We start from the raw sequence: 57,671 nt of genomic DNA, 5'->3' as shown, positions 1-57,671 counted from the left end.
CCCGATACGCCGCCGCCGCCAACGCCTATGCCGAGGCGGCGATCAAGACCGACAATTCGCTCGCCTGGCTCAATATCGTTCAGGCGCTCATCACGAACGGGCTGATGGCAGGCGCGATGGCCTACACCGTATGGGGCTGGTCGACCGGGCGCTTCACACCGGGCGACCTGGTGCTGATCAACACCTATCTCCTCCAGCTTTTCCGGCCGCTCGACATGCTCGGCTTCGTCTATCGCACCATTCGCCAGGGACTGGTCGACATGGCGGAGATGTTCCGCATCGTCGACACCGCGCCCGAAGTGACCGATCCGCCCGGCGCGCCGCCGCTCGCAGTCGGCGAACCGAGTATCGCCTTCGAAGATGTCACCTTCGGCTACGAAGACGGTCGCACCATCCTAAAAGGTCTGAGCTTCGAAGTGCCGGCGGGATCGACGCTCGCCATCGTCGGCCCTTCGGGTGCGGGCAAGAGCACGATCGCGCGGCTGCTTTTCCGGTTCTACGACCCGCAATCGGGTCGCGTCCTGATCGACGGGCAGGATATCGCGCAGCATCAGCAGGCGAGCGTGCGCGCGGCGATCGGCATCGTTCCGCAGGACAGCGTCCTGTTCAACGATACGCTCGCCTACAACATCGCCTATGGCGCGGGCGACGCGGACTGCGCAGCGATGGAACAGGCGGCGCGCGATGCGGCGCTGATGCCGCTGATCGAGCGGCTGCCCGATGGGTTCGAAACGGCGGTGGGCGAACGTGGGCTCAAACTGTCGGGTGGTGAGAAACAGCGCGTCGCAATCGCGCGCACGCTGGTGAAGGATCCGCCGATCCTGCTCCTCGACGAAGCGACCAGCGCGCTCGACACCCGCACGGAGCAGGCGATCCTCGGCACGCTCCAGCGCCTTGCGCGCGGGCGCACCACCATCGCCATCGCCCACCGGCTCTCGACCATCGCCGATGCGGACCGCATCATCGTTCTCGATGGCGGACGCATGGTGGAAAGCGGCAGCCATGTGCAATTGCTCGCCCGGGGCGGACTCTATGCTGAGATGTGGGCGCAGCAGGCGCAGGAGCGGTCCGAAGACGAAAGCAATCCTGGCGATACCGTGGATGCGGAAGCGGCAGAGTAATCATTTAGCCCAGAAGGGGTGCAGGCGGACTTTCTATCGACCGACGTCGAGGCTTAGCCGCTTGAGAAGCCGCAGCGCTTCTTCGCCGCGATCCCACGGTACGAACAGGTGATCGTGATATAGGCCCGCGACGATGTTGCAGGCGATGCCGGAGCTGGCGAGCACGGTCGATACGGCCGGGGTCAGGCCGACCGCTTCGAGATCCGAGTGGACGCGCAGGGTAATGCGCGCGAACCGCCGCGCACCCTCCTCCGCCGCGGCGGCCGGGAGGATGCAGCACAGCCCCTCCTCTTCGCGGATCATGGCAAAAGCGGTGTCGGGCATGAAGCGCGCATCGCCGATCGGCTGAAAGGCGTAGGGCCGTTCGTCCAGAACCGGATCGAGCCCGGCCAGGAGGGCTTTCAGATCGCTGACACTGCCCGGTTCCATCCGCCAGCCGCCGCCCGGTCAGAGAATGTATTTCGACAGATCGCTGTCGCCGGCCAGTTCGCCCAGCTTCTCGCGCACGTAATCGGCGTCGATCGCGATCGTCTCGCCGGCATGGTCCTCGGCCTCGAAACTGATCTCCTCGAGCAGCTTTTCCATCACCGTCTGCAACCTTCGCGCGCCGATATTCTCGACGCTTTCGTTGACCTGCGCGGCGATCCTCGCGACCTCTTCGACCGCATCCTGCCCGAAATCCAGCTCGACCTTTTCGGTGCCGATCAGCGCGCGATATTGCTCGACGAGATTGGCGCGCGTTTCGGACAGGATGCGCACGAAATCCTCCTGCGTCAGCGCGCGCAACTCGACCCGGATCGGCAGGCGGCCCTGCAATTCGGGGAGCATGTCGGAAGGTTTGGCGACATGGAACGCGCCGCTGGCGATGAAGAGGACATGATCGGTTTTCATCGGCCCGTATTTCGTCGCGACCGTAGTCCCTTCGATCAGCGGCAACAGGTCGCGCTGCACGCCCTCGCGGCTGACACTGCCGCCGCGTACGTCCGACACAGCGATCTTGTCGATTTCGTCGAGGAAGACGATCCCGTTGGTTTCGGCATTGGCCAGCGCGACGCGCGCGACATCGTCGTCGTCGAGGCGCTTGTCCGCTTCCTCGTCGACCAGGCGGTCCCACGCCTCGGGCACGCGCAATTTCTGCTTCTTGGTCTTCGCGCGGCCGAACGCCTTGCCCATCATGTCCGACAGGTCGATCATCTGCATGTTTCCGCCCATATTGCCCATGTCGAACGGCATGCCGCCGCCCGCCTCGGCGACATCGATCTCGACCTCGACCTCGTTCATCGCGTTCTGAACGATGCGCTGGCGAAAGCTTTCGCGCGTCGCCTCGGATGCATTGTCGCCGACCAGCGCGGTCAGCAGGCGCTCCATCGCCGCATCGGATGCCGCTTCGCGCACGCTATCGCGTCGCCGCTCCTTCTCCAGCCGGATCGCTTCCTCGACCAGGTCGCGCGCGATCTGTTCGACGTCGCGCCCGACATAGCCGACTTCGGTGAACTTGGTCGCCTCGACCTTGACGAAAGGCGCCTCGGCCAGCTTCGCCAGCCGCCGGCTGATCTCGGTTTTGCCGCAACCGGTCGGGCCGATCATCAGGATGTTCTTGGGCGTGACCTCGTTCTTGAGTTCCGGGCCGAGCCGTTGCCGCCGCCAGCGATTGCGCAGCGCCACGGCGACCGCGCGCTTGGCATCCTTCTGGCCGATGATGTGGTCGTCGAGCGCGGCGACGATCGCCTTGGGGGTAAGGTTGTCTGTCATTTCGCGGCAGGATTTGGGAACGCAGGCTGACTGGTGCAAGGGCGTCACGCGGTGCAGGCGAGCTGCGCATTCACTTCGCGGTGCTGCGCGAGGATTTGCGCGATGTCTTCGGGCTGGGCCACCGGCATCTCCTCGCCGCGTTCGAACGTCCCGCCAAGGATGATGCCGTCCGGCCGCGGAAACATGTAACCGGCGCGAAAGCGGTAGGCATGGCGGATTTCGGGCTGCGGCAGGAGGATGGCGAGCTGGCCGCGCGCCGCGATCATCTTGTCGTCGCCGAACAGGTCGCGCGCGCCAAGGCCGGTGCAGTTGAAGATCAGGCTTTCAGGCAGGGCCGCAACTTCGCCGCCATTTTGGAAACGGCGCCGCACCATCCGGCCCCCGGCAAGCCGCACGTCGCGCATCAGATGATCGAGCCAGCGACCGGTCTCGACATACATCGTGCGCCATTCGCGCACCTCGTCCACCGGAAAGGGATGTTCGCCGCGCTGGAGCAGGCGGCGGGCGGGCATGATACGCGCCTCGACCGGGCCAAGACCGCGCCCGCGCGTTTCGTCGTAGGTCGTCAGCCAGCGTATGCCGGTATCCTCGCCGACGCTGATCTGAAACCGCCGGTACGAATAGTCGAGTGCCGCCGCGAATTGGCCGAGCCATTCCTCGGACACCGCACTGGCGCGGAACAGGCTGGCAGGGTGGATCTGGCCTCCGGCGATGTTGGAGGTCGTCTCGGGCGGCAGCACATCCGCATAGATCGTGACGGGAAAGCCCGCCTCCTGAACCAGCTTGGCGCAGGTCAGTCCGAGCGCGCCTGCCCCGAGAACCGCGACCGGCCCACTATGGCCGACAAGGCCGAGCCTCGTCGCGAGTTTCGAGCTGCCCCAGCTCATCGTGATACCGGCGCCGCCATGGCCGTAATTATGGATCAGCCGCTTCGACCCAAGCCGCTCTTCGCGCACGACGAAACCCTCGGCCCGGTAGGGGCGCAGGCCCGCCACGCTGCGGATGACGCGGTCGCCCGTCGCCAGCACGCGCGGCAGGCAGAGCGCAGTGGTTGGCGGCGTGCTTTCGACAGGCGACTTTGCACACGCTCCAAGTGTCGCCGCGCCGCCTAGCGCTGCGACCCCCTGCAATATGGCTCGGCGATCAGGTGAAGTGTCGAAGATATGCGCCCCCTCAGCCGCTTGGTCAGCAGATCGCGTTGCTAGGCGCAACGGGGCTTCGGCCCCAAACCCTTCTCGTCAAACCGTTTCCACGGTCAGATTGCCGTTCGTGAAGACGCAGATTTCCGCCGCGACCGCCATCGCCTTGCGCGCGATCTGTTCGGCATCCTCTTCATATTCCGCCACAGCGCGCGCCGCGGCGAGCGCGTAATTGCCGCCCGAGCCGATTGCCGCGATCCCGCCCTCGGGTTCGAGAACGTCGCCATTCCCGGTCAAAACCAGCAGGCTCTCGGCGTCGGCGACGATCATCAGCGCTTCGAGATTGCGCAGATATTTGTCCGTGCGCCAGTCCTTGGCGAGCTCGACCGCAGCGCGCAGCAATTGACCGGAATATTGCTCCAGTTTCTTCTCCAACCGTTCGAAGAGGGTGAAGGCATCCGCGGTCGCGCCGGCGAACCCGGCCACGACCTTCCCGCCGTCTCCGATCCGGCGCACCTTGCGCGCATTGGGCTTCATCACGGTGTTGCCCATCGACACCTGGCCATCGCCCGCGATGACGATGTTGTCGCCGCGTTTCACGCCGATGATGGTGGTGCCGTGCCACTGGGTAAGGCCATGGCTGCCTGAATTGTCGTTCATGCGGCGGATATGGGCAACGCGCCGGATCGCTTCAAGCGCGGCGAAAGGCTCGATGAAAGTCTGCGACGAACCGGCTGTTAGGGGCCGCCCGGACCGCCTGCGGGACCGCCCGCGCCAACGCCGCCGACCTGGCCGATATTGCCGAACAGATCCTCGAGAAATCCGCGCTCGCGGCCGAGCGTCGGCGTGCGGTCGCCTTCGGGCTGGAGATAGACGACCTGCTCGATCCCCTGCTGTTCGACCGTGGCGACATTGCCCACCTCGTCGAACTGCACCGCGAGCACGGAATGTTCGCGAATGCGCGGACGCACGAAGGGCCGCCTGCCGGTCACGCTAGAGATATAATACCAGGTCGGCGTGCCATACTGGCTTTCGAAAGTCGGGCGCCCAAGCGTCCCCTCGACCGAGCGCTGATTGTCGATCCCGGGCTGGACCGAGCGGACCAGCAGCGGATCGTTGACGAAACCGCGCGATTCCCGGATCGAGGAACACGCGCCCAGTGCCAGCACCGCAGCGCCGAGCAGGCCGGCTTTCCAAAACATCCCTCGCGAGGGTCCGAATGCGCGCATGATCCTGGTCAAATCCCGTAACAGTTCTGTTCGTGTTCGATGACGTATCCGTCCCTTGCCGCGCCCCGGGGGCGACCTATATCGAAACGATTGCGGCCTTAGAACGCGAAGCCGGACCTGGCAACGCCGGTAGGGCTAAGTTCCGGGGCCGAATTCTGAGGCCGCGTGCTGGGGCCGGCCTCGTGAATTGCCGCTGAATATCGCGTGCAGCGCCCCGGCTTTGGGGGCGAATGTCGCGCAGATCGTTGAAAGGGGTATGATGTCCTTCCTCTCCCGCCTCCTTGGCACCGGGCCAGACCCGCGCGAGGCGGTTCGCCCGCTTTGGCACCGTGTCGTCGAACTGGCGCGCGAACCGTCCTATTACGCCGATTGCGGGGTCGCGGACACGGTCGCGGGCCGTTTCGACCTGATGACGGCGGTGCTGTGCGCGGTAATGGTCCGCGTCGAGGCATCCGAAATGCGCGCCGAAAGCGCACTGCTCGCCGAACTGTTCGTCGAGGACATGGACGGGCAGCTGCGCGAATTCGGGGTCAACGACGTCGTGGTCGGAAAACGGGTCGGCAAGTTGATGAGCGTGCTCGGCGGTCGGCTGGGCGCCTATCGCAGCGCCCTGACCCAGGGCGATCGCGACAAACTGGTCGCAGCGGTCGCGCGCAACGTGACCTTCTCCGATAGCGCCGATGAAGCCGAAGCCAGCCGCTGCGTGGCGGACAAGCTGCTGGCTTTCTCCGAACGTCTGTCCACGTTCGACGATGCGCGTTTGCTGAAAGCGAACGGCATATGGTGAAGAACGGTGAGGGCTCTATGAGCGTTCAGAGCGAGCTTGCACGCATGGTGAAGGCCCGCGCGCTGCCGGCCGAGCCAGTGGTGATCGAGGCCGATGCCGCCGAGCGCGCCGCGTTGGCCCGGCGTTTCGCAATCGCGGGCGTCGATCGCCTGCGCGCCGAGATCGATCTCGAACAGCGCGGCAAGTCGATCCGCGCAACCGGCACCCTGTTCGCCGCCATCCGTCAGGCCTGCGCGATATCGGGCGAGGAATTCCCCGCCCGCGTCGAGGAGGCGATCGATTTGCGTTTCGTCGAGGAACAGGCGCTTTCCCCCGAGTTTGACGACGCGGGCGAACAGGCCGGGTCGGAGATCGAGGTCGAACTCGACGCGGAGGATTGCGACGAAATCGAATATGAAGGCGACGCCTTCGACCTAGGCGAAGCGGTCGCGCAAACGCTGGGCCTCGCGATCGACCCTTACGCGCAAGGGCCCGACGCCGACGCCGCCAGAGACGCCGCCGGGATCGTCCCCGAAGGCGAACAGGAAGGCCCGCTCGCCGCCGCGCTCAAGGGGTTGGCCAAGGGTTAGGGCGATACAGGAGTGGAACGGCTGTCGGCTTTTGGGTCGGGAGTAGCCGTTGCGAGACGACCACTGAGCCAAATTTCAATGGACACCGGCGTGGCAACTCGTCTTCGTGTTTTCCACACGCACTAAAGCTCGTTCTCCATCGAGCACACGCGTGGTTGTGCTTTCGCCCTTCCAACCGAGTGTAAAGTCGACCGGCCCGATGAGACGACAGGCAGCACCCTTGCCTTCCGCCACGCACATTCCAAGGGCGCGCTGATACTCTTCTACCGACGTGGCCTCTGCCGGCTCGGCGCGGACAGACGTGACGGCTGTCCCGCCAAAAAGGACGCGTTGGCCGAAGTTCAGAGCGTTCGCGGTCCATTGCGTATTGCCATCGACGATCTTGGTTTTCTCGACACCGATATTCGCGGCCAGGCGAGCGCAGAAATCGGATTTGCCAGTGTCGGGATCTGTCTGAGCTAGCGAGGCAGCCGATAAGCTTAGCGCAACGGCAGAGCCGAGCGCGAGACGAACTGCATTCATTGAGTGAGGTTTCTCCAAGGCTACGGCAGCAAGATTGCGTCGAGCCTCAGCGCATGGAATCTCACGATCGGCTGATTCGCACAATCTTAATCGGTGAATGCGAGCTTTCGACATTCGCCGGAAACCGCTCAACGCTTCGCGGCTGGTTTGGTGTGTCGGCTCGCGGGTGGGAAGTAGAAGGTCCGGTTTCCATCGCTGACCTACGAAAAACGGACCTTCAAAAAGCTGCTAGGGCCGGACTTCGATTTCGCTCATCGATCTTTGGAAGGCGGCGACCGAGCTTCCGGGGCGGCTCAACGTCATGCTCGAGTCCTTACCTGCGTCATCAAAATCGAACCGCAGGCGGTTCGGGTAGTCGTCGATGGCGAATGCGCCATTGCCGACATGGCGCATCCGGCTTCGATCTCGCCCTAGAAACTGGGTGAAGAACTCGGACATGATCCACAGCTCACCGTCGACAACCTCGATCCGGTACTCCAAGCCAAGATCATAGAGCAGACCGCGATAGCGTCCGATGATGGCGTCTGCCAGTTCGGACGAGATCGGTTCCTCGTTCACCGTATTACGCAGGCTCCATTGCAAGCCATCGATTATCTCTCGTCGCAGCATGGCGAAGACCGGGCCGGTGTTCGCATCGTCGCCGTTCCCCATCAGGGCCATGCCATAGCCACCCGTCATCGATACCATGAGATCCGAATTGACACCTGTGTTCGAGCCGTCGTGACGAAACCAGTCGGTATTGCCGAACCCGAACCCACGGAAGAACGGCGTCCCCATCCCGCCTACATGCTCCAGCGAAAAGACGTCGGTTAGTGTTCTCGCTATCGCGGGGCTTATCGGGCCAACGGTTTCGCCTGCCAAGGCGCGCTGGATGGCGATGGCGAATGTCGCGAGGTCGGACGGAGTAGACCACATGCCCGACGCCGATACCTGCGGCGTGATCGGCAGGCCCGTGCGGATGACCGCCCCGCTCTCGCCATGCACAAGCGCAGCGTTCGAGGGAAAGCCCGGTTCCCCCGGTTGTGCCATAGTCGTGTTGTCGAGACGGAGCGGCAAGAATATCTTCTCGCGTGCCAAGTCGCGCATCGGTCGGTCAAAGTGATCTTCCAACGCCAGTTGTACGATAACGTAGCCACCACCGCTGTACTGCCAATCAGACCCCGGGGCGAATTGGAACTCGATCGGTTTATCGTATCGAGGAATACGGCCCGCAAGGCTGTCGATCAGGGAGGGGATGACATCGCCGTCGTAGTAGTCGGCGAAGCCATGCTGAGTGGTGCCTGCGGTGTGCATGAGCAACTGGCGCCAGGTCACCTGCGCCGCCGCTGGGAACTCCGAACTTTCTGGCAGTTCCCAGCTCTCGAGGTAGCCGGCGATCGGTTCATCAATGTTGATCTCGCCTTCGGCATCGAGGACGAGACACAGAAGCGCCGTGACCGGCTTTGAGATGGATGCGGTGGAGAACGCCGTCATCGTGTCGATTGAGGTCGGCGATGTTCTGGATTTCACCCCAAATGTGCGTGTTTCGATGATCGAATGACCGTCGAACACGGCCACGCTGAGGCCAGCGAGATCATGCTCGGCCATCGCCGCAAGCACATTCTCTCAGACGGTGTCCAAATTGGTCAGGTTGTCCACTTTTACGGCGGGTGGAACCGCAAGATCTGTGGATGAGACACAGCCTGTAAGCATGGATGCAAGGACGATGGCAGCGAGGCGGTTTTTGATGGCGCGAACTCCCTTTAAGTTCGCGTGTGTTATCTCGCTAATACACAAATCGTCAATGCGGCAAATTTGGTCTTTTTGCGATTAGTCCGCTTGCGGGACATTTCAATTTCCGCTCGGATGACCGCAATAAGGGTCGGAAGCCGAGCTTTCAGTGGCCGCCTGCCACCCATGCTCGTGAGAAGCGGCTCGATCACGCTTTCCTACACAGGTCTCGCCACGCTAACGTTCCAAGCGTTCTTTCCCATCGTCCGAGCCGCCAAATAAAAAGCCCCGCCAATCGAGCGGGGCTTTCGCGTCTTGGTACGCTTTACGTATGCGCAAATTCTTCGCTTGCGCTTGTATTTCGTCAACTTGCGCGAACCGCAACCGCGCTCTCGCGACGTCCGATCAGAACGGAATGTCGTCGTCGAGGTCGTCGTAATTGCCGCCGCCGCCCGAGCCGCCGCCCCCGGAGCCGCCGCCGCCCTGGTTCCAGCCGTCGCCCTGGCCGCTGCCGGACCCGCCGCGATCACCATAGCCGGCCCCGCCGCCGCCTCCACCGAAGCCGCCGCCCGAGCGAGCGCCCCCACCGCCGCCGCCCTCACCGCGTCCGTCGAGCATGGTCAGCGTGCCATCGAAACCGCGCAGCACCACTTCGGTCGAATACCGGTCCTGCCCATCCTGCGTTTGCCATTTTCGAGTCTGCAGCTTGCCTTCGACGAAGATTTTCGAGCCCTTCTTGAGGTAATTCTCGCAAACATTGATCAGGCCGTCCGAGAAGATCGCGATATTGTGCCACTCGGTCCGCTCCTGCCGATCGCCGGTGTTCTTGTCCTTCCAGGTTTCGCTGGTGGCCAATGCGAGGTTGCAGACCCGGCCCCCATTCTGAAAACTACGAATTTCCGGGTCCTTGCCGAGATTTCCGATCAGCATGACCTTGTTGAGCGAACCCGCCATTTTCCTGTCCTTCCCACTGTCCTGGTCGCGCCCGTGCCGGGCCGTGCGATTCTTGAAAGACCTGATAGGACACGGGCGAGCGCGACGCGAGCCGCGCCTTTCGTTATCCACTTATCGGTGGTGAGGTGTCGCCGCCGCGTTCAGCGCGATGGATAGCGCAATCGTCCGAGGAACCTCGTGAGGCTGGGAAGTTCGGGGGTTCCGCGGGTGAATTGCGCCTTGGCCTTTTCGAACCGCATGACGCCGTCGATCCGGCGGTCCAGGAATTCGTAGGTGCGGGCCTTGCCTTCGCTGTCGTCGTTAACGAACACGGCAAGCGTCGCCGAATAGATGCCGGCAAGGATCGCGCGCTTCGTATAGTGATTGTAGTCGGTCGCCGTATCGCCGGCGAGCCGCCACATGAGATCGGCCGAGCGCCAGCCCAGCTGCAGGCTGCGCGGCGCGTTCTGCGGCATCGCCATCACCGCCATCGCACGGCGCACTGCCTCGTCGATATGCTCAACGGCCTCGAGCCGGAAGGCGATCAGCGTCCGTATCCGCTCGCGCACTTTGAGGCTCGCGAGGCGTTCGGGCGGCCATTCGTCGGCCATCGCCCGATCGACCGAGGCGATCCAGGCGTCGATCATGTCCATCGCCTGCCCGCGACCGCGCGGAAAAGCTAGCTTCGCGATATCGACATCGGCTCCCGCCATTTCGGCGGCGGCGACCAGCGCGGTCTCGTTCCAACCATCGAAGATCGCCGACGCGGCAATGTCGGGAGCAAGTGCGAGGCGCAGCTCATCGAGGGTCATGTCGGCGAAGTCGGGGGAAGCGGTCATGTCGGTCAGAAGGAAGGTCCGTATTGTTCGCCCCCGGGAGAGCCCTCCCGCGCTTCGTCGGCGGCGGCGAATTCGCGGGCGAGGAGGGTGTTCTGGTTCATCAGTTCCATGTAGTCGCGTGCGGAGCGTCCAGAATTGTCGTTGAGGTCGGGATCGGCCCCTTCCGCCAACAACCGCCGGACGAGGTCGATGTTCCGCTGGTGCACCGCAGACATCAGCGGCGTCTCGCCCGACGCGTCCGATACATTGACTTCGGCGCCGCCTTTGACGAGCTCTTCGACGCCCTCGATGAACCCCAAACGCGTCGCGATCTGAAGCGCGGTCGTCCCGTTGTTGTCGCGCACATTGGGATCGGCACCCTTCTGCAGCAGGAACCGCACCCATAACGTGTCGCGCCTGTTGGTAACGACATGCAGCCCGGTTTCTCCCGTCGAGATGTCGCGGGTGTTGACGATCTGGGTGCCGGGCTGATTCAACATGTCGGTCGCGGTGTCGCCGTCGCGATCCTTGACCGCCTTGAGGAACTGATAGCCGTCGGAAAACATCTGCGCCTGCGCCGGTTGCAGCATGGCCAGAGCAACGAGCGCCGCACACAGCGCGCTGGCAATTCGCGGCGCTGCCCCTAATTGACGCAAAGCCGAACCCCAATTGCGCAAAAACACAAGCGTCACGCTTTGAACCTTTCGTCTTTCCTGTCAGTCTTGCCCGCGGGCATGGGACGCCCGGCGGGCGCCCCTGCTGCAAAGCCAATTAGCAGACCATGAATATGCATGCCAATCCTTCTCCTCTTCTCGCAGCAGCGCTTGCGCTCGCCCTTACGAGCTGTGGCGGTGCGGAAACCGGCACGGGGACAGCCACACTCGAACCCCCTCTCGCCGGCGCCACTATCGGCGGCGATTTCGCGCTGACCGGTAGCGAGGGCGAAACCGTGCGCTGGAGCGATTTTGCAGGGCAATACCGGATCGTGTATTTCGGCTATGCCTACTGCCCCGACATCTGCCCCACCGACATGCAGCGCACCGTCCAGGGGCTCGGCAAGTTTGCCCAGGCGGAGCCGGCGCTCGCGGCGAATGTGCAACCGATCTTCATCACCATCGATCCCGCCCGCGACACACGCGAAGTCGTGGACGAATTTACAAGCGCCTTTTCCGAAGACCTGATCGGACTGACCGGCAGCGAGGCAGAAGTCGCCGATGCGGCCGCCAAGTTCGGAGTCTATTACGTCAAGGGCGAAGAAAGCGAGAGCGGGGGCTATTTGATGGACCATTCGCGGATAGTCTTCCTGTTCGACCCGGAGGGTGAGCCGCTCGCCATGCTGCCGGCGGACGAGGGCGCCGACGCCGTGGCGCAGGAGCTCTCCAAATGGGTGACGTGAGCCTTCGCGACCATTTCTGGGAACGCCCACTTGCTGACCTGTCGCGAGCCGAATGGGAAGCGTTATGCGACGGATGCGGTCGATGCTGCCTGCACAAGATCGAGGACGCCGATACCGGCGAGATCGAAGACACTAATGTCGCGTGCAGGCTGCTCGACTGCTCGACCGCGCAGTGCCGGGACTATCGCCATCGCAAGGCTTTCGTGCCCGATTGCCTGCGCCTGACGCTCGCCATCCTCGATGACGTCCCCTGGCTGCCCGAAACCTGTGCCTATCGCCGGCGGGCTGCCGGGAAACCGCTGCCTGAGTGGCATTACCTGCTGACCGGGGACCGCGAGGACGTGGTGCGTACGGGGGTTTCAGTGGCGGGCCGGGTGGTCAGCGAAGATGAGGCCGGTCCGCTCGAGCACCATATCGTCAGCTGGGAAACACGCAGCGCATCGCCGCGAACAGGCTTCGATATCGAGCCGCCCGACGAGCGCCGCCGGGCCCAAGACCGGAAAGCTGCAGCCAAGAAAGCCGGAGCTCGGGCGTGATCGACTGGCTCAAACGCCAACCCGTCGATCCCGAGATCGAGCTGGGTGGGCGGTTGGTGCCGATCGTGTTGCGGCGACATGCTTCGGCGAAGCGACTTACGCTGCGCCTCGCGCCCGATGCGAGCGAGGTGCGCATTACCTTGCCGTCCTGGGCGCGCGGTGCAGATGCGATCGCTTTCGCCCATGCGCGGCGCGACTGGTTGGACGCGCAGGCCAGCAAGGTGCCCGAAAGGCGCGTCCCAGGCCCCGGCGGCAGCCTTGCCTTTCGCGGATCGTCATTACGCATTGCCTGGGACGAAAGCGTCCCCCGCAAGCCCGCGCTTTGCGCCGGATCGCTGCGCATCGGCGGTCCTCTCGACACGCTGGAGCCGCGCCTGCGCCGATGGCTCGAGCGCGAGGCGTTGCAGCTGTTCGAGAGCGACCTTGCCCATTACGCCGCCGCTGCCGGCCTGGAGCCGGTGCCCGTCGCCTTGTCGCGGGCACAGCGGCGTTGGGGTAGTTGTTCGGATGGCGGCAAGAGCGGGGTGCGGCGTATTCGGCTCAACTGGCGGCTGGTCCAGGCGCCCGACGAGGTCCGCCGTTCGGTCGTCGCGCACGAAGTCGCGCATCTTGTCCACTTCGATCACAGCCCCGCCTTTCACGCCCTGGTGGAGGGCATATTCGAAGGCGATATCGCGGCCGCGGATGGTTGGCTGAAGGACAATGGGCGCGGGCTCTACGCGCCCTTTGGCTGACCCTTCTACCGCCCCTGCCCCCCGTGTCCAATACGTAGCGGTTCGTTAACCGTGCGCGGTTAGACCGCCGTGATGTTCCGCAGCGCTTTCTTGTCCCTAGCCGTGCTATGCCTTGGCATGGCGAACTTCGCTGCAGGCGGCGCCCCCTTACTGGCGCAGGGCAATTGTCCGAATTGCGACCTCCCGCCCGGTTGCCGCGGCAACGGCAACACTAAGGACAAGAATAACGGCAACGGTAACGGCAATAAGGGCCGCAAATGCGAGCGGCTGGAAGTCACCATCGAGAGTGATCTCGATTTCGGACGCATGGTTCTCCTTGGCGGAGGCGATGCCCGGGTGATTCTCGATTTGACGACGGGATCCAAGATCCTGATCGGCGATGTGGACGATCTGGGCGGCATGCCGATCACCGGCAGCGCGCTAGTTACCGGTGCCCCTAGCGAGGCAGTCGTGATCGACCTTCCTGGAAGCATCGATATGCGCGATCCCACCGGCGGCAACGCGCAATTGCGCGATTTCGTCACCGATCTCGACGGCTTTCCGGCGCTCGATGCCGATGGTCGGCTCGAGTTTCGGTTTTCAGGGACGCTCGTCCTCGAAGCCGATACCAATGCGAGCGGCAATTTGCGCGGTCGCATTCCGATCCGCGTCGAATATCCCTGATCCGTCGCCCCAAGTGACAACCACACTCTTCCGGTAGGGCGCCGCTGCCCCTATATCGGCAAGCATGATGGGTCGTCTTGCCAGTTCGCGTTTCAATCCGAAGCCAGGAATCCTCGATTTCTGGAGCGAGTTCCGCAAGCCCAACCGCTTTCGCTGGCCGATCCTCGCGCTCTCGATGGTGCCTTTCGCAGTGATCTTCTACTGGCTTTCGAGCGAGACGGCCTACAAGACTCCCGAACGCCCGCAGATCACCTATATCACCACCTTCGATCCCGATCGCAGCGATGCCGAAATCATGGCTTCGAACATGGCGAATCAGGAGGTCAAGGAACTGCGCGAAGCGGCGCGCGAGGACCTCGAAGAGCGCAAGCGCGATCTCTACAAGGCATTGGGCGCGGCAGCCGGGATGGATGTCGAGGAGATTGACCGGCGTGGGCGCGAAGCGCGCGCAGCCGAGGAGCGGGCGGAGCAGGAACGCCTCGACGCCCTGCTCGGCCGTACTGGCGAAGGCGGCGATTCGGCTGCGGCCTTGCCCTCCGGTACCGAAAGCCCCGCGCTATAATATCGAACACGACCAGCGCCGATCCGCTCGGCGATGCCCGGTGGATGGCGGCAGCTGCGCGCCTCTCCGCACGCGCGCGGCCAGTGAGCCGCCCCAATCCCGCAGTAGCCGCGATCCTGGTCCGGGAAGATCGGGTCCTCGCGCGCGGTTGGACGCAGGCGGGCGGGCGCCCGCATGCAGAAGCCGTGGCGTTGGCTGGCCGGGAGGACGGCGGTGCGCGGGGAGAGACGCTCTACGTCACGCTCGAACCTTGCGCGCATCAATCCGAGCGCGGCCCCGCCTGCACCGATCTCGTGATCGGCGCACGGCCCGCCCGCGTCGTCATTGGGCAGCGCGATCCCGATACGCGCACCGCCGGTGCAGGTATCAGGCGCCTGGAACGGGCAGGGATCAGGGTCGCTTTGCTCGAAGACGAGGTCTCCCGCGCGGCGCTTGCCCCCTATCTTACCCGCACGGCGCTGAGCCGTCCGCGCGTCACCCTCAAGCTGGCAATGAGCCTCGATGGCTGCATCGCGCTGGCCGATGGGTCCAGCCGCTGGATCACCGGCGAGGTGGCACGCGCCCATGTCCACACGCAGCGTGCGCGCCACGATGCGATCTTGGTGGGCGGCGGGACCTGGCGCGCCGACCGGCCCCGGCTCGACGTGCGGCAGCCGGGGCTCGAGGCGCGCAGCCCCGATCGCTATCTCCTGACCCGCGGCGTCAGCCCCGACGGCGTGCGCGTCATCAATCGGCCAGAACAGATCGCACAGATGGAGGGCATTTCCAGCCTCTATGTCGAAGGCGGCGCGGCGGTCGCCGCCAGCCTGCTCGAAGCCGACCTGGTTGACGAGCTTCACCTCTACCGCTCCCCAATCCTTATCGGCGATGGCCGGCGTGCGATCGGCGGAATCGGATTGTCGGATTTGGCGGAGGCGCATGGCCGCTGGCGACTGGTCGATACGCGCACGCTTGGCACCGACACGTTCAGCTTATATTGGCGCTCACGCTAGGAGGGAGCGGCGCATGTTCACAGGGATCGTCACCGCAATCGGAGAAGTCGCCCGGATCGAGGAACGCGGCGATCTGAGGCTGCGCATCGCCGCGCCGCTCGACCCCGAGCGCATCGATATCGGTGCCTCGATCGCATGTTCGGGCGTGTGCCTTACCGTGGTCGATCGCGGGGGCGAGGCAGGCGATGCCTGGTTCGATGTCGACGTGTCGCAGGAGACGGTTTCGCGCACGCGCGCAGGCCTTTGGGAGAAGAGCGCACGGATCAATATCGAGCCGAGTCTGCGCCTGGGCGATGAACTCGGCGGCCATATCGTCACCGGCCATGTCGACGGCATCGGCAAGGTCACGCTCGCCGCACAACGCGGGGACAGCTGGCACGTCGCCGTGCGCGCTCGCTCGCAGCTCGCCCCCTTCCTCGCCGAGAAAGGCTCGGTCACGATCGACGGCGTATCGCTGACGGTGAACGACGTGCGTGATCAGCCCGGCGGGGCGTGCGACATCCTCCTCAACATCATCCCGCATACAAGCGAGGTCACGACATTGGGCGATCTTGCCGCAGGCGACGAGGTCAATATCGAGATCGACGTGCTCGCGCGCTACCTGAAGCGGATGCAGGGTCTCGAGGCCAACTGAAAAAGGGCGCCGATCCCGCAGGATCGACGGCCCTTTTCGTAATCGTAGCGGCAATCAGCGGCGCGCGGTGCGCCGATCGTCGTCCGCGAAACCATCGACGCTTTTCGAGACCAGCACGTTGACGGCCACCCGGCGATTTTGCTGCTTGCCAAAAGCGGTGGTGTTGTCGGCGACCGGGTTCGACTCCGACATGCCGGTCGGCGTCAGCATCCGGTAGGGCGCCCAGCCGCATTGCTGCTGCAGGAAATTAACGACATTGCCGGCGCGCTTTTCGGACAGCGCCTGGTTCAGTTCTTGGCTACCGTCGGAGTCGGTATAGCCGACCACCAGCAGCAACGCATTGTCGGTCTGATCGGCCTGCGCGGCGGCATCGCACAGCTCGGTGCGCGCCTGTGCCGACAAAGTCGAACGGCCCGAATCGAAATAGACATTGGTCGTCGATTTGACGTTGTACTGATCGATATCACCGAACCGACCACGCAGCTCCTCGGTCGCGATCGCATTCTCTTCGATCGCGGTTTCGGCGCTGGTAAAACGTTGATCGGTGCCCGAAGCGATCATCTGCGCGGTTTCGAGGTCCTCGCCAGAGAAGCGGACATCTTCAGCGACGAGACCGCCATCCCAGCTGCGCGTCGCGACTTCGACTGGAAGACCGTTGAACAGCGACGCCGCGGTCAGCGTTTCGCGCCCGAGACCGAGAAAGCCGCCGCGCGCCTTGATGCTCGTCCGGTCGGTCACCGTAATGGTCGTCACCTGGCCACTGGGATCGGTAACCTGAATACGGTTCCCCTGCCGTGCCGAGATGAAGCCCTCGACGTCCGGGCCTTGAGCCAGCTCTTCGAAGGCCGGAGGCTCGGGGGCATAGACGGTGGTCAGCACGTTGCCATCGACGCCCTGCTCCTGCGCCGCGGCGCCGACAGCGGGAGCCGCCATCATTGCTGCAAGAACGAGGGTCCTCACAGCCTTAGACGTGCCGGACAGGTTCGCATCGGCAACCTCGGGGACGGCCCTGCCGATCTTCGCAATATTCGAGATATTCATAAAGCTATTCCTCCACTTTTCGCCGCCGCTCTTGTGGTGAACCAGATCGCGTATCGGGGAACGCCGCAGGTTCGGATGTAATGGCGGTTTCTTCTCTGCCCTCTTTCGCGGCTGACCCGCATGACTGCATATGGTGCTCCCGACCGGGATCGGCCGCACGACGACAGGCGCATAAGGGCGGGAAAGCGCCCGAATGCGCGGGCCCTTCTTGCACAAAAACGAACGGGTTTTTCGGAAAATCGCCGAATTCGGACGGCGCGACGCGGGGGTGCGACAAGGCGTTAACCATCGAGCGTCACACGGCGTGGTGGAGTCTCTTTTCGCAGCGGATCGCAGTCTAATGAACGTGATCGAGCGCACATTCGCTAGGCGCCGGAGCGCAGGCGTCGGTCTACGTGCGCAGACCGCCGCGGTCGCCGAACGATTGCAGCGTCACGTCAGCGCGCTTGGGGCAGGCATGACGCTTGGCCAGAAAATCGACCACGCTGACATGCAAGGGCGTGTCGAAGCGCATTCCCACTTCCCCGCCTTTCGACCAGGCAACGCGCGCGGCGATGGATTCGAGCGTGGCGAACCGCACGCCGAAGATTTGACCGACCTTGAGCTGATCCTGCGTTTCGAGGCGGACGTGACATCCGCTTTGCGAAAGATCGGTCAGCTCGCCGCGCCAGCGTCCGCCGCGCGCATCCATCAGCGTGCCGCCAACCGTCAGTGGCCGACGCTCGAACTCGCGCGGAACGATGCGGCGAGGCTGATTTTCCTCGTCAGCTGACTGAGGTTCGCCCATATGGCCGCTCAGCCCTCTCGGCGGTCGAGACCCGAACGTCGTTCGGTCAGACGCCGGTCTGTCCCCGACCGGCGATCGCGTTTGCGGCGATCGGTTCCGGTGAAGGTCTCTTGTGTTACGCGCCGGTCGCCTTTGCGCCGTTCGCCGCCATTCGGATGAGTATTTGGCTGGTCCATTTTGCCGTTTCCTCGATAGGGTGCGATCCTACAAGCGCCCACCGGTCGCAATACATGCGAAGGAATTGCACATTTGTTAAGGAAGCGGCGCTCCTTCCCTACAAACACGCAATCTGCGGGCGGGCTTATGGCCGCGGCGCTCGGGCTAAACCCCTATGCGCCTTCGCTTTCCCTGCCGAGCGGGCCTGCGCTGAACCCCTCGCGGTCGAGCGCGAAAAAAAGATGGCGTTCGCGTTTGCCGGCCATCTCTCGGATATCTTCGCGCGGGGACAGCCGCGCGCCGATCTTCTCGAGCGCGCGGATCGACCGGCGATTCGTTTCGCCCACTGCAAACCGGCATTCGGCGACCGATCGCAGCGCGTGGCCGACCATCATGCGCTTGAGCTCGCGGTTCGCCGCGCCGCCCCAATGATCACGCGCGAGAAAGGTCCAGCCGATTTCGATCGATCCGCCTCCGCCCAGCTCGAGCCCCTGAAACCGCGAAGAGCCAATGATCGCTCCGTTCTCCTTGTCGATCACCACCAATGCCCCACGGTTCGCTAGCGCATCGTCGAAAAAGATGCGGAACACGCGTTCGCGCCAGCGATCATGCGCGGGATGCTGTTCCCATATCAGCGGATCGGCGGCGACCGCATAGAGCGCCGCCCAATCATCTTCGCGAAGGGGGCGCAGACGAAGCGCAGGGCCTTCGAGTGTGGGCTGGCGATCGAGCAAGAGGGATGCCTTCGCAGCGAACCTCTAGGCAGTCGAGGGTGCAGCGGCTTTATCGCTGGCGGTAACCTCGCCGAGGGCAGCAATGAACGCATCGATATTGTCCATAGTCAGCCCGGCGACATTGATGCGTCCGGATCCCGCCATGTAGATCGCGTGGTCCTCGCGCAGCTTTGCGACCTGTTCCCTGGTCACGGGCAGCATTGAGAAGAGCCCGTTCTGGCGCCCGAGCGGCGAAAGATCGACGCCGCCGACGCGCCCGCCCTGGGCCAGCCTATCGCGCACACTGCGCATGCGTGCGCGCATTGCGTCGAGCTCTTCGATCCATTGCTGAGTCAGGCCGGTGTCGCGCAGAACGACGCGCACTGCGGCAGCGCCGTGATCGGGCGGCATCGACCAGCTCGCACGGGCCAGCGCGTTGGCGTTGGAGAACGCCTTGTCTAGCATATCCCCGCCTTCGGCTAGGATGTAGAACGCGCCCACGCGATCACGATACATGCCAAAATTCTTGTCGCAGGAATAGGCGACGAACGCCTCTGGAACCTTGGCAAGCACGCTGCGTAGGCCCGCTGCGTCCTCTTCGAGGCCATGTCCCAATCCCTGATAGGCGATATCGATGATCGGAAAGGTGCCGCTCTTCACCAGGGCATCGCCGATCGCTTCCCAATCCTCGGCACTATAATCGATCCCGGTTGGATTGTGACAGCATCCGTGCAGGATAATTCCCTCGTCCGGGCCGGCGGCGTCGATGACGTCGAGAACCGCCTCGACGTTCGCTGTGCCATCCTCCGCGGCGTGATCGAAAGACTCCCAGGCGATCCCGACGTCTGCGATGATCTGGGCATGGTTGGGCCAGCTCGGCACGCCCAGATGCAGCCGCGCGAGGCCGGCCTCCTTGGCCAGCGCCGCCGCCAGTCGCACGGCGCCCGTGCCGCCGGGGGTCTGCATTCCCTGAAGTCGGCCGCCCATCGTCGCATCGCTGCCAAAGATATAGGGCATGAGCGCATTCACGAAGCCGGTGTCGCCCTCGGAGCCGAGATAGGATTTGCTGTCCTGGTTCTCGACCAGCCACGCTTCGGCCTCTTTGATTGCGCCAAGGACGGGCGTTTCACCTTCGTCAGTGCGATAAACGCCGACGCCCAGGTCGATCTTGCCGGGCCGATCGTCGGCGGCGTGCATCTTGATCAGCGCCAGAAGTGCGTCGGGCGATTGCGGTTCGAGTCGGGAAAGCATGGACAACGCTTCTACGCACGCGAAGCTGCGCTGCAACCGCCTTTCGCCACGTCACTCGGCTATGCAAGCGCCATCAGAACGGCAGCCAGCGCTGCTTTTGCGAAAAGCGCATGTAGCCTGCATTGACCCCAAGGCGGAGTCCTGCACCCATCCGGATCGGGATCAGCACGATGTCGCCGCGGCGCATGTAACTCGCATGCAGGCCGCCCACGAAATAGGCCTGCCCTTCGCCCGCCGGATAACGGCGGAAAAGATCCTCGCTGTCGTAAAGGTTGTAGACCAGAACGAAGGTACTTCCCGCATTGGCGCCCGCATCGAGACCCAGCGAAGGGCCAGTCCAGTAGACCGGCCGTTCGCCCTCGATCTTGTGATGCAGGGTGCCCGAACCGTAGCGGGCGCCGAAAACGAAGGCGCCGCCGGCTTCGCGTCCGACGATATAGCCGTTGGGTTCGCCCTGTTCGCGCAGCAGGTCTTCGATCAAACCGGCAAGGCCTTTCGCGCCCTTGCCGAATACTCCCTCGGCAGCGCCGATGAGATCGTCCTCGGCATAGGTCGCGCTTTGGGCGACCGGAACGTCGGGAGCGGCCGGATTTGCGGGATCGGACCAGTCGGCAGCCGTGTCGTCGGCCGGCGCGCTATCCACATCGTAGGGCAGCGGGTTCTCGCCCGCGGTTTGCGGTGAACCGGCTTCGGCGGGGTCGATCGGCGGGGCGGCGCGGAAGTCCGGCTGCGCCAGATCGCCGTCGATCGCGTCCGAACCTTGCCGTGCGGGCGCAGGAACGCGGGTCGACTGGGCAGGGGCGGCGTTAGCGGCGTAGGCTTCGTCGGGATCGAAACGCTCGACGTCCTGCGCCCCAGCTGGCAACGCCAGCGAGAACAGGGCGGCGACAAAGGCTCCCAGCACGGCCGGCGAACGACGCGAAATGCGTGTCTTCCCATCGGTTTGTCTTTGCTTTTTCATGATCGTCTCTCCCATGCCGCTTGCCCGCATCGGGCAGCAAGAATCGCAAACCGCGCGCTCGGCAATCGCCCGCGCGGCCAAGCGAATCGAAAACGCGGCGAGCCGAGAGGGTGCGAGCTGGTGGCTTAAGCCAGCCTGTCCGCTCGCTCCGGTCGAAGGAATGGCTATGCTGGCAAGCTGGCGCGCGCCGGCGCCGGCCAAATGCACCCTTGCCGCCCCCGGCGCACGTCTTTATAGCGCGCGGCTCGCAGGGTCCGGGAAAGCCAACAGAGCCAACCCGACCGGCGATTGCGGAGACGTGGGTGAGTGGCTGAAACCAGTCCCCTGCTAAGGGACCATACTGTTTATAGCAGTATCGAGGGTTCGAATCCCTCCGTCTCCGCCATTCATTTCTCTGCTCGACCTCGGCTAACGAGCTGTATGCCGGTTCGGACCAGGGCCTAGGCCACTTCGCTGAACTGCGAACTGTTCAGGAAATTCATCAGGTCGGGCGAACTCAGCGGTTTGGAAATGAAATAGCCTTGCGCATAGTCGCAGTCGTTGGCTCGCAGGAATTGGAGGCACGCTTCGTCCTCGACACCCTCGCATACCACGCGAAGGCCCAACGAGTGGGCGAGCTGAATTGAGGATCGCACGAGCAACGCATCGCTGCGCACCTCATGAGCGTTTTGCACGAAAGCGCGATCGATCTTGAGCTCGGTCAGTGGTAATTTCTGCAGATAGCTCAGCGTCGACTGGCCGGTCCCGTAATCGTCCATCGAAATGTGAACACCCAGCTTTCGGAAACGCTCTAGATTGCGCACCGCGGTTTCCGGATCGCGCATGGCCGCGGATTCGGTAACCTCCAGGATCACGCGCTCGCGCGGGACGCCTGTGTTCGAAAGGATGCGTTCGACCGCACTGACGAACCTTTCGGAACTGACGAGATTTGCCGATACATTGACCGCTGCCGATATGACGATGCCCTCGCGGCACCACCCGGCCAGATCATCGATAGTCCGGTTCAGAACGAACAGCGTAAGCGCCTCGATCCGGTTTGCCTCTTCGGCGAGCGGGATGAACGTATCGGGGCTAAGAAAGCCGCGTTTGGGATGCTCCCATCGCACCAGAGCTTCGACGCTTTCGATGCGGTCGGTCTCGAGACGCAATTTGGGCTGATACACGACTTTCAGCTCATCGCTCTCGATGGCTTCGTCGAGTTCGCCCATCAGCGATACGCGCTGTTCGATGATCGCCGCCTCGGTGCTTTCATGCGCATGCCATAGCTTCTGTTCTTTGGCCGCCTCAGACGCCGCGAGCATTGCCGAGGCGAGGTCCGCGCCCGCTGCAATACCAAAGGCAATGCGTAAATCGATGCGCGTGGCGCCTATTTCGATCGGCTTTTGCATCGCGGCCGAAATTTTCTCGAGGCCGTTGACCAAATCCCGATGCTCGCCCTTGTGGGTCCAGGCGATGACGCGTGTATCGGCATGAAACGCTTCGCCGATCGGATGAGCCGCGTTCATGCGTTCGATAAGACGTTCGATAATCTTGCCCTGCTCGTCCTTCGCGAGAACCGCGCGTATCGAGTCGAAATCGGCAATATAGGCGGCGGCGATCAACTGGTCGTCGTCGTGTGACCGGCGCGCGAAGGCGCGCGAGTTCGGGAGACCGCTATCGGGATCGATCAAGGCGCGCTCGCGCAATTGCCTTCTCGCCACCTGAATGCTTTGCGCCAGTCCCGCAACCAGGATCGTGACAGCCGCGGGCATCATGTCCAGCAGGGTCATCGCCCCATGATAAGCCGCAATGGTGATAGCCGATATCGCCAGCAGGCCTCCGCCCGCCCGCGCTGCGACCTCCACATAGGATCGCGCATTGGCGATAAAGATCGCGAGCAAGGCCGCTACCAGAATCAGAGGCACCCAGCCAAGCTCCCTCAGGCCGCCCGAGAGAAGCGTTTCCGAGGCAAGCGCCTGTATCGTGACGCCGGGAACGACGCCATATACGGGAACCCCGTACCGATCGCCGAGCTCGATGGCGGTCGCTCCGACGAGGATATCCTTGCCTTCGACCGAACGACGATCGAACTGGCCGCGCTCCACATCGATGAAGCTGTGGCGCGGGATGGATTGCGGATCGATGCTGAAATCGATGGCGAATGCGGAGTCGATCGAGCCCGCCTGCCCCGCAATCTGCGCCGACAGGGTCGGCCGCGCGATACCTTGCGTCATGGTGCCATAGAGCATTTTGCGAACGCGGGCGTCGGCATCGGGTATCACCGAAACCGAAGCAAGGCTGGCATGTTCGCGCAAAGGTGCGATGGGCAGCGTGTCGAGTTGGCGATCCAGCGTCTCTGAGGCGTTTTGCGCGAAGGTCGGCATGACGACGGAGGCGCGCGCGTCGGCGATGGCGTTGGCGAACTGCGCGTCCCCATCCGCCGAGGAGGGGGAGGAGAAATCGATATCGAAAACGATCGAACGCGCGCCCGCTTCGTCCAGTTGTTCGACCAGCCGGGCGTAGTGCTCGCGCTTCCAGGGCCATTGCCGAATGCTCGCAATGCTTTCGGCATCGACTTCGACAATGTGGATTTGGCCCGAGGCGTCGCGTGATCCAAGAGCAGCCACCGCGGCGTGCTGTTCATTCTCCAGCAGGCGGATCCAGTCGGTCGACGCCGAGACGACCGATATACACAGACTGACGACAATGATCGCCAGGGTTCCAATATGGCGACGCCCGGATAGCTGCATTATTTCTCGCAGATCATTCGATCGCGGCGCCGGATGACGACGCAGCGATTTTAGTCATCGTCGTCATCGTCGCCGTCGTCATCGTCGCCATCGTCATCGTCGCCATCGTCATCGTCATCGTCACCGTCACCGTCGTCGTCGTCCCAATCGTCATCATCCCAGTCGTCGTCGCCGGAATTGCCGTTGCCGTTGCCGTTGCCGTTGCCGTTGCCGTTGCCGTTGCCGGGCCCGCCACCATTGCCGCGGCCAGGATTGCTATCGTCGTCTCCGTCGTCATCGTTGCCATGGCCGTTATTGCCATCGTCGTCGTCGCCAGGCTCAGGTTCGGGCTCTGGCTCAGGTTCCGGCTCAGGCTCTGGCTCAGGTTCCGGCTCGGGCTCAGGTTCCGGCTCAGGCTCAGGTTCCGGCTCAGGCTCAGGCTCAGGCTCAGGCTCAGGTTCTGGCTCCGGCTCAGGTTCTGGCTCCGGCTCAGGTTCTGGCTCCGGCTCAGGTTCTGGCTCCGGCTCCGGCTCAGGTTCTGGCTCCGGCTCGGGTTCGGGTTCGGGTTCGGGCTCAGGCTGATCGTTCCCTACCGGCTCTTGGGCGATCGGCTCTTCGCTCGCTACATCCTCATCGAAGGCGATGTCTGCGATCAGTACATCGATGCCGCCTTCAACTTCCCCGCTTACCAACCCGTCGGTCAATTCCTCGAGATCGACGGACGAGCTTCCCACTGCAAAGTCGATGACAGCGCCGCGCAATCCGGAGACCGCAGAGGCCAAGTTTTGGCTCGCCTGTCCCTGGACACTCTGGATCGATGCCGGCTGGACCGCTTTCGGGGCCGTACTCACCTGACCGCGCTGCGGACTGTCGATCTGCCGGGGAACGTCGCCCTCGATATTCAGCCGAAAGCGATCGTCGGCAGCAATCATCGCGACCTCGCCCGATCGCACCAGATCGCGCGCCCCGCCATCGAGAGTCGAGGCCTCGACCGCCCCTTCGGTCACCTGCATGGCACTGCCCGCCTCGGTAACGGTGATCGTGAAGGTCGTGCCCTTGACCACGGCCGCGAGATAGGGGGTGTCGACGCCGAAATGCGGATCGGGCTGGCGGCCGATATCGAAGATCGCGCTGCCAAAATCCTGTATCATCTGGATGACGCTGCGCTCGCGCTCTTCGGGAGCGATCGTGATCCGCGTGTTGGGCTTGACCGTCACGAATTCGCGGCCCCGGGTAAGCGTGGCATTGCCGCTATTGCCGGTCACGATCTGCTGGCCGGCGGACACCGTCGAACCGCGGCGCGCGTCGCGCTGGCCGTCGTCGGAACGGATGGTCACCTGTCCGCGTGCCTCGGACACGGTCCAGGGGCCGGATTGCGCCAGCGCACTTGTGCTCGACATTAACAGCGCCACGGGGACAAGAGCGCGAGATAAAATCATTCGGGGATACTCCTTCGTGCATCCACCTATCTCGCGCCCATGTTCGTGCGGTAAGCAAAGTCAGTTAATAATTTAAGGAATTGACGAAATTTTAGCGCCTTGGAGCCAAACGCTCGGCAACCACGAGCACAGGAACCGGCCCGATGGCGCTTTTTCGCGCAATGATTTTCACCACTGCGATCGCATCCGCTGCGCCGATCCTGGCGCAGACGGCGCTCGACCGTGCGGAGCCTACACAGGCGGAAGAGCAGGACGACGAATTGCTCGAGGAATTGCCGCAGGAAGCTCCTCCGGCAACGTCTGCGCCTGCCGATAGCAGCACAGTCCTCAAAACTGACGATGCCGCCTTCCAGGTCGGCTCGATCATCATCGAAGGCAATGAAGCGCTACCCGATAGCGAATTCGTCGACATCGTCGAACGGTTTACGAGGGGCGTCATTTCCCGCGCCGAACTCGCCGGGCTTGCCGACGCCATAGCGCAGCGTGCGCGCGACAACGGATACGTCTTTGCCACCGTCCTGATCCCGCAACAGGATCTCGCAATGGGCGTTCTGCGGGTACAGCTCGACGAGGGAACGGTCGACGAGATCAAGCTCGAAGGCGCCGAGGACGAGGCCATCGTCCGTCAGCTGGCGCCCCTGCGATCGGGCGGACCCGTGACCCGCGACCGGCTCGAACGCCATATCCTTCTCGCCGACGACATCTCCGGTGTTCGCATACTCGCCAGCAGGTTCGAGAAAGACGGGGACACCGGCATTTTGATCGTCAGGGCAAGACGATCGGACGCCTTCGCCTCAGTCGAGGTCATAAATAACGGTTCGCGTCCGGTAGGCCCGGTTAGAGCGCGCCTCGATCTGGATCTGAACGGGGTCATCGACTCTGCCGACGAGATCGATTTAACAGTCGGCACGACGCCCTTCCAGCCCGAAGAGTTGCAATTCGTCCGTGGCGCTTACCGAATGGTCGTCAATGCGAGCGGTCTCGAAATCGGCACGCGCGCGTCCTATTCGCGCACCGAACCCGGCTCTTTCCTTGCCAACCGCGATATCGAGGGCAGATTCTGGCGAGCGGGCGTCGAAGCGCGCTATCCGCTGCTTCGGCGCCGGTCGACGAGTGTCTGGGCCGTCGGAGAATTCGACGTCACCGACCTTCGGCAGTCGCGTGCAGGGCAGCTGGCGCGGCACGACAGGGTTCCGGCGGTGCGCGCCGGACTCTATTCGCGCGGGCGCTTCGCCGAGGGCGACTATCGCGGCCGGCTGATGGTTTCGCGAGGGCTCGATATTCTTTCGGCCACCGAGCCCGGCGATCCTCTCGCCTCGCGCGACGACGCCTCGGCGGAGTTCACCAGCCTCTATGGCTGGCTTGTCTGGGATCGCCCGATTGCCGGTCCGGTCAGCGTGGCTCTCGGCGCGCGCGGACAATTGGCGAGCGATCCTTTGCTTGCCACCGAAGACCTCGGCCTTGGCGGCACCTCGTTCCTGCGTGGATACAATTTCAACGAACGCTCGGGTGACGAGGGCATCATGGGGTTCGGCGAGCTGCGCTATGGCTGGCGCGGGAGCGGTTTCTGGCTACCGAAAGGCCAGGTCTACGCGTTTGCCGATGGGGGCACCGTGTCGAACCTCGAGGACGGACGCGGCGGCGGCTCACTCGCATCGGCCGGTGGCGGCATTCGACTGGATCTGACGCGAGACCTCGATCTCGACGTGGAACTCGCCGTTCCGCTGACCGGCGAAAGGTTCGATAGCGAAAGCGAGGCCCCATTGCTGAATTTGCGGGTCGAACAGTCGTTCTAGGATTGTCGCAAAGCCCGGCGAGCGCGCTCGCAGAAATCCATCCGGCAAATATCAGAAATTGTACCTAGTCGAAACCTGAACGCGCTGAAGGTTTCCGGCGCGCCCATCTTCGAGAATCCGCTCGGCATACATTAGCTCGATGCCGATATCGAGCGTGTCGACGGGGCTCCAGATGAGATTGGCGGAAGCGTTCCAGCTCTCGTCGGTGACCTGGTCCGTGGTCAGCGCGATCGGATTGTCCGCCTTGAACTACGAGCCCGCGATCGTCGAACGAAGCGCGTCGGACCACTTGGGCCGAAAGGCTGCAAAGCCCGAATAGGTGAAGATCGGCTCGAGCTTACCATCGGCGGTGATGGCCGCATCGTTCACCAGATTGAGGCCGATATAACGGCCCGAGCCATCGCCGGCCGTCGCCATGAAGCGGAAGTCGTCGCGCCCGCCCACTTGCAGCTTGCCCGCGATGCTGAGGCCATAGCCGAGCGCGCTGTCATCGACGCTTATCAGGTCATCGTTCAATACATGCAGCTGGCGCACGATGCCGGTCACGGTCAGCGAACCCCAGTCGCCGCCCCAATTGTAGCGTGCGACGAAGTCGGGCAGCTGGTCGTCGCCCGCTTCGAGCCGTGAACCCGTCGAAGTCGTGACCACCGTTTCGGGCTGCTCGACGGCAAGCTGCAACCCGCCCTTGGTGTACCGGATCAGAGGTTGGCGATCGAACACGGTGCCCGGGGTCACACCGATGAAATCGGTGTCGAAACCGCTGGCTTCGCCGCCGACCGGGATGGCGACCGGGATGAGAAAATCGCGCAGGATCGAATTGTTAGGGAGTTGCCCGCCGCTCGTGCGCTGCCTGATGGCATCAAGTTTGACGTAGCCGCCATAGCTGAAAGTCGTTCTCCCGGGCTGGATGCGCCGCTCGCTGGCGATGCGGCGGCGATCTGTTCTGCAAGATCGTCCTGACGGGTCTGCAAATCCTGCGTGGTGGCCAGAAGCGCTTCGCTCTGTGCGCGCATCTGTTCGCGCCCCGCCATGATGGCGCTTTGTTGCTGCTCCGATGCACCCTGCTGCGGTTTTCGACCGGGTCGCTTCGGCAAGCGCGCGATCGGCCGTGCTCAGCTGCTCGGTGCGCTGGGCGACCTTCTCCTCCAGCGCCTGCTCGCCGCGGCGGTCTTCGGTGATGTGGGTATAGGACGTGGTGTATCCGCCTCCGGGCGTGGGAGAACCGACGATTCGCATGACCCGGCCGTCATGCTGTTCGCTCTCGATCCGGTGTTCGCTGCCGGCCCGCATATGTTCGACCCTTCTTTCGATCTGCTGCTCGATTTTGTCGGAAGGCGGGTCGGTTCGCGCCAGGTTGAAGCGGATGAGCTCGGCGATGGACCTGCCGACGATGACCAGTTCTTCGGGCAGATCGAACAGCTCCTTGTACCGGCTGTTCCAGGCGACCAGGTGCATTTCGGCATCGACGAGCGCGACGCCCTGGTCGATATTCTCGATTGCGATCTGTGACAAGCCGGGGTATCGCGCCGGGCATCGGCGTTCCGACGAACGCAGCCGCCTGAGCGGCATCGACGATGGACGGCCGATGCACGGAGGAGCCGATCCAGTAAGCCACCAGATTGGCGCCAAGGCTCAACATCACACCCGAGACGAGAGGGTCGGCGTGAATGGAGAGGATCGGCGGCGAACCCGTCGCCACCAGGATGATCAGGAGCAAGAGCCACTGCGCAAAGCCCGCTCCCAGACCCCCGATCATCCCGGCCCTGTTCCCGGTCCTGCTGATCATGCCGAGAACGAGACCGGGGGCGAATTGCGCGGCTGCGGCGAAAGCCAGCGTGCCCAGTCCGGCAAGGCTGCCGAGAGTTCCGAAGCCTGGATAGAACATATAGGCGAAAAACAGCAGCGCGGCGATCACCAGCCGGCGCAGCATAAGCAGTCGTTCCGCAATTCTGCTGCGATCGGCCGCTCCGATCAGCGCTTTTCGAAAGGCCAATGGCGCGATGATGTCATTCGTGATCATGGTCGATAGCGCCACGCTTGCCACCACGATCATGCCGGCAGACGCGGAAGACCCACCGATGAAGATGAGAATGGCGAGCATCTCATTACCCGTCGCAAGCGGCAGGGCGAGCACGATCGTATCGGCATCGGTCCCGGCGGGAAGGACAATAAGACCGGCGAGGACGATCGGGATGATGATGAGCGCAGTGAGCAGCAGATAGGCCGGAAACACCCATTGCATCGACGGCGTCGCCCGCTCTCCCTCCGCTTCGACAAAGCTCATGTGAAACTGTCTGCGCAGGCACAGGGCCCCGCAGGCGGCGATCAGCGTCAAGGTGGCAAAGCGCGCATCGATCTGATGAATCGAGAAAACCACGCTGGCGTCAGTGCCGGGAGCGCCGGGCGCTGATGCTAGCGCGATGGCCAAAGCACCGACGGCGAGGAGCGCGATCAGCTTGACCACTGCCTCCACCGCGATGGTCAGCACCATTCCCGCATTGTCGCCCGCCTGGTCCGCCTGGCGCGATCCGAAGAGGATCGCGAACAGCGCCATGGAGCCGGCCACGAGCAACACGAGCTCGTCGGCGGCGACCTGATCGATGAGGCCGGGACTGAGCGTCACCAGCGACGCGCCGACCGGTTGCAATTGCAACGCCATGTACGAAAGCGAGCCGATGGTGGCGATGATCGTCACCATCGCGGCGACACCCGCGCTCTTGCCGTATCGCGCCGAAAGGAAGTCGGCGATCGAGGTCGGATGTTGAGCTTTCGATTGGGCGAGGATTTTTCGCACGATGCCGAAACCGACGGTAAAGACGAGGATCGGACCAAGATAGATCGGAAGGTAGTCGAGGCCCGCGGTGGCCGCCGTCCCGACCCCGCCGAAGAATGTCCAGCTCGTGCGATAGACCGCGAGGCTCAGCCCGTAGATCGTTCCCGAATGCCTGGTGAGAAAGCCGGGCCTGGTCGGCTCGGCGCGCTGGCTCCGGGCGGTTCGATCCCGCCAGGCGGCCAACCAAAACAGGCCGGCCAGGTAAAGGCAAGCTGCCGCGATAGCCGAGCCTAGCAACTTGATCCCATATCTTTCCCGGCGGCGATGCTACGCAATTCGAGCATTTGCGCAAGCGGCTTGCCGCGGTAATTGCAGCCAAAGAGAAGGGGCGGCACTCCTTCGAGCGCCGCCCCTTGTTCCTGCGAACCTAGGCCGGGAGGATCAGCGCGCGTGCGCTTCGCCCGCGCCGCGCGGCACACGGATCGAATCGACCAGCTTGCGGATCTCGACCGGCGTCCGGGCCGTCACGCTCGCCACCCCGATCGCCATGGCGAAGTTGATGATCATGCCGATCACCCCGATCCCTTCGGGCGAGATACCGAAGAGCCAGTTCTCCGCGGAGTTCGCCGCCGGGTTCGTCAGCTTGAAGTAGAGGATGTAGGCGAAGGTGAAGACCAGGCCCGACACCATGCCTGCAATCGCACCTTCCTTGTTCATCGACTTGAAGAATATGCCCATGAAGATGGCGGGAAACAGGCTGGATGCCGCCAGTCCGAACGCAAACGCCACCACCTGCGCGACCCATCCCGGCGGGTAAATGCCGAGATACCCCGCCACCAGGATCGCGGCGGTCGCGGCTATGCGTGCCGCAAGCAGCTCCGTCTTGGACGAGATTTTCGGTGCGAAGGTGCTCTTCAACAGATCATGACTGACCGAACTGGAGATTACCAGCAGCAGGCCTGCCGCCGTCGACAGTGCCGCCGCGAGACCACCGGCCGCCATCAGCGCCACGACCCATCCGGGAAGGTTAGCAATCTCCGGATTGGCTAGCACCATGATGTCGCGGTCGACATAGACCTCGTTGGCGCTGTCCGGATCGGGCGTATTCGCCAGCAGCCGCTCACCCGAAGGGCCGCTTTCGCCGGTATATTCGGGGCTGCCCTCGAATGCGGCGCCGGGGCGATATTGCATCACGCCATCGCCATTCTTGTCCTGGAAGGCCAGCAGTCCATTGGCCTCCCACAGCGGGAAGAAGGGATCGACTTCGCTATATTCGGTGTCGTCCACCTTATCGACGAAGTTCAGCATCCCGAAGGCACCGACTGCCGGAGCTGTGGTGTAGAGGAGTGCGATAAAGAACAGCGCCCAACCGGCCGACTTGCGCGCATCCGACGCCTTGGGAACGGTGAAGAAACGCACGATCACATGCGGCAGGCCCGCCGTTCCGACCATCAGCGCGAGCGTGATGCAGAACACGTCGATCATGCTTTTCGATCCGTCGGTATAGGCGGTAAAACCCAGATCCACCAAGACGCTGTCGAGCTTCTGCAAGACCGACATGCCGGAACCACCGGCAACCTCCGATCCCAAACCGATCTGCGGAATGGGCGTGCCGGTGATCATGAAGCTGAGGAAGAAGGCGGGCACCATATAGGCGAAGATCAGCACGCAATATTGCGCGACTTGGGTGTAGGTGATGCCCTTCATCCCGCCGAGCACGGCGTAAACGAAGACGATACCCATCCCGATGATGACCCCCATGGTGATCTCGACATCGAGGAAGCGCGAGAATACGATCCCCACGCCGCGCATCTGCCCTGCGATATAGGTGAAGCTGATGAATATGAGGCAGATCACCGCGACCACCCGGGCGGTCTTGGAATAATACCGCGTACCGATGAAATCGGGCACGGTGAATTGTCCGAACTTGCGCAAATAGGGCGCCAGCAGCAGCGCCAGCATCACGAAGCCGCCGGTCCAGCCCATCAGGTAGACCGAGCCATCATATCCAGCAAAGGCTAGGATGCCCGCCATGGAGATGAAACTCGCCGCGCTCATCCAGTCAGCGGCGGTCGCCATGCCATTAACGATGGGGTTCACGCCGCCGCCGGCGACATAGAAATCCCTGGTCGATCCCGCCCGGCTCCAGATCGCGATGCCGATATAGAGCGAGAAACTGACCGCGACGAAGATATAGATCAGGGTTTGCGTTTCCATGGCCGTGCCCCTCAGTCGTCGAGATCGTATTTGCGCTCGAGCTGCTTCATACGAACCACGTACAAGCAGATGAGCGCGATAAAGATGTAGATCGAGCCTTGCTGGGCGAACCAGAACCCGAGCGGGTATCCGCCGAGGCTGAACTGATCGAGAAAGTCGCGAAACAGGATGCCTGCGCCGTAGGAACAGAAGAACCAGATCGTCATCAGCCCCGTCAGCAGCCGGATGTTCTCGCGCCAATAGGCACCTTCCGCCGCGCTGGTTTCGCTGCCCGGTTCGCTCGTGCGCGAAGGACTGGAGGATGCGCCTTTTGCCGGCCCGTCTTCACCCGAGCCCTGGAAGTCCTCCGGATCGGTGCCTGTATCTGTATCGTCCATGTCCCTCCATTCCCTTTTTTCTCCGGCTCCATGTTCGCTCAGGAATCCGGAACCGTGTTACACAGCCTATTGCGTTGAGGTTGTTCCATCGAGAGAGACTTTAGTCTTAGGCCGCCTCGGTGGTACCTTCACATGCCTGCGATCCGAAAATGCGCATGGGAGCGGAGCCATCGCGGCTGGGTGACGCTTTCGCGTCAATCCGATCGAAACCGTCACGGAACGGTTATGCGCCCGTCGCGGCAACGTAAAGGCGGGCGGTTAGGCGAGACTCTCATCAGGCAAAGACCGGTGGGGGAACCATGCTCTATAATCGACTATTCGTATCTGCGGGCGCATTCGCACTGGCCACCGCGATCGCTGCCCCTGCCATGGCGGGCGAAGTAAGGGGCGTGGTCGCAGATGCGGGGGGCACCGATGCCTTACAGGCGGCAGAGGTGCGGATCGAGGAACTGGGTCGCCGAACCACCACTTCGCGCGACGGCACCTATGTCTTCTCCGACGTTCCCGGAGGCAGTTACACGGTCACCGCGACCTATGTCGGGGCCGAACCGGTCAGTTTCACGATAGCCGTCCCGCAAGAGGGCCAGGTAACGCAGAATTTCGCGCTCGGGCAAAGCGGCTCGCAGATCCTCGTCATCGGGCAGAGCGCGAGCCAGGCCTCCGCCCTGTCGCGCAAGCGCGCGGCGGATGGGGTGTCGGATGTGCTGACGCGCGATTCCATCGGCCAGTTCCCCGATCAGAACGTTGCCGAAAGCCTGCGCCGGCTGCCCGGCATCAATGTCCTAAACGATCAGGGCGAGGGACGCTTCGTTGCGGTTCGCGGGCTCGACCCGAACCTTAACGCAACCTCGATCAACGGTGTGCGCATTCCTTCGCCCGAAGGCGACATCCGTGCAGTCGCGCTCGATGTCGTCTCGAACGAAATCATCGAGTCGATCGAGGTCAAGAAATCGCTCACCCCCGACATGGACGCCGACACGATCGGCGCCTCGATCGAGATCAACACGACCAGCGCCTTCGACCGCCGCGAACCGCTTTACGTCGTGCGCCTGGGGGGCAGCTACAACGAGCTTCGCGACGAGCTGACGCCCGATCTTGGCGCCAATTTCGCAACGCGCCTGACCGACAATTTCGGCGTTTCCGGCGGGCTCACCTTCTACAATCGCAAGTTCCAGACCGACAATGTCGAGGCCGATGACTGGACCATCGACGATGGGCTGATCTACGCCGAAGAGGTCCAGTATCGCGACTATCTCGTCGAGCGCGAGCGGATCAGCGCCTCGCTCGGCTTCGATGCGCGGATCGGCGAGACGACCGAGCTTTACCTGCGCGGTGTTTGGAGCCAGTTCGACGACCAGGAATTCCGCCGCAGGCTTACCTTCGGGCTCGGCGATGCGAATGTAGGGGGCAGCGGCCTGACCCCGACATTCGACGACAGCCGCGACCCGGACGATCCCGAGGACGAAACCGTCATCGAAATCGAACGCGACGTGAAAGACCGCTTCGAGCGCCAACGCATCCGCACGCTAACCTTCGGCGGGGAGAGCGACTTTGGCGGGTTCGATGCGGAATATGCGATCAGCTGGGCTAAATCGACCGAGTTCGAAAACGGATCGGTCGACCCCACCGTCTTCCTCGCCGAATTCGAGGATAGCGGGCTTGGCATCGGCTTCGACTATAGCGACGAACGGCGGCCGACCTTCGACGTGTCGGGCAACAGCGCCGGCTTCTTCGACCCCACGCTCTACGAGCTCGACGAAGTCGAGTTCACCGCCCTGTCCGACGCCGAAGACGAAGAGTTCGCGGGCCGCCTGGATCTCGGTTACGACTTCGTTTCCGATGCAGGTGTGTTCCGGGTTCAGGGCGGTGTGAAAGCGCGCTTTCGCGAGAAGCAATTCAACGGCACGATCGAATTCTACGAGCGCGACGACTACACGCTCGCCGATGTGCTGGGCGAAGGGCCGTCCAACACCCTTGAAAACCTGGCCCCGCTTCCCGGCTTGACCGAAGCGACTGATTTCTTCTTCGCCAACCGGGATACTTTCGATCTCGTCCAGCCCGACAGCGCAGTGGACAGTGCGAACGAGGATTACGCGGTCGAGGAAGATATCCTGGCGACCTACCTTCTGGGGCAGTGGGAAAGCGAAAACCTGCTCGTCATCGGCGGCGTGCGGTACGAACGCACGGACAACAGCCTGAGCGGCTTCACGACTGCTGTGGACGAGGATGAGAACGTCACCGTGACGCCGCTCGATTTCGAGCGCGATTACGATCACTGGCTTCCGAGCCTGACAATCCGCTACGCTCCGCAACCCGATCTTGTCCTGCGCTTCGCAGGTTATCGCAGCCTTGTTCGCCCGAATTTCGAACAGCTCGCCCCGCGCGTGGAAATCGACGAGGATCAGGAGGCGGTCATCGGCAATCCGACCCTCGATCCGACGACCGCCTGGAACGTCGACGCCTCGATCGAATATTACATGGCCAACAATGGCGCGCTCACCGCCGCGATCTTCTACAAGGATCTTGAAGATTACCTGGTCGGGGTGGTTTTCGAGGGGCCTGGGACCTTCCTCGGCGCTGATTTCGAAGAGGCGGAAAGCTTCATCAACGGCGAGAGCGCGGAGATTTTCGGGTTCGAGCTCGGCTTCTACCAACAGCTCGCCTTCCTGCCCGAACCGCTCGATGGCTTCCTGGTCCAGGCGAACTACACCTTCACCGACGCGCAAGGATCGGTCGTGACCGACCCGCTGGGTTCGGTCACGGACACGCCAAGCTTTCGCAACATCGCCCTTCCCGCGACCAGCGAGAACACCTTCAACGCCGTGCTGGGCTACGAGAAGGGCCCGGTCAGCCTGCGCCTTGCCGGTACCTATCGCGATGGTTTTCTCGACGAGATCAACGGCGACGGGCCGGAATTCGACCGTTTCGTCGACAACCACTTCCAGCTCGATTTCACCGCGCGATATCAGGTGATCGACCAGCTCCAGCTCTATTTCGAGTGGATCAACATCAACGACGCCGAATTCTTCGCCTTCAACAATCTCGGCGGTCGGCAGAACATTCTGCAGTACGAAGAATACAATTGGACCATGAAGGGCGGCGTGAGGCTGACTTTCTAATGAGCGGATATATGAATTTTCGCCCCTTTCATGGACTTGCTATCGGTGCGGCGGGACTTATCCCTGCCTGCGCCTCGATCCCCGTCACGGGCGATCCTGCAGTGACAGTTGTCGCACGCGCTGAAACGGTCCCGGTAGGCACCACCAACGAAGACGCAGCGGACGACCCGGCGATCTGGCGCAACAATGCCGATCCTGCATCGAGCCTGATCGTCGGCACCGACAAGAAAGGCGGCCTGTACGTCTACGATCTTTCGGGCAGGCAATTGTCGTTCATGCCCGCCCCGGGGCTCAACAATGTGGACCTCGTCGAATTGCCGGGCGGAAACGTGCTCGTCGCCGCAAGCGACCGCAGCGACCTTGCCACCGCGCATATTCAGCTCGCGAGGCTCGACACCGATAACGGACAGCTCGTGCCCACCGAACGCATCAGGGTCGGTGAGGGCGAAGGCTACGGCATCTGCATGACGCCCGCCGGCACAGGCGATGCGGTCACGATCATCAGCGCGCCGAAGAACGGCATCATCTACCGCACCGATCTCGCCTCGGCGGATAGGGAATCGAGCACGCGGGTGCTGACGAGTGTTCCGAGCCAGCCCGAAGGCTGCGTCATCGATCCGCGAACCGGCACCCTCTATATCGGCGAGGAGATGGCGGGGATCTGGGCCATCGACCTGGAAACCGGAGCGAAGAGGATCGTCGCGTCTGTGGACGATGCGATGCTCGTCGCCGATGTCGAAGGCTTGGCGCTCGCTCCACAAGGTGAGGACGCTGGCTATCTCGTCGCTTCTTCGCAGGGCGACAATGCGTTCGCCGTTTACCGCCTTCCCGGATATGCCCCCGTGGGTAGATTCAGGATCGGCACCGGAGACTACGGAAGCGCCGAAGAAACCGACGGTATTGAGCTCGATACACGCAGTTTCGGCCCGGAATTTCCCGGCGGCTTGTTCGTTGCGCAGGACGGCATCAATCCTCCCCGTGCACAGAATTTCAAATTGGTGCGATGGGATGAAATCCTCGACCAATTGCAGGCCGGGCCGCCCGAATGATCGGACAGGTCAGCTAACGGCCACAAGGTTGTCGTCGGAATTGCGGTCGACATATTTGTTGTAAGGATCGATCCCGACATAGGCCGGGCGCCGTTCGGTCACCACGCGGATCCGCTGTTCGCCAGAGCGGATTGTCCGGCGTTCCATCAAAAGCACGTTTTCGCTGGCGAACTCGCCCGCTCCCGGGCGCTCGGTGAAGAGACCGATATCGATGGAATCGCGAAGGGGAGCTTCGGCTTCAACGCCCTGACCATCGGCGTAAAACTTGGTGGCCGCGACGGTGAACGTCGTCTCGAACCGGCCATCGCCGAGCTCGACGACTTCGGCTTCCTCCGCCTTGAGATCGTAGAGCGTAATCCGTTGGAAGAGGTCGCGCACCAGGTCGCGCTCCTGCTCGCTGCGGGCAAGCTCGAAGAAACCGTCCACTAGGTCGCGCGAGCTTGCATAAGGCTGGCTCTTGAAGCGATAGCGATCGAGCAGCGCGGAAAGCACCTGGTTGATGCGCGCTTCGCCCAGCCTGTCCTGCAACAGATACATGACCAGCGATCCCTTGCGGTAATGGATGTATCCCTGGTTCTCGACGCGCTCGAGCGGCAGTTCCTCGATCGCCTCGCTGCCACGCGCATTCAGATAGCTGTCAAGCTCGTATTTGAGGAAGCGACGCATCTGATCCTCGCCGTAGAGCTCCTTCATCACCATCAGCGCGGAATATTGGGCCAGCGTTTCGACCAGCATGGTGCCGCCCTGCTGCTCGGCGCTGATCAGCTGGTGAGCCCAATATTGATGCGCGACCTCGTGCGCGGTGATGTAGGTGACGTAGTCGATCTCGCCCGGATCGGCGAAGTCGGCGAGAAAGCCGATGCTTTCCGAATAGGGCATGGTTCCGGCAAAGGCCTGCGCGAAGCTCGCATAGCCGGGAAATTCGATGATCCGCGCATGGTCGAACTGGTACGGGCCGAAGGCCTCGCGGTAATAGCTAAGCGACGCTTCCATCGCATCGAGCATCCGCTCGACATTGTAGGGATGCTGCGCGTCGTGATAGACTTGCAGCTCGACACCGTCGGCCTTGCGAGTAGCCAGCTCGTAATCGGCGGACTGGATCGAGAAGAAAGCAAGGATCGGCGCGGTCGAGCGGAAACGTGCGGTGCGTCGCTCGCCGCGCACTTCGTCGAAGACGCGCTTGCCCGGCGCGACTGGCGTCTGATCGGCCGAAGTGGTGATGGTGATATCGGAGTTCACCCAGTCGACATTGCCGATATAATTTCGCTCGCGCGCGCTCTCGTCCTCGAGCTTCGCCGGGCGCAATTCGGGTTCGAGGCCGTAGCTGCGCCGGGTCGCGCGATCGGACAGCAGACCGTTGCGATCCATGCCGATCTGCGGCGAAAATTCCGCGTTGCTGAGGAAAGTTCCGTTCTCGACCAACCGCGTGCCGTATCCGTCCTTGCTCAGCGCCTTGTGCCAGCGGCGGCTTTTAAAGGTCAGCCCCGCTTTCTCGCCCGGCTGTAGCGGGGAATCGAACCGGTAGATGCGATGCTGGAACCGCGCGTCGTCGCGCTCGAGGCGGGCGCCCTCGACTTCCACGTCGAGCAATTCGGTGTCGAGATCGTTCAGCCGCACATGCAATGTCTCGACCGGCGTGCCGGTATCGTTGACCATGCGATAGGCGCCCTCGGCCTCCATCCGGCGCTCCTCGGGAAAGATTTCGATGTCGAGCGTCACGTCGGTGAGCGAGGGTTGCTTGAGGGTCTCGAAGCCGAGATAGGCCTTTTCGTAATCGGCCAGCCGTTCCTCGATCATGTCCTGGTTGCGATAGGTGTTCTCGACGTTCATCTGGCTGTAGAGGAACGCCCCCGTGCCGCACGCGGTGAGCAGTCCGGCAAGGCCGAGCGCGCCCGCGCCCGATACGACGCGCCGCGGCAGGCGCGAAAGGCGCGGAGTGAGCCGGGTCTCCGAACCGCGTCGCCAGAGCAAATGCGCCAATACCGCGAGGAGCAGCGCAAACCCGCCCCAATAGAGCCGCAGCCACCAGCCAAGCGCCCCGCCTACCGCGTCGCCGTTCATGTCGGAAAGCGGCGCAAGGCCGGTCGTGCCGTAAAGCAGCAGCGGATGATCGAAGCCGAGACTGTCCAGCGTGATCCCCGCCACGAGATAGAGCACCATGATGCCCCAGCCGACATACTTGTTGGGGCTCAGCGCCTGCACGAAGACCGAAAGCACAGCGATCAGCAGCATGTCGATCGTCGTCGGCGCGATGTACCAGGCGAAATATTTGTCGAACTCGAAATTGAAATAGCCGCGGATCGCCTGGACGATCATCGCCGCGACGACCGAGACGAGCAGTGTCGCGAGCAGCACGAACGCAACCGCGATGGTCTTTGGCACCATATAGGCCCAGCCAGGCAGCGAGGTGCTGTCCACGACCTCGTGGAACTTGCGATCGCGGTCGCGCCAGACGAGCTCGCCGCCATAGTAGATCGCGATGATCAGGGGAATGAGGGTGAAGGTGCCCTGCAACAATGGCAGGAGCGCGAAAGTCGCAGGTATCGGCGGCGTGCCGTAAAGATCGTTGCCCAGCAGCAGCGCGGTGGTGCTGTTGAAGAGCCCGAGCATGAGCAGGACGATAAAGGCCGGATTGCGCAGAACCTGGCCAATTTCGAATTTCGTGGTGGTAACGAACCGCGCAAGCCCCGCCCGGTCGGGGTTACTCGCCGGCAGGGTCTCGACGATCCGCGGATTGACCCGCGCGAGCCGCGCTTGTTTTCGCGCCGCCTTGTTCGCGCGCCGGGCGGACAGCGCGCGTTCGGCGAAGCGGAACCGCCACAAGGCCAGCGCGAGCGCCGCGGCGGCGAGCACAAGCACCAGTAACCGGTTGGCAAGGATCGTGCCCGCGAAATCGGGCAGGCGCGTGTTCGATTCCGCCGCGGTCCAGTAACGTGTTTCGGTCGCGATCGCACTGAAGCCCAGCGGATCGAGCAGCCCGGCAAGCTCGCGATATTCGGGCTCTCCCCCGACGAGCGCGTTGAAGACCAGATAGAGGACGAGGAATGCGACCACCGCGAGGTATGAATACATCATCGAGCGCGTGATGGTCGCCGCCGCGAAGAAGGCGGCGCAGAACAGCACGATGTTGGGCGCGGCGAACAATGCGTAGCTGGCCGCGTAATGGGACAGCACGTTCGGGCCCACGGTCTCGGGATCGATCCACGGCATCAGTGAGCCGACAAAGATCGCGAGCGGCACGACAAGGAAAGCGACGAGGGCGGCCAGCATCGCACCTGTGAACCGGCCGATGAGATAGTCGAACTTCGACACCCGCGTGCTGCGCACCATCGGTCCGAAGCCGCTTTCGTCGTCACGCACGACCACATTGGCGACGAAGGCGGTGGTCACGAACATGTAGAACAGGGTGAGGACGATCTGCGTCTGCAGGATCGCGAAGGGGCTGTTTACGTTGACGTTGCCCCCACTACCGATCTGGATGTCCGATGAGGCGGTCGCCCCGAAGGTGAGCAGGAAGAAGATGGCGAGCGCGACCCAGAAGACGGGGTTGCGAAGCTGATAGCGCAATTCGAACAGCGCGATCGAAGCGAACATATCCGTTTTCCCTCCCCTTCCCCGTGGCGTCAGGCGGCCTGCGCGGCTTCGTCCACTTCTCCGCTCGTCCGATTGCGGCGCGAGGCAGCCAGGGTCGAGAAATAGACGTCTTCGAGTCCGCCATCGACCGCGCGGAACCGGTCGCCCGGATCGTGATCGCACAGGATGTGGATGATGGTCTCGCCGGCGAACAGGCGCGTCGAGATGACCTCATACATCGACCGATAGGCATCGAGCTCGCTGCGCTCGATGGTCTTGGCCCAGATCGTCCCCTTCGCGCGCTCTATCAGCAGGCGCGGCGCGCCCTCGAGGCGGATCGAGCCGCCGACCAGAACCGCCATTGCCGGGCACAGATCGGCTACATCCTCTACGATATGGGTCGAGAGGATGATGACGACATTCTCGCCGATCTCGGCGAGCAGATTGAGGAAACGGTTGCGCTCCTCGGGATCGAGCCCGGCGGTCGGTTCGTCGACGATGATGAGGTCCGGATTACCGATCAGCGCCTGAGCGATGCCGAAACGCTGCCGCATCCCGCCAGAAAAGCCGGCAATCGCCTTCTTGCGCACCGCCCACAGGTTGGTCTGGTTGAGCAATGTTTCGACCGTGTCGCGTCGATCCGCCCTGGATGCGATCCCCTTCAGCACCGCCATGTGATCGAGCATGTCATAGGCCGAAACGCGCGGATAGACGCCGAAATCCTGCGGCAGATAGCCCAATCGCCGGCGCAAAGCCTCTGGCTCGGCCAGTATATCGATATCGTCGAAATGGATCTTGCCCGAGGTCGGGGTCTGCAGCGTCGCCACGGTCCGCATCAGCGTCGACTTGCCCGCGCCGTTGGGCCCGAGCAGCCCGAACATCCCCTTAGAAATTGACAAGCTGACATCGTCGAGCGCGCGCACCCCGTTGGGGTAAAGATGGCTGACATTCTTGAGTTCGAGCATAAGCAGTCCCTTCGCCGGTCAGAGGTGTGTTACGCAGATATAGCGGCAATGCGGTTCCGTCTTTCCGCGAAAGCGCCAGAGCCATCGACGAAGCGCCGATACGCTTGCGTTCGAAGACGACCCCCGCAGCCTACCTACCGCACCCGCGAAGGCGCCACGAGCACTGCGTTGGCGATCAACAGGTCGAGCCCGTCGAGATAGGCCCTCGTCGTGGGATCGTGGGTGAAGGCGATTGTAAGACCGCGGCCGGTGGGTTGCGCCATCAGATACGGCTTAAAGGCCAGTTGTCGCCGGTTTTCATCCCACACATAACCGCTCGCGACCAACCGATCGGCATCGGCGAAGCGCAATGCATTTACGCCGACCGAGCGATCGAGCGGGGCGTAGATCTGCGCACCATCGGCAAGCACCACGGCGCCCTCGTCATAGCCCGCCGAGAGCCAATGATCGCGGTCCGCGACGGTGTTGACGAGTGCGCCTGGCAGCGTATCGGGCAGCGCTTCCTGGTCGGCGATGATGTCGCGATATTCGTCCTCGCTCGTAATCTCGCGCGCTTCGGCGAGCGCGCCGGCCTCGTCCTCCTCGTTTTCGCCGGAAAGGCCGAGCGCCGCCTCGCGCTGGATCGACAACAGCGCATCGTCGCCGTTCGACAAGGCGCGCAACGCATCGCCGATCGCCACCACCACCCCGCCGCGTTCGACGAAGCCTTCCAAAGTCTCGATCCCGCCCGAGCCGAGCGCAGCGCGCGGCGATCCGTCGGGCAGGATGACGACGTCGTAATCGCTGAAATCGGCCCGCGCGAAGCGGCCCGTGCGGATCGGCGTGACAGGCAGGCCGAGCCTTTGTTCGAGCACGTAGCGCATCGCGCCTGCGCTCAATTGCGAGACACCCTCATCCCAAGCCATTGCCACACGGGGCAGCGACAGGCGCACGAAGGCATCGCTGCCGAGATTGGGGCCGTCCTCGACCCAGCTCGATGCGAGCGCGACCGTCTCTCCGCCGACCTCGCGGGCCAGCGCATCCAGTCGCGCCATCGCCCCGGGGGAGTTGGCGGCGCTCGCGAACACCACCGTGCCGCGCGGGAAACGACGGCCCTGCGAGGTGAAGGCTTCGTCGGTTATGCGCCCCTCGAGCCCTTCGCGAAGTGCCAGCGTCACCAGCCGTGCCTGCCCGCTATCGGTCCACGGCACGGCGACGGCGAAACTCCCTTCGCCTCCGGTGATAGGCGCGATCGGCTGGTCGGCGGCGAGCGGCGCGCCGGCGACCGCGCCGTTGCATAGGGCAACATCGACGCCCGCCATCAGCCCGACCGACCAGGCGGTCACGTCGTAAAGCTCGTGCGGCAGATCCTCGGCCCGCCGCCGTTCCTGTTCGCGCACGAATTCGGGCGGCAACTGCGTGTCGCGGTCGAGCAGACTGCGCACCAGCCGCGCCGCGGGCTGCGCCTGAGGGACCGCGATGTAACCTTGCGGATAGCTGCGACCGCAAACCGACGCGGACCCATCCCGGCGGCGCACCTCGATCCCCTGCGCCGCCAGCTTTCGGCCAAGCGTCTCGGCATTCCAGCGGCGCTGCGCAAGATCGATGACATAAGACCCGCGCCCCGCCGCACCATTCGCATTGGCGGCACGGTAGGCGGCGAAATCGGCCAGGAAGCGGTCGGCATTCATCGCCACCGCCTCGGCAGTCCCCAGGCTCGCGATGAAGTGATTGCGCACCCCCTCGCCATAGGTAAGCACGCTGTCGTCGCGCCGCTCCAGCACCAGTCCACGCGGCGAACCCTGCTCGTAAGTCGAACCGATCGCGCCATTATGCGCGTTCCAGGTGTCGCCATAGCCCGGGTAGAACAGGTCGTAGACTTCGCGGGTGAAATACGTCTCGCCGATCCGGTCGAACCACGCGGCGTTGTTGCGTCCGATGATCTCGTAGGCGCGGCGCTGATCGGCGGTGATGTTGGGATTGATCGGCTGCGCGGCGGGCGAGAAGAAATAGGTGTCGTCCCCGCTCATCTCGTGAAGATCGACCATGACCACCGGGTTCCATTGCCGGATCGCGGCGACCTTGCCTCGGGTTTCGGGCTGGCTCAGCGTAAACCAGTCACGGTTGAGATCGAACATGTAGTGATTGACCCGCCCGCTCGGCCAGGTTTCGTCATGTTCGGCAGCCTGGCGGTCGGGCGAAGGCAAGATGCCGACCGCTCCGCGGAAATGGTTGACGAAGCGCGCGCGCCCATCGGGGTTCTGCAGCGGATCGATAATGACGACGGTTTCGTTCATGATTTGCTCGATGCGCGAATCTCCGCGCGCGGCGAGCAGATGATAGAGCGTCATCAGCGCGGCATCGGTCGGCGTGATCTCGTTGCCGTGCACGCTGTAGCCGAGCCAGGTTACCGGCAGCGCCTCGCCATTGCCGGGCCGGCCCGCGGCAATTTCCGCAAGATCGGACCGGATCGCCTCGAGCCGCGCCATGTTCTGCGGCGCGCTTACCACGACATAATGCAGCGGCCGCCCTTCCCAACTGGTCGCATATTGCACCATCCGCGTGCGATTTGGCGCTGCCGCAACCAGAGCCTCGAGATAGCGTAGCGCCTCTTCGGGCGACGTAATGCGAGTGCCTGGTTCGTGACCGATCGTCTCGGTCAGCGTGGGGATCGACGCATCGAACTCGCCTTCGAGAAATGACTGCGCCGCCGCACCCTGCGGTGTGAGGGCGGCGGCCGCGAGTGCCACCAGCAAAGCGGTCAGTCCGCGACGTAAAAGGTCGATCGTAAACAAGGCGCTCGGCTCCCCTGGTCCCCTCGTGAAGTGGGCGTGTGTGTGAACAAATCGCCCAAGGGTCAAGCGCGGGACTGCGCAGCGCAATAGCGAAGTGTGGCCCAATTGTTACTATGTTGCCTCTCGTTCGGGGAACTTGAACATTTCTGCCGCACGGCCCTTGACAGGAGACCGCTGCACTCGACAGCATGCTGCGCTGCAAAAAGGCAATTTCGTTTCCACAGGGGGATTTCGTTCATGACCGCGTTCAAACTTTCCGCACACGCTCTGCTTCTCACCGCGGCGAGCGGCATGGCGGTCGCGGCGCAGGCACAAACCCTGCCGACGACGCCGCCACCGGAGGACGAGCAGGTCGATAACCGCATCGTCGTCACCGGCTCGCGCATCGCGACCGATACGAGCCTTTCGCTGCCCAGCCCCGTCCAGGTCATCACCGACGAGGAATTCCGCAAGGCGGGTGAGATCGACATTTCGCAGACCCTTCGCGAGATTCCTGCACTACAAGGGTCCGATCCTGCTACGCTCGCCACTGCGCAAGGTCTCGCGCTGACCGGCGCCAGCACGTTGAACTTGCGCCAGCTCGGCACCAACCGGACGCTTGTTTTGCAAGATGGCCGACGGCACGTGCCCGGTATCGAAGGCACGGCGACGGTCGATGTCGGATCGATCCCCACGGCGCTTATCGCCACTGTCGAAGTTCTGACCGGCGGCGCCTCTGGCGTGTACGGCGCCGACGCGGTTTCGGGCGTCGTCAATTACATCATGCGCGATGGCCGCGACTTCGACGGCATCGAGTATCGCCTTCAAACGGGGATTAGCGACAAGGGCGATGCGGAAGAGTTCTTCGGCTCGCTCGCCGGCGGCGGCACGTTCAACGATGGTCGCGGCAGCGCGGTCTTCGCGGTGGAATACGCCGACTCAGCCGGTATCGTAAACGCCGACCGGCCGAATTTCGCTGGTCCGGGCTTTGCTGACCTCAATCCGTCCAATCCCTTCATCAACCAGTTGCTCGGCCTCGATCCCGATGCTGAAAACGCTTTCATCCCAGATCGCCGCCTTCCGGTCTCGAGCCGAGGTTCGACGATCGCGCTCGACCCGACGCCCTTCGCCTTTCCCTTCGGACAGCTCCAGTCCTTCGTGACCAATTTCAATCCGGACACCGACACGATACCGAACATCCCGGGTACCAACATACCGGTGCTTCAGATCGTCGATGCGAACGGCAATTTGCGCGCTTTTAATCCAGGCATCTCGACAGGAGCTTTCAACGCAAGTGGCGGGGACGGGATCGAAATCGGCGAGACGGCCCGTGGACAGACCCTGATCCCCGCATTGAGCAGGTTCAACGCGGCGGCAGGGTTCGATTATGAAGTGGTGCCCAACGTCACCTTCTTCGCCGATGCGAAGTTCTCCTATGTCGAGGCCAGCAATATCGCGGGCATCCCGTTCTCCGACGACATTCCGATCGCACTGGACAACCCCTTCCTGCCGCAAGCGCTGGTCGATCAGATTGCCGTGGTCGACGCACTGGATCCCGACAGCACACCGAGCATCTTCGTCGCGCGCGACAACCTTGCCTCGGAAACCAATTCGGGTGCCGATGTCGAACGCACCACGATCCGCGCATCGGGCGGACTGCGCTGGGAGGCGCCGGACAGTAACACGAACCTCGAACTGTCTTACACGTGGGGGCAGACCGATGTGGACGACACGTTCCGCGGTGCGCGGCTAAACGACCGTTACTTCGCAGCCATCGACGCGGTCGCCCTGACGCAGGACGACATCGACGACGGGATCGGCACGCTGAACGCAATCCGCAACGGCGAGGATATTCAGATTACCGGCGACACTGCGCAGGTTGGGGATATTGTCTGCCGCTCGGAAGTGACCGGTATACCCGCACCGGCTGCACAGTTTGTCGGCGGCCCGCCGCTGTTCGAGCCCGGCACCATCATCGACGGCGTCGATGTGGGCGGGCGCACGCGTCCGGTCACCTACCAAATCGGCGATGGCCGCTGCGCGCCGATCAACATCCTCGGCCCGAATTCGATCGGCGGAGCCGGTGCCGAATTCGCATTTTCCAACCTGCTCGACACGACCGAGATCGAACAGCAGCAGTTCCTGGCAGTCCTCTCGGGCGACAGCGCGAACCTTTTCGAGCTGCCCGGTGGCCCCATCGGCTATGCGGTCGGCTTTGAATATCGCCGCGACACGTCGCGATTCGTGCCCGACGCCTTCTTCCAGATCGAAGGCAATGTCGTCACCAACAACTCCGTAATCATCAGCCCTTCACCAACCGACGGTCAGGGCATTAGCGTTTATGAGGGGTTCGGCGAGATTCGCCTGCCGCTGCTTGCCGACTTGCCCTTCGTCGAGATGCTCGAAGTTTCGGCGACGGGCCGTATCTCGGATTACAACACGATCGGCACAACCGAGACCTATTCGTTCGGTGCGATCTATTCGCCCTTCGACTGGCTGACCTTCCGCGGCACGCTCTCTCGCGCAATCCGAGCTCCGAACATCGGCGAGCTTTTCGGGCCGCAAGCGGCCGCTTTCATCGGGGTCGATGCCGATCCGTGCGACGAAGGCAATATCAACAACGGCTCGGCGAACCGCCCGACCAACTGCCTTGAGTTCGTAGATGCGGGCTTCGATTCCTCGGACTTCCTGACCGCCTTCGTGACCGGCACCACCGGGGGCAATCCGAACCTCATCGAAGAGACCTCGGACAGCTTCACCGTTGGCGGCATCATCCAGCCGCGCGGCATTCTCGGCGGCGCGCTCGACGGCTTTGTCCTGATCGCGGACTATTACGACATCGAGATCGAGAACGCTGTCGGCAGTCTCACGGGCGCGGCGATCGCGGCGGCCTGCGTAGACTTGCCTTCGACCGACAACCAGTTCTGCGACGCCATCGAGCGCAACCCGGCCAATGGCGGGGCGATCTCGGGCTTCACCTCGGGCAACATCAACCTTGCCTTCCTAAGAGCCCGCGGTGTCGATTTCGAAACGCGTTACGAGTTCGATTTCCCGTTTGGGGGCGGCGATCTCGGCGTGGTCCGTCTACGGGCGGCCGGCTCGCACTTTATCGAGCGGTTCACAGAGAGCGATCCGGTCATCGGCGAGACCATCGCGACCGAGCCCGATCCGATCCAGCAGGAGCTGCTGATCGCCGACCAGGCGACGGTTAGCGACCTTCTAGGCGTGATCGGCAACCCCGATTGGATTGTCAATTTCGGGGTCAACTGGGAACTGGATCGCCTAAATGTCGGCTGGCGCACGCGCTGGGAGGATTCGGCGCTACAATTCACCAATGCCGCAGCAACCGACGTCGAGATCATCGATGGACAGGTTGTGGTCAGCCCTAACGAGAACCTCGCCGATCCCTCGCAGCTCACCACCGGCGATGGTTGGGAGCACGATTTCAACATCAGCTTCGACGTCACGGATGAGTTCCAGCTCTATGGCGGCATCAACAATGTGTTCGACGAAGAACCCTTCCTCGGCAGCCTGGCCCGCCCGGTGAGCCCGCGCGGACGGTTCTTCTTCATAGGGGTGCAGGGCGGCTTCTGATCGAAGTTATCTCGCGAACAGAAAAGAGGCGCGAAGGTGAGACCTTCGCGCCTCTTTTTCGTATAGTCCGCAGCCGTCAGGCGTTGCCGTGTTGCTCGCGCGCGATTTCGTGCAGCCAGTCGGCGTGGCGCGGCGCTTTCTTCGTTTCACTCCATTCTTCGAGCATCAGCGGTGCGACGCGCTTGAGCTCCGCATATTGCTCATCGGTGCCGATATCGGCGGCCAGTTCGACGCGGTGGCCGTTGGGATCGAAGAAATAGATCGACTTGAAGATGCCGTGATGCGTGGGGCCGAGCACGTCGATCCCCTCACCCTCGATATGCTCCTTCGCGGCGATCAGCGCCGGCTCGTCCGGAACGCGAAAAGCCAGATGCTGCACCCAGGCGGGCGTGTTTTCATCGCGGCCCATATCCTTTTGGTTCGGCAGTTCGAAGAAGGCGAGGATATTACCGTTCCCCGCATCGAGGAACACGTGCATGTAGGGATCGTACTCACCGGTCGAGGGCACGTGATCCTCGGCGAAGGCGGTGGTATAGTCCATGCCCAGCACCCGGCCATACCACTCGACCGTCTCCTTGGCGTCCTTGCAGCGATAGGCCGCATGGTGGACACCGCCCAGTTTCACAGGGTGGCTCATTCTGCGGGCTCTCCCTCGACCTTTTCGGGCACCGGTTTGGTAGCGCCTTCCAGCACTCCGCGCGCGATCTGGTCGCGCTCGATGCTTTCGAACAGGGCCTTGAAGTTGCCTTCGCCAAAGCCATCATCGCCCTTGCGCTGGATAAATTCGAAGAAGACCGGGCCGACCTGGGCCTCGGCGAAAATCTGAAGCAGCAGTCGCGGTTGACTGTCCTCAATGGTGCCATCGAGAAGGATGCCGCGCATCTTGAGTTCGTCGGCGTTCTCGCCATGACCCGGCAGACGCTCGTCGAGCATCTCGTAATATGCTTCTGGTGGCGCGGTCATGAAGGGCACGCCGAAGTCTTTGAGCCGGTCCCAGCAGGCAACCAGATCGTCGCAGATCAGCGCGATATGCTGGATGCCCTCGCCATTGAACTCGCGCAGGAACTCCTCGATTTGGCCCTTGCCGCCTTCACCCTCTTCGTTGAGCGGGATGCGGATCTTGCCGTCGGGAGCCGTAAGCGCCTTGGAGGTGAGGCCCGTATATTCGCCCTTGATGTCGAAGAAGCGGATTTCCCGGAAGTTGAAGAGCGTCTCGTAATAATCCGCCCAGTACTTCATCCGGCCGGTGTAGACGTTGTGTGTGAGGTGATCGATCGTGTGGAAGCCCGCACCTTCGGGATAGGGATCGACGCCGGGCAGGTAGTCGAAATCGATGTCGTAGATGGTCAGGCTCTTGTCCTCGGCGCCGGCATAGCGATCGACGAGGTAAAGGATCGCGCCGCCGATGCCGCGAATGGCGGGGATGCGCAACTCCATCGGGCCTGTCTCGACCTGAACGGGTTCGGCGCCCGCTTCAAGCAAGTGATCGTAAGCTTTCGCCGCATCGCGCACGCGGAATGCCATGCCGCAGGCGCTCGGCCCGTGCTCGCGAGCAAAGTACCAGGCGGCACTCTTGGCTTCGTAATTAGCGATGAGGTTGATGCCGCCCTGGCGCCACAGATGTACGTCCTTCGAGCGATGCTTGGCCACGCGCGTAAAGCCCATCGCTTCGAAAACCGGTTCGAGCACGCCTTTCTCGGGCGCGCAGAATTCGACGAATTCGAACCCGTCGAGGCCGGCGGGATTGTCGAACAGGTCTCCGGGATGCTTGGTCATGAGCGCGGGTTCTCCGATATGTCAGAATAGTTACGTTTGTAACTAAATACGCCTCCGTGCCCGATTTGTCAAAGCCCGATCATGCGGTCTGCGTTTGCCTAACCAACGGGCTTGGTGCAGGCTACGTTCCGAAGAGGGAGACGAGCCGATGATCAAGACCAAGGGTATCAACCACATCGCGCTGGTATGCCGTGACATGAAAGAGACGATGCATTTCTACACCGAGGTGTTGAAAATGCCGCTCTTCAAGACGGTGCAACTGCCCGACGGTGGGCAGCATTTCTTCTTCGATTGCGGCGGCGGGAACAGCGTCGCTTTCTTCTGGTGGGAGGATGCGCCGCCCGCTGCGCCCGGCATCGCATCGGTGAAAAAGTTTCCCTATGACGCGAAAACGGCGGTGGGTTCGATGAACCACCTCGCTTTCGACATGGAAGAGGACGAGCTAGAGGCGGCGATAGAGCGCCTTCAGGACGCGGGCGTCGAGCTAACGCCGGCGGTCTTCAATCACGACGACAGCCCGCAAGGCTATTCAGAGGACATGCATGACGGGGTCTTCGTGCGCTCGGTCTACTTTACCGATCCCAACGGCATCATGCTCGAATTCGCGGCGACCACCAAGGAGTTCGGGCCGCAAGACGTTGCGCATGAGCCGGCGACAATGGAGGCCGGCTGATATGCAATATAAGGGGTTAGGCGACTTGTCCTATATTTCGCCCACGATCGTCGCGCTTCACCGATAGTCGCGCGCCGAAAGGTTCGCCACCCTCGAAGATTTTGCGCGTCAGCTCGTGCGAAAGGTCGGCATTTCCGACTACCCGTTCGCCCGCGTCGTTGCGTCCGATGAAGACGGCATCGCGGCCCTTTTTCGTGTGATTTATCGTATAGCTTTCTATCGTTGCGCTATCGAAGGGGGCCGCGCCTCGTACCACCGCATCGTCGGCCTTAGGAAGTTCGGCAACGCGCTGCTGCGACCAGTCGGCGGTCTGCGTCGAATAGATGCCGGTCGCGTATTTGCTCATCCAGCCGCCATTCGCGCCCACAAGCGCGAAGCTTCCGAGATCGGCGCGCACGCGTTCGACGGCTTCGCAAATCGCGTGCGCCGAGTAATTGTTGCCCGCGCCTCCGAAGAAAGGCAGCCCGCCGGTCAACGTCAACCCGCGAGGATCATCGGGCGACAGTCCGAAATGGTCACACTGGTTGAAAACCGGGATCGCGAAGCAGGAATAGAAATCGAGATAGGCCATCTCGTCCATGCTCTTGCCCGCAATGCCAAGCGCACGCTCGACCGAGGCGATCGAGGCAGGATTGGCGGAGAGATCGGGTCGCGCTGACAATTCGAGCTCGACCGCCGAGGTGACCGCATGGATATGCACCCACTTTTCCTCCGGCACGCCGAGCTCGCGCGCCTTGGCTGTGCTTGCAATAATAATGGCGGCGGCCTGGTTTACCTGATCGCGCGCGACCGTCATGCGCGGATAGGGTTCGGCGACGATGCGGTTGCGTTCGGTTATGGTGGCCAGCTCTTCGGCGCTGCGCTCCTTAGGAGCGGCGGCATGCGGGTTGGCCGCAGCGACCTTAGTGAAAGGTTCGAACAACTCGCCGATATCGCGGCGGTACTCCTCCAGCCCTTTGCCCAGGTTCGCGCGGCGCGCATTTTCGGCAATGGCGTAGAGCGGGATCGCGCCCGTTGCACCATGAGCGAAAAGCGCGGGTTCGAGCATCCCCTCAAGACCATATCCGCGATCTTCGAGCGAGCCTTCGACCTCTTCCAACCAGTCGGGCTTCTCGCCCTTCGCGCTTAAGGCTAGAACGGTCGAGATCGCCTCCGACCCGACTATGGCTGCGCATTCGCTGCGGCCCTCGGCGATGTCCTGCGCGAATTCGCCGACCAGCTTCTGGTTGTATTGGCCCCCGGTAGTCGAGAGGATCGCGCGTTCCGGGTCCGCGCCCACCCGCTTGGCGAAGCTGCGCGGCACATTGTTCGAGCCGCCGAAAGGGGGCGCGCGGTCGGGGCGCGACATCTCGAAGGCGCGGATCGCAGCAAGCGTGTCGATGGCCTGGGCCACCGACCCCTCCGCCGCGCAGTCAGAGATTGCCTCGGCTAGCGCGCGCCCGCCGAGGTCCATATAGGAGAGCGCCTCGTAACCGGGCTCTCCCACACGCTCCGAATACTGCCCGACCCCGATGACGACCGGGGTGTTATCGGGCGCTTCAGTCAACGAAATCGTCCACCCGCTCGATGATGATCGCTGGCGCCATACCGCCCGCCGCGCACATGGTCACGAGGCCGGTTTTGAGGTCGCGGCGTTCGAGTTCGTCGAGGATGGTGCCGATCAGGATCGAGCCGGTCGCCCCGATCGGGTGGCCCAGCGCGATCGAGCCACCATTGACGTTAACCTTATCCCAGTCGAGCCCGAGATCGCGCACGAACTTGGCGGCGACCACGGCAAAGGCTTCGTTGATCTCGAACAGATCGATGTCGTCCAATGTCATGCCCGCCTTTTCGAGTACCTTCTTCGCCGCCGGTACGGGCGCGTTGAGCATCAGCGTGGGATCATCGCCCATATTGGCAGTCTGCACGATCCGCGCGCGGGGCTTCAGGCCGTGCTTCTGCGCATACTCCTTCGAGCACACCAGCACCGCGGCGGCACCGTCGACAACGCCGGAGGAATTGCCCGCATGGTGGAAATGCTCGATTTCGACATCGGGATATTTCTGGTTGATGAGACCGCGAAAGGTCGTGCCTTCCTTATCCAGCGGCACGTCGGCGATCTTGGTGAAGGCGGGTTCGAGCTTGCCGAGGTCCTCCATCGTCGTTTGCGGGCGCGGGTATTCCTCCCGGTCGAGCACCACGGTGCCATCGTCGTTCTTCACCGCCACGACCGACTTGTCGAAGCGTCCTTCGCCGATGGCTTCGGCCGCGCGCTGCTGTGAACGGTAACCGACTTGATCGAGCTCTTCGCGCGTGAAACCCTCGATCGTCGCGATGGCGTCGCCGCAAATGCCCTGGTGCGATTGCGGGTGCACCTTTTGCAGGCGCTCGTTGTAGCTGCCCATCATCGGCGGCTTCAGCCCGGCCTGCATTTTCTCTTTCGACATCGCGGCGGTCAGGCTCATCATCTCGGTGCCGCCTGCTACGATGCAATCCTCCATGCCGCTCATCACTTGCGCTGCGGCGAGGCTCACGCTCGTAATGCCGCCGCCGCAAAAGCGGTCGAGCGTCGTGCCGCTCGAGGTAATGTCATAACCTGCATCGAGCGCGGCCATCCGGCCAAGGTCGCCCCCCTGCATCCCATCCTGCGTCGAGACCGACCAAATGACATCGTCGACAGTCGAGGTATCGAGATTGCTGCGCTCCTTGATCGCCTTCAGGACCGTCGCGGCGAGATGCTGCGGGTGCTGCTCGGCAAGCGCGCCCTTGCCCTGTTTCCCGATGCCGCGCGGGGTGCGCACTGCGTCGATGATATATGCCTCTGCCATGCCGGTTCCTCTCTCATCATTAGCGAAATTGCGGTTGACGCAGCCGTAAGCCCCCTGCACTCCTTGCACAACATTTACGTTTCAATTCGCAATCTTGGGAGACACCGTCCGTGAGCGAAGAAGTTTTGACGCAAGTCGACGATGGCGTGCTGATCGTCACCATCAATCGTCCCGAAGCCAAGAACGCGATGAGCAAAGCGGCGGCGGAGGGGATTGCGGCAGCGATGGATCGGCTCGACAGCGAGGACGATCTGCGCGTCGGCATTCTGACCGGGGCTGGCGGGACGTTCTGCTCCGGCATGGATCTCAAGGGCTTTCTGCGCGGCGAAAGCCCGACGGTCGAAGGGCGCGGCTTCGGCGGCGTGGTTCAGGCGCCGCCTGCCAAACCGTTGATCGCGGCAGTCGAAGGCTATGCTCTCGCCGGCGGGCTCGAGCTGATGATCGCCTGCGACCTCGTCGTCGCGCACAAGGATGCGAAGTTCGGCATTCCCGAAGCCAAGCGCGGCCTCGTCGCCGCCGCCGGCGGGGTCATGATGCTGCCCGACCAGATCCCCGAGCGGATTGCGATGGAGCTCGCGCTGACGGGCGAGTTCATCACTGCGCAGCGCGCCTACGAGCTCGGCCTCATCAACGAAGTGGTCGATGGATCGGCGCTCGACGGGGCGAAGGCGCTCGCCAAGAAGGTCGCGGCCAATGGTCCGCTCGCGGTGCGCGTGTCCAAGCAGGTGATGAAGGAATCGCGCGGCTGGGACATGGATGAGCGCTACGAGAAGCAGGCGCAGCTGATCGCGCCGGTCTTCGTTTCCGAGGACGCCCGCGAAGGCGCCGCCGCCTTCGCCGAAAAGCGCGCCCCGAACTGGAAGGGCAAGTAAGCGAACTACCGGGCCACCGCGCCTCCAGAAAGCGCCGGGACCCGTATCTATCTGGGATCAATCAGGAGAGAACATCATGCCCGTCATTGACGTGCCCCAACCGGAATTCATGGAAGACGAGGAAATCTCGATCTTCGCCGACGCCGTTGGCAAGTTCTATCAGCAGCACGCGCCCGAAAAACGCGTCGAAAAATGGCGCGAGGACGGCCAGGTCGAACGCGAATTCTGGCGCGAGGCGGGGCAGGCGGGCCTGCTCGGCGTGTCGGTGCCGGAGGAGTATGGCGGCCATGGCGGCGATTTCCGGCACGACATGGTGGTGCTCGACCAACAGGCGAAGCACGAGGTCGACGGCTTTGCGGCCTCGCTGCACAACACGATTATCCTGCCCTACCTAGTGCGTCACGGCACCGAGGAGCAGAAGAAGAAGTATCTTCCGCGCCTCGTCACCGGCGATCTCGTCAGCGCCATCGCGATGACCGAACCGGGCGTGGGGTCGGACCTCCAGTCGATCACCACGACCGCGCTGAAGGACGGCAACGGCTACCGCATCAACGGCGCGAAGACCTATATCTCGAACGGTCAGACTGCCGACTTCATCGTCGTCGTCGCCAAGACCGATCCCAAGAAGCGCGCCAAGGGCATCTCGCTGATGCTGCTCGAAACCGACGGCGCGGACGGGTTCCAGCGCGGCAAGAAGCTCGACAAGATCGGGATGGACGCCGCCGACACGTCCGAGCTGTTCTTCGACAACGTCTTCGTGCCGGCCGAGAACGTTCTCGGCGGGGTCGAGGGCAAGGGCTTCTACCAGCTGATGGGCGAGCTCCCGCAGGAACGCCTCGTCATCGCGATGGGCGCGTGCACCTCGATCGAGAAGGCGCTCGACGTGACGGTCGATTACGTGAAGAGCCGCAAGGCCTTCGGCCAGACGATCTGGGATTTCCAGAACACGCAGTTCACCCTCGCCGACCTCAAGGCACGCGGAACCGCGGCGCGGGTTTTCGTCAATGACTGCATTTCCAAGCTGCTGAAGGGCGAGCTCGACGTCGCGACCGCTTCGATGGCCAAGTACTGGACCACCGAGTTGCAGGGCGAGGTCGTCGACAAATGCCTGCAGCTGCATGGCGGGGCTGGCTATATCAACGAATACCCAATCGCGAAGATGTACCGCGACAGCCGCATCACGCGCATCTTCGGCGGTTCGAACGAAGTCATGAAGATGCTGATTGCGCGGAGCATGTAACGGCCTGCGTCCAACCGCTATCGCAACAGGAAAGGGCGGCCCGGTCTGACCGGGCCGCCCTTTCTGCTTCTGTGAATCCGGGTGCCTAGAACTTGGTACGCACCGTGACACCGTAGGTGCGAGGATCTTCGATATAGGCGCCGCGCGAGCGCACATTGGCCGTCCCGCGCAAAGGTGTGTTGAAAGTCACGTTGCGCGCAATGTAGTCGGTGAGGTTGTTCCCCCAGACCTCGAAGGTGAAGGCCTCGTCCGGCGTCGTGAAGCCGAGTCGCGCGTTGATGCGGGCATTGCCGTTCTGTACGTCGAAGGGCAGCGGCGTGGTGAAGGCAGCGCCGATTTCGCTCGGCTGCGTGCTCGTGCGCCGATCGGATTCGTAGCGCATATTCGCGCTCGCGGTCATCACCCAGCCCGACGAGGTGATCTCGTTCTCGTAGATGAGTCCGAGATTGCCGACGAAAGCGGGCGCGTTCGTCAAATCCGCGCCACACAGATTGGCCGCGGTTTCGACCAGCCCCGCCGCGACCAGCGCGCTGATATCGCCTTCGATGCAATCGCTGGGATAGCGCGCATCGGAATAGGTCATCGCCGCGTTGAGCGCGAAGGTGGGCGTCACCTGCGCGTTGAAATCGATCTCGAAGCCCGTTGCCTTGGCGCTCGGCACGTTGAAGGTCTGGAACGAGACGCCGGTGAATTCGAGCACCTGGAAGTTTTCGAGCTCTTGGTGGAACACGGCAATGTTGAGCGTTCCATCGCCGCCGAACAGCGTCGTCTTGACCCCCAGTTCGTAGGCGTCGATCGTCTCGGAATCGAAGCGCGGATCGGCGACGCCCACAGGATTATCCGCCGCTTCAAGCGTTGCCGAGGCGTCGAGGTTGAACCCGCCCGACTTGTAGCCGGTGGTCACGCTGAGATAGGTGTTGATGTCGGGTGTCGGTTCCCACAGCAGCTTGGCAGTGTAGATCAGTTGATCGTCGTTGAATTCGTCGAACGCGCCGCCCAGCGCGCCATTGCCGAATTCGCGCGGCAGGCCGACCGTGTCCGCGTCGCCCACCGGCGATGCAAAGGCGAAGCATAGCAGGCCGTTCAAGCCCGTCGCGCCGAATGCGGGATTGGTGGCCGAGCAGCCCGGATTGGACGCCGCCGCCTGTTCGAACGCGCCATCCTTGCGATCCTCGGTGTAACGAAGGCCGAAGACGAAGCCGAGCGTGTCGGTGATATTCACCGTGTTATGGGTGAAGAATGCGAGGCTTTCGGCATCCTGCGAGAAACGGTTGTCCGCAAAAGCGCCGGTGAACACCGCATCGGTGACGGCGTTGGGATTGCCCTGCAGACCGCCCGTCCCGATGAAGGCCAATGTGTCTGCATCGGGCTGTCCGGCCGACAGCAGGAAAGTGTTGATATATGCCTCGTAATCGGGGCCGAGACCGAGCACACCGCGCTGCGTGCTGATCTGCTCGTCCGAATAATAGACGCCGACAAGCCATTCGAGCACATCGTCGAAGGCTTCGCCCTGAAGGCGCAATTCGTGCGTCCAGGTCTCGATCTCGCCGCGGTTCGGTCCGCCACCGTCGAAGATCGAGTCGCCTTCACCGACCGAGAACACGGCCAGCCCGACGAAGTCGGTGCTGCGTGAGCTGAAATCATCGAAATCGCGCCACGAGCCGATATAGGTGAGCGAGGCGCTGTCGCTGAAGTCCCAGTTGAGTTCGGCGGACAGGCCGAGATTGTCATAACCGTTGACGAGATCGCTGGTGGTGTTGGTCAGCCGCTGGTCGAGAAATTCCTCGCCGATGAAGGGCGCGCCGCCATCGGCTGGCAGACCATTTGCGATGAGGGCGGGCGCGCTGAAAAGTTCGCTTTCGCGCACGATCAGGGCGGCGCAGCAGCTCTCGTCGGCGCTTGCGAAGTCGGCGATCAGGCGCAGCGAGACATCGGCGCTCGGCTCCCAATAGACCTGGCCGCGTAGCGAATAGCGATCGCGGTCGTTCAAGTCTTCGCCCAGCTGGTTGGTCAAGACCCCGTCGCGGCGGCGATAGGCGCCCGACAGGCGCACGCCGAGCGTATCGTCGACCACTGGCAGGCTGACGCCGGCCTGGACGTTGACGAAATCGAAATTGCCGTAGCTTGCATTGGCGAAACCTTCGACGATGTCGAGATCGGGCAGTTTGGTGGTGATGTTGAGCGCGCCTGCCGTGGTGTTGCGGCCGAACAGGGTGCCCTGCGGCCCGCGCAGGATCTCGACCCGCTCGACATCGACGAGATCGCCCAGCGCCGCGCCCGGACGCGAGAGATAGACCCCGTCGAGGAATACCGCGACCGCGCTTTCGAGGCCGATATTGTTGCCGGTCGTGCCAACGCCGCGGATGCGTATCGTGGTTCCCTGCGTCTCGGTGTCGGAGGAGTTGATGTTGAAGCTCGGCGCGACGGCGGCGAGGTTGCGGATGTCGGTCACGCCCTGCCGGTCGAGATCCTCGGTGCTGACCGCGGTGACGGCGAGCGGCACTTCTTGCAGGTTTTCCGCGCGGCGGGTGGCGGTGACGATGATGACCCGGTCGTCTTCGGGCGGGGTGAACACGTCTCCGCCCTCGTCCTGAGCTAGGGCCGCCGGGGCGGTGATCGCGCTGCAGGCCAGGAGGCCCGCGGCATAGACTGCAGCTGTGCGCATAATTTTCCCTCTCCACATCCACCCGATCTTGCGCCGGTATGGTTCAGAAGTGGGAGACTATCAGCGCTTTTGCCGGTGCCAAGAGAGCACGGCGACTTACCGCGCCGATGATGCAATAATGTCACATATTCTGTTGCAGCGCAGCATTGCGCTTTGTCGACGCGAATTCGAGTAACTTTGTTACGTCGCTATATTCCCAGCCGAACGCCCAGCCAGAATGTCCTTGGAACGCCAAGGTCGATCGCGCCGCCCGCATTTCGCGTTACGAT

The 57,671-nt window shown here is 63.0% G+C and carries 47 protein-coding genes and 1 tRNA gene (2 of these 48 cut by a window edge); 18 read left to right on the top strand and 30 right to left on the bottom strand.

Annotation, left to right across the window (positions count from 1 at the left end; genetic code table 11):
* On the top strand, window positions 1–1,121 hold the 3' portion of the coding sequence (locus V2I30_RS13880) for an ABCB family ABC transporter ATP-binding protein/permease (RefSeq protein ID WP_330662770.1). The gene continues 736 nt to the left of window position 1, outside the view; the window shows 1,121 of its 1,857 coding nt (coding positions 737–1,857); its start codon lies beyond the left edge, outside the window; it ends in the stop codon at window positions 1,119–1,121.
* A 33-nt stretch (window positions 1,122–1,154) separates the two neighbouring features.
* On the opposite strand, the gene V2I30_RS13875 is transcribed toward V2I30_RS13880, so the two are convergent.
* The 5 genes from V2I30_RS13875 to V2I30_RS13855 form a co-directional block, all read right to left on the bottom strand.
* Window positions 1,155–1,550, bottom strand: a complete 396-nt coding sequence (locus tag V2I30_RS13875) for an ACT domain-containing protein (protein WP_330662769.1) — start codon at window positions 1,548–1,550, stop codon at window positions 1,155–1,157.
* 18 nt (window positions 1,551–1,568) lie between these two features.
* Entirely contained in the window at window positions 1,569–2,873 is a 1,305-nt protein-coding gene (gene hslU / locus V2I30_RS13870; RefSeq protein ID WP_330662768.1) for an ATP-dependent protease ATPase subunit HslU, read from the bottom strand.
* Between the two features lie 44 nt (window positions 2,874–2,917).
* Complete coding sequence (locus V2I30_RS13865) at window positions 2,918–3,901, bottom strand: FAD-dependent oxidoreductase (protein WP_330662767.1); 984 nt, start codon at window positions 3,899–3,901, stop codon at window positions 2,918–2,920.
* Between the two features lie 210 nt (window positions 3,902–4,111).
* On the bottom strand, window positions 4,112–4,672 hold the full coding sequence (gene hslV / locus V2I30_RS13860) for an ATP-dependent protease subunit HslV (protein ID WP_330662766.1): 561 nt from the start codon (window positions 4,670–4,672) through the stop codon (window positions 4,112–4,114).
* A gap of 77 nt (window positions 4,673–4,749) precedes the next feature.
* Window positions 4,750–5,214, bottom strand: a complete 465-nt coding sequence (locus tag V2I30_RS13855; RefSeq protein ID WP_330662765.1) for an outer membrane protein assembly factor BamE — start codon at window positions 5,212–5,214, stop codon at window positions 4,750–4,752.
* A 286-nt stretch (window positions 5,215–5,500) separates the two neighbouring features.
* Between V2I30_RS13855 and V2I30_RS13850 the strand changes: the two genes are divergently transcribed.
* Together V2I30_RS13850 and V2I30_RS13845 are read left to right on the top strand one after the other, a co-directional pair.
* Complete coding sequence (locus V2I30_RS13850) at window positions 5,501–6,028, top strand: ubiquinol-cytochrome C chaperone family protein (RefSeq protein ID WP_330662764.1); 528 nt, start codon at window positions 5,501–5,503, stop codon at window positions 6,026–6,028.
* The gene (locus tag V2I30_RS13845) at window positions 6,022–6,597 is read left to right on the top strand and encodes a YceD family protein (protein ID WP_330662763.1); all 576 of its coding nucleotides are present in this window, start codon (window positions 6,022–6,024) and stop codon (window positions 6,595–6,597) included. The genes V2I30_RS13850 and V2I30_RS13845 overlap by 7 nt, the downstream gene beginning before the upstream one ends.
* A 75-nt stretch (window positions 6,598–6,672) precedes the next feature.
* Here the strand turns inward: V2I30_RS13845 and V2I30_RS13840 are convergent, their stop codons facing one another.
* The 5 genes from V2I30_RS13840 to V2I30_RS13820 all read right to left on the bottom strand — a co-directional run bounded on the left by V2I30_RS13840 (window position 6,673) and on the right by V2I30_RS13820 (window position 11,272).
* Window positions 6,673–7,119, bottom strand: coding sequence for a hypothetical protein (locus V2I30_RS13840; protein WP_330662762.1), 447 nt, complete (start codon window positions 7,117–7,119; stop codon window positions 6,673–6,675).
* Between the two features lie 228 nt (window positions 7,120–7,347).
* A complete protein-coding gene (locus V2I30_RS13835; RefSeq protein ID WP_330662761.1) occupies window positions 7,348–8,706 on the bottom strand; it encodes a serine hydrolase domain-containing protein in 1,359 nt (452 codons plus the stop codon).
* Window positions 8,707–9,234: 528 nt separating this feature from the next.
* The gene (gene ssb / locus V2I30_RS13830) at window positions 9,235–9,783 is read right to left on the bottom strand and encodes a single-stranded DNA-binding protein (protein WP_330662760.1); all 549 of its coding nucleotides are present in this window, start codon (window positions 9,781–9,783) and stop codon (window positions 9,235–9,237) included.
* Between the two features lie 140 nt (window positions 9,784–9,923).
* Window positions 9,924–10,601, bottom strand: a complete 678-nt coding sequence (locus V2I30_RS13825; RefSeq protein WP_330662759.1) for a COQ9 family protein — start codon at window positions 10,599–10,601, stop codon at window positions 9,924–9,926.
* Between the two features lie 5 nt (window positions 10,602–10,606).
* The gene (locus V2I30_RS13820) at window positions 10,607–11,272 is read right to left on the bottom strand and encodes an ankyrin repeat domain-containing protein (RefSeq protein WP_330662758.1); all 666 of its coding nucleotides are present in this window, start codon (window positions 11,270–11,272) and stop codon (window positions 10,607–10,609) included.
* Window positions 11,273–11,361: 89 nt separating this feature from the next.
* Here V2I30_RS13820 and V2I30_RS13815 point away from each other — a divergent pair, with 89 nt between their 5' ends.
* From V2I30_RS13815 to V2I30_RS13785, 7 genes are all read left to right on the top strand, one after another.
* Window positions 11,362–11,976: an SCO family protein gene (locus V2I30_RS13815; RefSeq protein ID WP_330662757.1), complete on the top strand. Its 615-nt coding sequence runs from the start codon at window positions 11,362–11,364 to the stop codon at window positions 11,974–11,976.
* Window positions 11,964–12,512, top strand: a complete 549-nt coding sequence (locus tag V2I30_RS13810) for a YcgN family cysteine cluster protein (protein WP_330662756.1) — start codon at window positions 11,964–11,966, stop codon at window positions 12,510–12,512. Before V2I30_RS13815 ends, V2I30_RS13810 begins: the two co-directional genes overlap by 13 nt.
* Window positions 12,509–13,246, top strand: a complete 738-nt coding sequence (locus tag V2I30_RS13805) for a M48 family metallopeptidase (RefSeq protein ID WP_330662755.1) — start codon at window positions 12,509–12,511, stop codon at window positions 13,244–13,246. The genes V2I30_RS13810 and V2I30_RS13805 overlap by 4 nt, the downstream gene beginning before the upstream one ends.
* Before the next feature lie 117 nt (window positions 13,247–13,363).
* Window positions 13,364–13,909, top strand: coding sequence for a DUF4402 domain-containing protein (locus tag V2I30_RS13800; protein WP_330662754.1), 546 nt, complete (start codon window positions 13,364–13,366; stop codon window positions 13,907–13,909).
* A 64-nt stretch (window positions 13,910–13,973) separates the two neighbouring features.
* The gene (locus V2I30_RS13795; RefSeq protein WP_330662753.1) at window positions 13,974–14,471 is read left to right on the top strand and encodes a hypothetical protein; all 498 of its coding nucleotides are present in this window, start codon (window positions 13,974–13,976) and stop codon (window positions 14,469–14,471) included.
* A gap of 44 nt (window positions 14,472–14,515) precedes the next feature.
* Complete coding sequence (gene ribD, locus V2I30_RS13790) at window positions 14,516–15,463, top strand: bifunctional diaminohydroxyphosphoribosylaminopyrimidine deaminase/5-amino-6-(5-phosphoribosylamino)uracil reductase RibD (protein ID WP_330662752.1); 948 nt, start codon at window positions 14,516–14,518, stop codon at window positions 15,461–15,463.
* 13 nt (window positions 15,464–15,476) lie between these two features.
* Window positions 15,477–16,097 carry a riboflavin synthase gene (locus tag V2I30_RS13785; protein ID WP_330662751.1) on the top strand — a complete coding sequence of 207 codons (621 nt, stop codon included), beginning with the start codon at window positions 15,477–15,479 and terminating at the stop codon, window positions 16,095–16,097.
* 54 nt (window positions 16,098–16,151) lie between these two features.
* On the opposite strand, the gene V2I30_RS13780 is transcribed toward V2I30_RS13785, so the two are convergent.
* From V2I30_RS13780 to V2I30_RS13760, 5 genes are all read right to left on the bottom strand, one after another.
* Complete coding sequence (locus V2I30_RS13780; protein WP_330662750.1) at window positions 16,152–17,138, bottom strand: OmpA family protein; 987 nt, start codon at window positions 17,136–17,138, stop codon at window positions 16,152–16,154.
* 391 nt (window positions 17,139–17,529) lie between these two features.
* Entirely contained in the window at window positions 17,530–17,925 is a 396-nt protein-coding gene (locus V2I30_RS13775) for a PilZ domain-containing protein (protein WP_330662749.1), read from the bottom strand.
* Between the two features lie 329 nt (window positions 17,926–18,254).
* Complete coding sequence (locus tag V2I30_RS13770; RefSeq protein WP_330662748.1) at window positions 18,255–18,815, bottom strand: GNAT family N-acetyltransferase; 561 nt, start codon at window positions 18,813–18,815, stop codon at window positions 18,255–18,257.
* A gap of 24 nt (window positions 18,816–18,839) precedes the next feature.
* Window positions 18,840–20,045: an amino acid aminotransferase gene (locus V2I30_RS13765; RefSeq protein ID WP_330662747.1), complete on the bottom strand. Its 1,206-nt coding sequence runs from the start codon at window positions 20,043–20,045 to the stop codon at window positions 18,840–18,842.
* Window positions 20,046–20,118: 73 nt separating this feature from the next.
* Window positions 20,119–21,006, bottom strand: a complete 888-nt coding sequence (locus tag V2I30_RS13760; RefSeq protein ID WP_330662746.1) for a DUF1134 domain-containing protein — start codon at window positions 21,004–21,006, stop codon at window positions 20,119–20,121.
* Window positions 21,007–21,298: 292 nt separating this feature from the next.
* On the opposite strand from V2I30_RS13760, the gene V2I30_RS13755 reads away from it, so the two are divergent.
* Window positions 21,299–21,391, top strand: a tRNA-Ser gene (locus V2I30_RS13755).
* Window positions 21,392–21,446: 55 nt separating this feature from the next.
* On the opposite strand, the gene V2I30_RS13750 is transcribed toward V2I30_RS13755, so the two are convergent.
* Both V2I30_RS13750 and V2I30_RS13745 read right to left on the bottom strand, forming a co-directional pair.
* Window positions 21,447–23,735: a putative bifunctional diguanylate cyclase/phosphodiesterase gene (locus V2I30_RS13750; protein WP_330662745.1), complete on the bottom strand. Its 2,289-nt coding sequence runs from the start codon at window positions 23,733–23,735 to the stop codon at window positions 21,447–21,449.
* A 50-nt stretch (window positions 23,736–23,785) separates the two neighbouring features.
* On the bottom strand, window positions 23,786–25,153 hold the full coding sequence (locus tag V2I30_RS13745) for a FecR domain-containing protein (RefSeq protein WP_330662744.1): 1,368 nt from the start codon (window positions 25,151–25,153) through the stop codon (window positions 23,786–23,788).
* 143 nt (window positions 25,154–25,296) lie between these two features.
* Here V2I30_RS13745 and V2I30_RS13740 point away from each other — a divergent pair, with 143 nt between their 5' ends.
* Complete coding sequence (locus tag V2I30_RS13740; RefSeq protein ID WP_330662743.1) at window positions 25,297–26,949, top strand: ShlB/FhaC/HecB family hemolysin secretion/activation protein; 1,653 nt, start codon at window positions 25,297–25,299, stop codon at window positions 26,947–26,949.
* A gap of 51 nt (window positions 26,950–27,000) precedes the next feature.
* On the opposite strand, the gene V2I30_RS13735 is transcribed toward V2I30_RS13740, so the two are convergent.
* The 4 genes from V2I30_RS13735 to V2I30_RS13720 form a co-directional block, all read right to left on the bottom strand.
* On the bottom strand, window positions 27,001–27,090 hold the full coding sequence (locus tag V2I30_RS13735; protein ID WP_330662777.1) for a hypothetical protein: 90 nt from the start codon (window positions 27,088–27,090) through the stop codon (window positions 27,001–27,003).
* Between the two features lie 108 nt (window positions 27,091–27,198).
* Window positions 27,199–28,404 carry a PAS domain-containing protein gene (locus V2I30_RS13730; protein ID WP_330662742.1) on the bottom strand — a complete coding sequence of 402 codons (1,206 nt, stop codon included), beginning with the start codon at window positions 28,402–28,404 and terminating at the stop codon, window positions 27,199–27,201.
* A gap of 1,759 nt (window positions 28,405–30,163) precedes the next feature.
* On the bottom strand, window positions 30,164–31,939 hold the full coding sequence (locus tag V2I30_RS13725; RefSeq protein ID WP_330662741.1) for a sodium:solute symporter family protein: 1,776 nt from the start codon (window positions 31,937–31,939) through the stop codon (window positions 30,164–30,166).
* A gap of 11 nt (window positions 31,940–31,950) precedes the next feature.
* The gene (locus tag V2I30_RS13720; RefSeq protein ID WP_330662740.1) at window positions 31,951–32,316 is read right to left on the bottom strand and encodes a DUF4212 domain-containing protein; all 366 of its coding nucleotides are present in this window, start codon (window positions 32,314–32,316) and stop codon (window positions 31,951–31,953) included.
* 299 nt (window positions 32,317–32,615) lie between these two features.
* On the opposite strand from V2I30_RS13720, the gene V2I30_RS13715 reads away from it, so the two are divergent.
* Both V2I30_RS13715 and V2I30_RS13710 read left to right on the top strand, forming a co-directional pair.
* On the top strand, window positions 32,616–35,435 hold the full coding sequence (locus V2I30_RS13715; protein ID WP_330662739.1) for a TonB-dependent receptor: 2,820 nt from the start codon (window positions 32,616–32,618) through the stop codon (window positions 35,433–35,435).
* A gap of 11 nt (window positions 35,436–35,446) precedes the next feature.
* Window positions 35,447–36,484 carry a phytase gene (locus tag V2I30_RS13710; RefSeq protein ID WP_330662738.1) on the top strand — a complete coding sequence of 346 codons (1,038 nt, stop codon included), beginning with the start codon at window positions 35,447–35,449 and terminating at the stop codon, window positions 36,482–36,484.
* 9 nt (window positions 36,485–36,493) lie between these two features.
* Here V2I30_RS13710 and V2I30_RS13705 read toward each other — a convergent pair whose 3' ends face one another.
* From V2I30_RS13705 to V2I30_RS13695, 3 genes are all read right to left on the bottom strand, one after another.
* Window positions 36,494–40,078, bottom strand: a complete 3,585-nt coding sequence (locus tag V2I30_RS13705; RefSeq protein ID WP_330662737.1) for an ABC transporter permease/M1 family aminopeptidase — start codon at window positions 40,076–40,078, stop codon at window positions 36,494–36,496.
* A 29-nt stretch (window positions 40,079–40,107) separates the two neighbouring features.
* On the bottom strand, window positions 40,108–41,022 hold the full coding sequence (locus tag V2I30_RS13700; RefSeq protein WP_330662736.1) for an ABC transporter ATP-binding protein: 915 nt from the start codon (window positions 41,020–41,022) through the stop codon (window positions 40,108–40,110).
* Window positions 41,023–41,156: 134 nt separating this feature from the next.
* Entirely contained in the window at window positions 41,157–43,796 is a 2,640-nt protein-coding gene (locus V2I30_RS13695) for a M14 family metallopeptidase (RefSeq protein WP_330662735.1), read from the bottom strand.
* Between the two features lie 237 nt (window positions 43,797–44,033).
* On the opposite strand from V2I30_RS13695, the gene V2I30_RS13690 reads away from it, so the two are divergent.
* Window positions 44,034–47,369: a TonB-dependent receptor domain-containing protein gene (locus tag V2I30_RS13690; protein WP_330662734.1), complete on the top strand. Its 3,336-nt coding sequence runs from the start codon at window positions 44,034–44,036 to the stop codon at window positions 47,367–47,369.
* Between the two features lie 76 nt (window positions 47,370–47,445).
* On the opposite strand, the gene V2I30_RS13685 is transcribed toward V2I30_RS13690, so the two are convergent.
* Entirely contained in the window at window positions 47,446–48,006 is a 561-nt protein-coding gene (locus V2I30_RS13685) for a VOC family protein (RefSeq protein WP_330662733.1), read from the bottom strand.
* Window positions 48,003–49,145, bottom strand: a complete 1,143-nt coding sequence (gene hppD / locus V2I30_RS13680) for a 4-hydroxyphenylpyruvate dioxygenase (protein WP_330662732.1) — start codon at window positions 49,143–49,145, stop codon at window positions 48,003–48,005. Before hppD ends, V2I30_RS13685 begins: the two co-directional genes overlap by 4 nt.
* A 148-nt stretch (window positions 49,146–49,293) precedes the next feature.
* Between hppD and V2I30_RS13675 the strand changes: the two genes are divergently transcribed.
* The gene (locus V2I30_RS13675; RefSeq protein ID WP_330662731.1) at window positions 49,294–49,818 is read left to right on the top strand and encodes a VOC family protein; all 525 of its coding nucleotides are present in this window, start codon (window positions 49,294–49,296) and stop codon (window positions 49,816–49,818) included.
* Between the two features lie 16 nt (window positions 49,819–49,834).
* On the opposite strand, the gene V2I30_RS13670 is transcribed toward V2I30_RS13675, so the two are convergent.
* Both V2I30_RS13670 and V2I30_RS13665 read right to left on the bottom strand, forming a co-directional pair.
* Window positions 49,835–51,364: an acetyl-CoA acetyltransferase gene (locus V2I30_RS13670; protein WP_330662730.1), complete on the bottom strand. Its 1,530-nt coding sequence runs from the start codon at window positions 51,362–51,364 to the stop codon at window positions 49,835–49,837.
* Window positions 51,357–52,625, bottom strand: coding sequence for an acetyl-CoA C-acetyltransferase (locus tag V2I30_RS13665; protein ID WP_330662729.1), 1,269 nt, complete (start codon window positions 52,623–52,625; stop codon window positions 51,357–51,359). Before V2I30_RS13665 ends, V2I30_RS13670 begins: the two co-directional genes overlap by 8 nt.
* A gap of 110 nt (window positions 52,626–52,735) precedes the next feature.
* Between V2I30_RS13665 and V2I30_RS13660 the strand changes: the two genes are divergently transcribed.
* Together V2I30_RS13660 and V2I30_RS13655 are read left to right on the top strand one after the other, a co-directional pair.
* Window positions 52,736–53,497, top strand: coding sequence for a crotonase/enoyl-CoA hydratase family protein (locus V2I30_RS13660; RefSeq protein ID WP_330662728.1), 762 nt, complete (start codon window positions 52,736–52,738; stop codon window positions 53,495–53,497).
* Between the two features lie 76 nt (window positions 53,498–53,573).
* On the top strand, window positions 53,574–54,737 hold the full coding sequence (locus tag V2I30_RS13655; RefSeq protein ID WP_330662727.1) for an acyl-CoA dehydrogenase family protein: 1,164 nt from the start codon (window positions 53,574–53,576) through the stop codon (window positions 54,735–54,737).
* A gap of 85 nt (window positions 54,738–54,822) precedes the next feature.
* Here the strand turns inward: V2I30_RS13655 and V2I30_RS13650 are convergent, their stop codons facing one another.
* A complete protein-coding gene (locus V2I30_RS13650; RefSeq protein WP_330662726.1) occupies window positions 54,823–57,402 on the bottom strand; it encodes a TonB-dependent receptor in 2,580 nt (859 codons plus the stop codon).
* A gap of 188 nt (window positions 57,403–57,590) precedes the next feature.
* A protein-coding gene (locus V2I30_RS13645; protein ID WP_330662725.1) for a TonB-dependent receptor crosses the window boundary here: on the bottom strand, window positions 57,591–57,671 show its 3' portion. It continues 1,959 nt past the right edge of the window; only the last 81 of its 2,040 coding nucleotides appear in the window; its start codon lies beyond the right edge, outside the window; its stop codon occupies window positions 57,591–57,593.

The sequence above is a fragment of the Erythrobacter sp. genome (genome assembly GCF_036351135.1).
Lineage (GTDB): Bacteria > Pseudomonadota > Alphaproteobacteria > Sphingomonadales > Sphingomonadaceae > Erythrobacter.
Note: the sequence above shows the minus strand (reverse complement) of the source record. Positions and strands in the feature narration are given on the sequence as shown.

What these genes read in the sequence shown, in the direction of transcription:
- V2I30_RS13690 (WP_330662734.1), top strand. Translation starts at nt 44,034, where the DNA reads ATGACCGCGTTCAAACTTTCCGCACACGCTCTGCTTCTCACCGCGGCG.
- V2I30_RS13815 (WP_330662757.1), top strand. Translation starts at nt 11,362, where the DNA reads ATGAATATGCATGCCAATCCTTCTCCTCTTCTCGCAGCAGCGCTTGCG.
- V2I30_RS13725 (WP_330662741.1), bottom strand. Translation starts at nt 31,939, where the DNA reads ATGGAAACGCAAACCCTGATCTATATCTTCGTCGCGGTCAGTTTCTCG.
- V2I30_RS13760 (WP_330662746.1), bottom strand. Translation starts at nt 21,006, where the DNA reads ATGAAAAAGCAAAGACAAACCGATGGGAAGACACGCATTTCGCGTCGT.
- V2I30_RS13720 (WP_330662740.1), bottom strand. Translation starts at nt 32,316, where the DNA reads ATGGACGATACAGATACAGGCACCGATCCGGAGGACTTCCAGGGCTCG.
- V2I30_RS13740 (WP_330662743.1), top strand. Translation starts at nt 25,297, where the DNA reads ATGGCGCTTTTTCGCGCAATGATTTTCACCACTGCGATCGCATCCGCT.
- V2I30_RS13810 (WP_330662756.1), top strand. Translation starts at nt 11,964, where the DNA reads ATGGGTGACGTGAGCCTTCGCGACCATTTCTGGGAACGCCCACTTGCT.
- ssb (WP_330662760.1), bottom strand. Translation starts at nt 9,783, where the DNA reads ATGGCGGGTTCGCTCAACAAGGTCATGCTGATCGGAAATCTCGGCAAG.
- V2I30_RS13840 (WP_330662762.1), bottom strand. Translation starts at nt 7,119, where the DNA reads ATGAATGCAGTTCGTCTCGCGCTCGGCTCTGCCGTTGCGCTAAGCTTA.
- V2I30_RS13715 (WP_330662739.1), top strand. Translation starts at nt 32,616, where the DNA reads ATGCTCTATAATCGACTATTCGTATCTGCGGGCGCATTCGCACTGGCC.
- V2I30_RS13855 (WP_330662765.1), bottom strand. Translation starts at nt 5,214, where the DNA reads ATGTTTTGGAAAGCCGGCCTGCTCGGCGCTGCGGTGCTGGCACTGGGC.
- V2I30_RS13825 (WP_330662759.1), bottom strand. Translation starts at nt 10,601, where the DNA reads ATGACCGCTTCCCCCGACTTCGCCGACATGACCCTCGATGAGCTGCGC.
- V2I30_RS13765 (WP_330662747.1), bottom strand. Translation starts at nt 20,045, where the DNA reads ATGCTTTCCCGACTCGAACCGCAATCGCCCGACGCACTTCTGGCGCTG.
- V2I30_RS13780 (WP_330662750.1), bottom strand. Translation starts at nt 17,138, where the DNA reads ATGAATATCTCGAATATTGCGAAGATCGGCAGGGCCGTCCCCGAGGTT.
- V2I30_RS13800 (WP_330662754.1), top strand. Translation starts at nt 13,364, where the DNA reads ATGGCGAACTTCGCTGCAGGCGGCGCCCCCTTACTGGCGCAGGGCAAT.
- V2I30_RS13795 (WP_330662753.1), top strand. Translation starts at nt 13,974, where the DNA reads ATGATGGGTCGTCTTGCCAGTTCGCGTTTCAATCCGAAGCCAGGAATC.
- V2I30_RS13700 (WP_330662736.1), bottom strand. Translation starts at nt 41,022, where the DNA reads ATGCTCGAACTCAAGAATGTCAGCCATCTTTACCCCAACGGGGTGCGC.
- V2I30_RS13850 (WP_330662764.1), top strand. Translation starts at nt 5,501, where the DNA reads ATGTCCTTCCTCTCCCGCCTCCTTGGCACCGGGCCAGACCCGCGCGAG.
- V2I30_RS13745 (WP_330662744.1), bottom strand. Translation starts at nt 25,153, where the DNA reads ATGATTTTATCTCGCGCTCTTGTCCCCGTGGCGCTGTTAATGTCGAGC.
- V2I30_RS13665 (WP_330662729.1), bottom strand. Translation starts at nt 52,625, where the DNA reads ATGGCAGAGGCATATATCATCGACGCAGTGCGCACCCCGCGCGGCATC.
- V2I30_RS13655 (WP_330662727.1), top strand. Translation starts at nt 53,574, where the DNA reads ATGCCCGTCATTGACGTGCCCCAACCGGAATTCATGGAAGACGAGGAA.
- V2I30_RS13650 (WP_330662726.1), bottom strand. Translation starts at nt 57,402, where the DNA reads ATGCGCACAGCTGCAGTCTATGCCGCGGGCCTCCTGGCCTGCAGCGCG.
- ribD (WP_330662752.1), top strand. Translation starts at nt 14,516, where the DNA reads ATGGCGGCAGCTGCGCGCCTCTCCGCACGCGCGCGGCCAGTGAGCCGC.
- V2I30_RS13705 (WP_330662737.1), bottom strand. Translation starts at nt 40,078, where the DNA reads ATGTTCGCTTCGATCGCGCTGTTCGAATTGCGCTATCAGCTTCGCAAC.
- V2I30_RS13730 (WP_330662742.1), bottom strand. Translation starts at nt 28,404, where the DNA reads ATGCACCTGGTCGCCTGGAACAGCCGGTACAAGGAGCTGTTCGATCTG.
- V2I30_RS13750 (WP_330662745.1), bottom strand. Translation starts at nt 23,735, where the DNA reads ATGCAGCTATCCGGGCGTCGCCATATTGGAACCCTGGCGATCATTGTC.
- hslV (WP_330662766.1), bottom strand. Translation starts at nt 4,672, where the DNA reads ATGAACGACAATTCAGGCAGCCATGGCCTTACCCAGTGGCACGGCACC.
- V2I30_RS13835 (WP_330662761.1), bottom strand. Translation starts at nt 8,706, where the DNA reads ATGGCCGAGCATGATCTCGCTGGCCTCAGCGTGGCCGTGTTCGACGGT.
- V2I30_RS13710 (WP_330662738.1), top strand. Translation starts at nt 35,447, where the DNA reads ATGAATTTTCGCCCCTTTCATGGACTTGCTATCGGTGCGGCGGGACTT.
- V2I30_RS13775 (WP_330662749.1), bottom strand. Translation starts at nt 17,925, where the DNA reads ATGGGCGAACCTCAGTCAGCTGACGAGGAAAATCAGCCTCGCCGCATC.
- V2I30_RS13785 (WP_330662751.1), top strand. Translation starts at nt 15,477, where the DNA reads ATGTTCACAGGGATCGTCACCGCAATCGGAGAAGTCGCCCGGATCGAG.
- V2I30_RS13675 (WP_330662731.1), top strand. Translation starts at nt 49,294, where the DNA reads ATGATCAAGACCAAGGGTATCAACCACATCGCGCTGGTATGCCGTGAC.
- V2I30_RS13875 (WP_330662769.1), bottom strand. Translation starts at nt 1,550, where the DNA reads ATGGAACCGGGCAGTGTCAGCGATCTGAAAGCCCTCCTGGCCGGGCTC.
- hppD (WP_330662732.1), bottom strand. Translation starts at nt 49,145, where the DNA reads ATGACCAAGCATCCCGGAGACCTGTTCGACAATCCCGCCGGCCTCGAC.
- V2I30_RS13845 (WP_330662763.1), top strand. Translation starts at nt 6,022, where the DNA reads ATGGTGAAGAACGGTGAGGGCTCTATGAGCGTTCAGAGCGAGCTTGCA.
- V2I30_RS13685 (WP_330662733.1), bottom strand. Translation starts at nt 48,006, where the DNA reads ATGAGCCACCCTGTGAAACTGGGCGGTGTCCACCATGCGGCCTATCGC.
- hslU (WP_330662768.1), bottom strand. Translation starts at nt 2,873, where the DNA reads ATGACAGACAACCTTACCCCCAAGGCGATCGTCGCCGCGCTCGACGAC.